The 54,942-nt window shown below is 71.8% G+C and carries 56 protein-coding genes, 1 pseudogene and 1 riboswitch (1 of these 58 only partly in view); of the genes and pseudogenes, 33 read left to right on the top strand and 24 right to left on the bottom strand.

Annotated features, from left to right (window positions below; translation table 11 throughout):
- From ACIBEA_RS08415 to ACIBEA_RS08375, 9 genes are all read left to right on the top strand, one after another.
- Positions 1-857, top strand: the final stretch of a protein-coding gene (locus tag ACIBEA_RS08415; RefSeq protein WP_354382040.1) for a mannose-1-phosphate guanyltransferase. It extends 1,639 nt beyond the left edge of the window; the window shows 857 of its 2,496 coding nt (coding positions 1,640-2,496); its start codon lies beyond the left edge, outside the window; its stop codon occupies positions 855-857.
- A gap of 86 nt (positions 858-943) precedes the next feature.
- Positions 944-1,855, top strand: coding sequence for a DUF881 domain-containing protein (locus ACIBEA_RS08410; protein WP_399259078.1), 912 nt, complete (start codon positions 944-946; stop codon positions 1,853-1,855).
- Positions 1,852-2,184, top strand: coding sequence for a small basic family protein (locus ACIBEA_RS08405; RefSeq protein WP_125651314.1), 333 nt, complete (start codon positions 1,852-1,854; stop codon positions 2,182-2,184). Before ACIBEA_RS08410 ends, ACIBEA_RS08405 begins: the two co-directional genes overlap by 4 nt.
- A gap of 4 nt (positions 2,185-2,188) precedes the next feature.
- Positions 2,189-3,004, top strand: a complete 816-nt coding sequence (locus ACIBEA_RS08400) for a DUF881 domain-containing protein (protein ID WP_399259025.1) — start codon at positions 2,189-2,191, stop codon at positions 3,002-3,004.
- 82 nt (positions 3,005-3,086) lie between these two features.
- Positions 3,087-4,028 (top strand): FHA domain-containing protein, encoded by a 942-nt coding sequence (locus ACIBEA_RS08395; RefSeq protein WP_399259076.1) that lies wholly within the window; start codon positions 3,087-3,089, stop codon positions 4,026-4,028.
- A gap of 43 nt (positions 4,029-4,071) precedes the next feature.
- Entirely contained in the window at positions 4,072-4,839 is a 768-nt protein-coding gene (locus tag ACIBEA_RS08390; RefSeq protein WP_399259024.1) for a MerR family transcriptional regulator, read from the top strand.
- Between the two features lie 52 nt (positions 4,840-4,891).
- Positions 4,892-5,365, top strand: coding sequence for a bifunctional nuclease family protein (locus tag ACIBEA_RS08385; protein WP_283461037.1), 474 nt, complete (start codon positions 4,892-4,894; stop codon positions 5,363-5,365).
- Between the two features lie 180 nt (positions 5,366-5,545).
- Positions 5,546-6,184 (top strand): MerR family transcriptional regulator, encoded by a 639-nt coding sequence (locus ACIBEA_RS08380; RefSeq protein WP_399259023.1) that lies wholly within the window; start codon positions 5,546-5,548, stop codon positions 6,182-6,184.
- Positions 6,185-6,324: 140 nt separating this feature from the next.
- Positions 6,325-7,854: a DNA polymerase IV gene (locus ACIBEA_RS08375; RefSeq protein ID WP_399259022.1), complete on the top strand. Its 1,530-nt coding sequence runs from the start codon at positions 6,325-6,327 to the stop codon at positions 7,852-7,854.
- A 26-nt stretch (positions 7,855-7,880) separates the two neighbouring features.
- Here ACIBEA_RS08375 and ACIBEA_RS08370 read toward each other — a convergent pair whose 3' ends face one another.
- A complete protein-coding gene (locus tag ACIBEA_RS08370; RefSeq protein WP_385778459.1) occupies positions 7,881-8,267 on the bottom strand; it encodes a PRC-barrel domain-containing protein in 387 nt (128 codons plus the stop codon).
- A 102-nt stretch (positions 8,268-8,369) separates the two neighbouring features.
- Positions 8,370-8,468: riboswitch (glycine riboswitch) on the top strand.
- Between the two features lie 196 nt (positions 8,469-8,664).
- On the opposite strand from ACIBEA_RS08370, the gene gcvP reads away from it, so the two are divergent.
- Complete coding sequence (gene gcvP / locus ACIBEA_RS08365; protein ID WP_399259021.1) at positions 8,665-11,550, top strand: aminomethyl-transferring glycine dehydrogenase; 2,886 nt, start codon at positions 8,665-8,667, stop codon at positions 11,548-11,550.
- Positions 11,551-11,707: 157 nt separating this feature from the next.
- On the opposite strand, the gene ACIBEA_RS08360 is transcribed toward gcvP, so the two are convergent.
- Both ACIBEA_RS08360 and ACIBEA_RS08355 read right to left on the bottom strand, forming a co-directional pair.
- Positions 11,708-11,914: a DUF5999 family protein gene (locus ACIBEA_RS08360; protein WP_385778455.1), complete on the bottom strand. Its 207-nt coding sequence runs from the start codon at positions 11,912-11,914 to the stop codon at positions 11,708-11,710.
- A 299-nt stretch (positions 11,915-12,213) separates the two neighbouring features.
- Entirely contained in the window at positions 12,214-12,849 is a 636-nt protein-coding gene (locus ACIBEA_RS08355) for a hypothetical protein (protein WP_399259020.1), read from the bottom strand.
- A 495-nt stretch (positions 12,850-13,344) separates the two neighbouring features.
- Between ACIBEA_RS08355 and ACIBEA_RS08350 the strand changes: the two genes are divergently transcribed.
- Both ACIBEA_RS08350 and ACIBEA_RS08345 read left to right on the top strand, forming a co-directional pair.
- Positions 13,345-14,880, top strand: a complete 1,536-nt coding sequence (locus ACIBEA_RS08350; RefSeq protein ID WP_399259019.1) for a glutamate-cysteine ligase family protein — start codon at positions 13,345-13,347, stop codon at positions 14,878-14,880.
- 183 nt (positions 14,881-15,063) lie between these two features.
- Positions 15,064-15,861: a CPBP family intramembrane glutamic endopeptidase gene (locus tag ACIBEA_RS08345; protein ID WP_399259018.1), complete on the top strand. Its 798-nt coding sequence runs from the start codon at positions 15,064-15,066 to the stop codon at positions 15,859-15,861.
- Positions 15,862-15,892: 31 nt separating this feature from the next.
- Here ACIBEA_RS08345 and ACIBEA_RS08340 read toward each other — a convergent pair whose 3' ends face one another.
- The 5 genes and pseudogenes from ACIBEA_RS08340 to ACIBEA_RS08320 all read right to left on the bottom strand — a co-directional run bounded on the left by ACIBEA_RS08340 (position 15,893) and on the right by ACIBEA_RS08320 (position 19,177).
- Positions 15,893-16,720, bottom strand: a complete 828-nt coding sequence (locus ACIBEA_RS08340; RefSeq protein ID WP_399259017.1) for a PhzF family phenazine biosynthesis protein — start codon at positions 16,718-16,720, stop codon at positions 15,893-15,895.
- 145 nt (positions 16,721-16,865) lie between these two features.
- A complete protein-coding gene (locus ACIBEA_RS08335) occupies positions 16,866-17,786 on the bottom strand; it encodes a hypothetical protein (protein ID WP_399259016.1) in 921 nt (306 codons plus the stop codon).
- Positions 17,787-17,857: 71 nt separating this feature from the next.
- Positions 17,858-18,220, bottom strand: a pseudogene (locus ACIBEA_RS08330) (GNAT family N-acetyltransferase); the annotation flags it as partial.
- Between the two features lie 16 nt (positions 18,221-18,236).
- Positions 18,237-18,665, bottom strand: a complete 429-nt coding sequence (locus tag ACIBEA_RS08325; protein ID WP_399259015.1) for a VOC family protein — start codon at positions 18,663-18,665, stop codon at positions 18,237-18,239.
- 221 nt (positions 18,666-18,886) lie between these two features.
- The gene (locus ACIBEA_RS08320) at positions 18,887-19,177 is read right to left on the bottom strand and encodes a barstar family protein (RefSeq protein WP_399259014.1); all 291 of its coding nucleotides are present in this window, start codon (positions 19,175-19,177) and stop codon (positions 18,887-18,889) included.
- A 279-nt stretch (positions 19,178-19,456) separates the two neighbouring features.
- Between ACIBEA_RS08320 and ACIBEA_RS08315 the strand changes: the two genes are divergently transcribed.
- Positions 19,457-20,065 carry a PadR family transcriptional regulator gene (locus ACIBEA_RS08315; protein ID WP_399259013.1) on the top strand — a complete coding sequence of 203 codons (609 nt, stop codon included), beginning with the start codon at positions 19,457-19,459 and terminating at the stop codon, positions 20,063-20,065.
- Positions 20,066-20,153: 88 nt separating this feature from the next.
- Here the strand turns inward: ACIBEA_RS08315 and ACIBEA_RS08310 are convergent, their stop codons facing one another.
- Positions 20,154-20,582, bottom strand: coding sequence for an SRPBCC family protein (locus tag ACIBEA_RS08310; RefSeq protein WP_399259012.1), 429 nt, complete (start codon positions 20,580-20,582; stop codon positions 20,154-20,156).
- A gap of 139 nt (positions 20,583-20,721) precedes the next feature.
- Between ACIBEA_RS08310 and ACIBEA_RS08305 the strand changes: the two genes are divergently transcribed.
- Positions 20,722-21,810 carry an EamA family transporter gene (locus tag ACIBEA_RS08305; RefSeq protein WP_399259011.1) on the top strand — a complete coding sequence of 363 codons (1,089 nt, stop codon included), beginning with the start codon at positions 20,722-20,724 and terminating at the stop codon, positions 21,808-21,810.
- A 160-nt stretch (positions 21,811-21,970) separates the two neighbouring features.
- Positions 21,971-22,957, top strand: coding sequence for a DMT family transporter (locus ACIBEA_RS08300; RefSeq protein ID WP_399259010.1), 987 nt, complete (start codon positions 21,971-21,973; stop codon positions 22,955-22,957).
- On the opposite strand, the gene ACIBEA_RS08295 is transcribed toward ACIBEA_RS08300, so the two are convergent.
- Positions 22,939-23,628 (bottom strand): pyridoxamine 5'-phosphate oxidase family protein, encoded by a 690-nt coding sequence (locus ACIBEA_RS08295; RefSeq protein ID WP_399259009.1) that lies wholly within the window; start codon positions 23,626-23,628, stop codon positions 22,939-22,941. The two genes, ACIBEA_RS08300 and ACIBEA_RS08295, sit on opposite strands and share 19 nt — an antisense overlap.
- Positions 23,629-23,665: 37 nt before the next feature.
- Between ACIBEA_RS08295 and ACIBEA_RS08290 the strand changes: the two genes are divergently transcribed.
- The gene (locus ACIBEA_RS08290) at positions 23,666-24,997 is read left to right on the top strand and encodes an aminotransferase class I/II-fold pyridoxal phosphate-dependent enzyme (protein WP_399259008.1); all 1,332 of its coding nucleotides are present in this window, start codon (positions 23,666-23,668) and stop codon (positions 24,995-24,997) included.
- Between the two features lie 136 nt (positions 24,998-25,133).
- Here the strand turns inward: ACIBEA_RS08290 and ACIBEA_RS08285 are convergent, their stop codons facing one another.
- Positions 25,134-26,150: a DMT family transporter gene (locus ACIBEA_RS08285; protein WP_399259007.1), complete on the bottom strand. Its 1,017-nt coding sequence runs from the start codon at positions 26,148-26,150 to the stop codon at positions 25,134-25,136.
- 74 nt (positions 26,151-26,224) lie between these two features.
- Between ACIBEA_RS08285 and ACIBEA_RS08280 the strand changes: the two genes are divergently transcribed.
- On the top strand, positions 26,225-27,124 hold the full coding sequence (locus ACIBEA_RS08280; protein ID WP_399259006.1) for a LysR family transcriptional regulator: 900 nt from the start codon (positions 26,225-26,227) through the stop codon (positions 27,122-27,124).
- 73 nt (positions 27,125-27,197) lie between these two features.
- Here the strand turns inward: ACIBEA_RS08280 and ACIBEA_RS08275 are convergent, their stop codons facing one another.
- Positions 27,198-27,656, bottom strand: a complete 459-nt coding sequence (locus tag ACIBEA_RS08275; RefSeq protein ID WP_399259005.1) for a pyridoxamine 5'-phosphate oxidase family protein — start codon at positions 27,654-27,656, stop codon at positions 27,198-27,200.
- Between the two features lie 76 nt (positions 27,657-27,732).
- Between ACIBEA_RS08275 and ACIBEA_RS08270 the strand changes: the two genes are divergently transcribed.
- The gene (locus ACIBEA_RS08270) at positions 27,733-28,377 is read left to right on the top strand and encodes a cysteine hydrolase (RefSeq protein ID WP_399259004.1); all 645 of its coding nucleotides are present in this window, start codon (positions 27,733-27,735) and stop codon (positions 28,375-28,377) included.
- A gap of 2 nt (positions 28,378-28,379) precedes the next feature.
- On the opposite strand, the gene ACIBEA_RS08265 is transcribed toward ACIBEA_RS08270, so the two are convergent.
- The 4 genes from ACIBEA_RS08265 to ACIBEA_RS08250 form a co-directional block, all read right to left on the bottom strand.
- Positions 28,380-28,763: a hypothetical protein gene (locus ACIBEA_RS08265; RefSeq protein ID WP_399259003.1), complete on the bottom strand. Its 384-nt coding sequence runs from the start codon at positions 28,761-28,763 to the stop codon at positions 28,380-28,382.
- 384 nt (positions 28,764-29,147) lie between these two features.
- Positions 29,148-30,065, bottom strand: coding sequence for a MurR/RpiR family transcriptional regulator (locus ACIBEA_RS08260; protein WP_399259002.1), 918 nt, complete (start codon positions 30,063-30,065; stop codon positions 29,148-29,150).
- Positions 30,066-30,134: 69 nt separating this feature from the next.
- A complete protein-coding gene (locus tag ACIBEA_RS08255; protein ID WP_399259001.1) occupies positions 30,135-30,587 on the bottom strand; it encodes a hypothetical protein in 453 nt (150 codons plus the stop codon).
- Complete coding sequence (locus tag ACIBEA_RS08250; RefSeq protein WP_399259000.1) at positions 30,584-30,763, bottom strand: hypothetical protein; 180 nt, start codon at positions 30,761-30,763, stop codon at positions 30,584-30,586. Before ACIBEA_RS08250 ends, ACIBEA_RS08255 begins: the two co-directional genes overlap by 4 nt.
- A 105-nt stretch (positions 30,764-30,868) precedes the next feature.
- Here ACIBEA_RS08250 and ACIBEA_RS08245 point away from each other — a divergent pair, with 105 nt between their 5' ends.
- From ACIBEA_RS08245 to ACIBEA_RS08220, 6 genes are all read left to right on the top strand, one after another.
- Positions 30,869-31,516, top strand: a complete 648-nt coding sequence (locus ACIBEA_RS08245) for a TetR family transcriptional regulator (RefSeq protein ID WP_399258999.1) — start codon at positions 30,869-30,871, stop codon at positions 31,514-31,516.
- 225 nt (positions 31,517-31,741) lie between these two features.
- Positions 31,742-34,198 (top strand): SpoIIE family protein phosphatase, encoded by a 2,457-nt coding sequence (locus ACIBEA_RS08240; RefSeq protein ID WP_399258998.1) that lies wholly within the window; start codon positions 31,742-31,744, stop codon positions 34,196-34,198.
- A 75-nt stretch (positions 34,199-34,273) separates the two neighbouring features.
- On the top strand, positions 34,274-34,753 hold the full coding sequence (locus tag ACIBEA_RS08235) for a DUF6328 family protein (protein WP_399258997.1): 480 nt from the start codon (positions 34,274-34,276) through the stop codon (positions 34,751-34,753).
- Positions 34,754-34,829: 76 nt separating this feature from the next.
- The gene (locus tag ACIBEA_RS08230; protein ID WP_399258996.1) at positions 34,830-35,159 is read left to right on the top strand and encodes a DUF6479 family protein; all 330 of its coding nucleotides are present in this window, start codon (positions 34,830-34,832) and stop codon (positions 35,157-35,159) included.
- Between the two features lie 158 nt (positions 35,160-35,317).
- Entirely contained in the window at positions 35,318-35,494 is a 177-nt protein-coding gene (locus tag ACIBEA_RS08225) for a CsbD family protein (RefSeq protein WP_385778393.1), read from the top strand.
- A gap of 182 nt (positions 35,495-35,676) precedes the next feature.
- Positions 35,677-37,773 carry a DUF6259 domain-containing protein gene (locus ACIBEA_RS08220; protein ID WP_399258995.1) on the top strand — a complete coding sequence of 699 codons (2,097 nt, stop codon included), beginning with the start codon at positions 35,677-35,679 and terminating at the stop codon, positions 37,771-37,773.
- A 7-nt stretch (positions 37,774-37,780) separates the two neighbouring features.
- Here the strand turns inward: ACIBEA_RS08220 and ACIBEA_RS08215 are convergent, their stop codons facing one another.
- The 3 genes from ACIBEA_RS08215 to ACIBEA_RS08205 form a co-directional block, all read right to left on the bottom strand.
- Positions 37,781-41,209, bottom strand: coding sequence for an NB-ARC domain-containing protein (locus ACIBEA_RS08215; RefSeq protein ID WP_399258994.1), 3,429 nt, complete (start codon positions 41,207-41,209; stop codon positions 37,781-37,783).
- Positions 41,210-41,298: 89 nt separating this feature from the next.
- Entirely contained in the window at positions 41,299-42,321 is a 1,023-nt protein-coding gene (locus ACIBEA_RS08210; RefSeq protein WP_399258993.1) for an NAD-dependent epimerase/dehydratase family protein, read from the bottom strand.
- Between the two features lie 57 nt (positions 42,322-42,378).
- Positions 42,379-43,527 (bottom strand): hypothetical protein, encoded by a 1,149-nt coding sequence (locus ACIBEA_RS08205; RefSeq protein WP_399258992.1) that lies wholly within the window; start codon positions 43,525-43,527, stop codon positions 42,379-42,381.
- 152 nt (positions 43,528-43,679) lie between these two features.
- On the opposite strand from ACIBEA_RS08205, the gene ACIBEA_RS08200 reads away from it, so the two are divergent.
- From ACIBEA_RS08200 to ACIBEA_RS08165, 8 genes are all read left to right on the top strand, one after another.
- Positions 43,680-44,141, top strand: coding sequence for a hypothetical protein (locus tag ACIBEA_RS08200; RefSeq protein ID WP_399258991.1), 462 nt, complete (start codon positions 43,680-43,682; stop codon positions 44,139-44,141).
- A 48-nt stretch (positions 44,142-44,189) separates the two neighbouring features.
- Positions 44,190-45,029, top strand: a complete 840-nt coding sequence (locus tag ACIBEA_RS08195; protein WP_399258990.1) for a HipA family kinase — start codon at positions 44,190-44,192, stop codon at positions 45,027-45,029.
- Complete coding sequence (locus ACIBEA_RS08190; protein ID WP_399258989.1) at positions 45,026-45,409, top strand: DUF3037 domain-containing protein; 384 nt, start codon at positions 45,026-45,028, stop codon at positions 45,407-45,409. The genes ACIBEA_RS08195 and ACIBEA_RS08190 overlap by 4 nt, the downstream gene beginning before the upstream one ends.
- A gap of 165 nt (positions 45,410-45,574) precedes the next feature.
- Positions 45,575-46,336 (top strand): 3-oxoacyl-ACP reductase FabG, encoded by a 762-nt coding sequence (gene fabG, locus ACIBEA_RS08185; protein WP_399258988.1) that lies wholly within the window; start codon positions 45,575-45,577, stop codon positions 46,334-46,336.
- A gap of 20 nt (positions 46,337-46,356) precedes the next feature.
- Positions 46,357-47,118, top strand: a complete 762-nt coding sequence (locus ACIBEA_RS08180) for an SDR family oxidoreductase (protein WP_354381997.1) — start codon at positions 46,357-46,359, stop codon at positions 47,116-47,118.
- A 152-nt stretch (positions 47,119-47,270) separates the two neighbouring features.
- Positions 47,271-48,854 (top strand): ABC transporter substrate-binding protein, encoded by a 1,584-nt coding sequence (locus ACIBEA_RS08175; RefSeq protein ID WP_399258987.1) that lies wholly within the window; start codon positions 47,271-47,273, stop codon positions 48,852-48,854.
- Positions 48,855-48,941: 87 nt separating this feature from the next.
- Positions 48,942-49,619 carry a uracil-DNA glycosylase gene (locus ACIBEA_RS08170; RefSeq protein WP_399258986.1) on the top strand — a complete coding sequence of 226 codons (678 nt, stop codon included), beginning with the start codon at positions 48,942-48,944 and terminating at the stop codon, positions 49,617-49,619.
- 133 nt (positions 49,620-49,752) lie between these two features.
- On the top strand, positions 49,753-50,238 hold the full coding sequence (locus ACIBEA_RS08165; RefSeq protein ID WP_399259075.1) for a hypothetical protein: 486 nt from the start codon (positions 49,753-49,755) through the stop codon (positions 50,236-50,238).
- A gap of 37 nt (positions 50,239-50,275) precedes the next feature.
- Here the strand turns inward: ACIBEA_RS08165 and ACIBEA_RS08160 are convergent, their stop codons facing one another.
- Positions 50,276-50,761, bottom strand: coding sequence for a hypothetical protein (locus ACIBEA_RS08160; RefSeq protein WP_399258985.1), 486 nt, complete (start codon positions 50,759-50,761; stop codon positions 50,276-50,278).
- 185 nt (positions 50,762-50,946) lie between these two features.
- The gene (locus tag ACIBEA_RS08155) at positions 50,947-51,468 is read right to left on the bottom strand and encodes a DinB family protein (protein WP_399258984.1); all 522 of its coding nucleotides are present in this window, start codon (positions 51,466-51,468) and stop codon (positions 50,947-50,949) included.
- Between the two features lie 84 nt (positions 51,469-51,552).
- On the opposite strand from ACIBEA_RS08155, the gene ACIBEA_RS08150 reads away from it, so the two are divergent.
- Positions 51,553-52,458 (top strand): Gfo/Idh/MocA family protein, encoded by a 906-nt coding sequence (locus tag ACIBEA_RS08150; protein WP_399258983.1) that lies wholly within the window; start codon positions 51,553-51,555, stop codon positions 52,456-52,458.
- Here ACIBEA_RS08150 and lnt read toward each other — a convergent pair.
- From lnt to ACIBEA_RS08135, 3 genes are all read right to left on the bottom strand, one after another.
- Complete coding sequence (lnt, locus tag ACIBEA_RS08145; protein WP_399258982.1) at positions 52,403-54,007, bottom strand: apolipoprotein N-acyltransferase; 1,605 nt, start codon at positions 54,005-54,007, stop codon at positions 52,403-52,405. The two genes, ACIBEA_RS08150 and lnt, sit on opposite strands and share 56 nt — an antisense overlap.
- Before the next feature lie 60 nt (positions 54,008-54,067).
- Positions 54,068-54,535 carry a nuclear transport factor 2 family protein gene (locus ACIBEA_RS08140; RefSeq protein ID WP_399258981.1) on the bottom strand — a complete coding sequence of 156 codons (468 nt, stop codon included), beginning with the start codon at positions 54,533-54,535 and terminating at the stop codon, positions 54,068-54,070.
- Between the two features lie 70 nt (positions 54,536-54,605).
- Entirely contained in the window at positions 54,606-54,782 is a 177-nt protein-coding gene (locus tag ACIBEA_RS08135) for a hypothetical protein (protein WP_399258980.1), read from the bottom strand.
- Between the last annotated feature and the right edge of the window lie 160 nt (positions 54,783-54,942).

The following is a 54,942-nucleotide window of genomic DNA, read 5'->3' as shown; positions in this document are numbered from 1 at the left end:
CGGACTCCGGGCTCAAGGTGGTCGTGGACGCGGCGAACGGCAGCGCCGGGCTCGTGCTGCCCAGCCTGCTGGGCCGGCTCGGGGTGGACGCCCTCACGGTCAACCCCGGGCTCGACGAGTCCAGGCCGACCGAGACCGCCGAGTCCCGGCGGGCCGCCCTGGTACGCCTCGGGGAGATCGTCGCCTCCTCGCGCGCGGCCTTCGGCGTGCGCTTCGACCCGGTCGGCGAGCGGATCTCGCTCGTGGACGAGCGGGGCCGGATCATCGAGGACGACCGGGCGCTGCTGGTGCTGCTGGACCTGGTCGCGGCGGAGCGTCGCAGCGGTCGGGTGGCGCTGCCGGTGACCACGACCCGGATCGCGGAGCAGGTGGCGGCGTACCACGGCACGCAGGTGGAGTGGACGACGACCTCGCCCGACGACCTGACCCGGGTGGGCCGGGCGGAGACCACGATCTTCGGCGGGGACGGCCGGGGCGGATACATCGTCCCGGAGTTCAGCAGCGTCTTCGACGGGTCGGCCGCCTTCGTCCAGCTGATCGGGCTGGTGGCGCGCACGCAGCTCACGCTGAGCCAGATCGACGCCCGGATCCCGCGGGCGCACGTCCTCAAGCGGGACGTGCCCACGCCGTGGGCGGTCAAGGGCCTGGTCATGCGGCGCGTGGTGGAGGCCGCGGGGGACCGGCAGGTGGACACGACCGACGGGGTGCGCGTGGTCGAGGCCGACGGGCGGTGGGCGCTCGTCCTGCCGGACCCGGCGGAGGCCGTGACGCACCTGTGGGCCGAAGGTCCCGATGACGCGTCCGCGCAGGCCCTACTGGAGGAGTGGGCGGGCGTCCTGGACGGTGCCGGGGACTGACCCGGGTCCGCGGGCCGGGGCCACGCAGCGTGGTTCCCGGCCCGGCGGACGGCAGCATTCGGTGTCGGCCGGTGCGACATGCGACGATGTGCGGCATGTCGCAGCCGCCCAACAACCGGAGTTCGGCGAAACCGCCGGTGCGCCCGGACGCATCCATGTCGCTGCTGACGCACGTGATGGACCACAGTCTCGACGAGGGCTATGCGGAAGCCGCGGCCCGGCGCGAGGCGGAGGGCACGTCGGGTCTGCCGCGCAACCTCAAGGCCAAACTGGCGCTGGCGGCCGGGCTCGTGCTCGCCGCCATGGTCGTGACGCTGGGTGCCGCGCAGGCACGGATAGCCGCTCCGGTGCTGGCCAAGGAGCGGGAGGAGCTGATCTCCCGCGTCGAGCGGGCCGACGACCACGCGGACGGCCTGGAGAAGGACATCGAGCGGCTGCGCGACGACGTCGCGGGCCGCCAGCGCGCGGCCCTCAAGCAGCACGGCGGTGACCAGGGCGAGCTGTTGGCGCTGCTCTCCGGAGCGACCGAGGTCCGCGGACCCGGCATCAAGCTGACGGTGGACGACGCGAAGGGTGCCTCCACGGGCAACGGCAACGGTCCGCGGGAGAGCGCGGGCTTCTCGGACACCGGCCGCTTGCGGGACCGGGACATGCAGCGGATCGTCAACGGCCTCTGGCAGGCCGGGGCGGAGGCCGTGGCGATCAACGGGCAGCGGCTGACGGCGCTGTCGGCGATCCGGGCCGCCGGTGACGCGATACTGGTCGACAACAAGCCGCTGGTGCCGCCGTACGAGATCCTCGCGGTCGGCGACAAGAAGCGGCTGAACACGGAGTTCCAGGACAGCGTGGACGGGCAGTACCTGCACGTGCTCCAGGAGAGCTACGGGATCCGGTACACCCTGTCCGCGGAGAACGAGGTACGGCTGCCGGCCGCGTCGAGCCTGACCGTACGCACAGCCACAGCCACAGCAGAAGATCCGAAGAAGGGTGCATCGTGATCGCGGTACTGGGCCTGGTGGCCGGGGTGGTGGCCGGACTTCTGGTCCGGCCCGAGGTGCCGGCCGTCGTCGAGCCATATCTGCCGATCGCCGTCGTGGCCGCGCTCGACGCGGTGTTCGGTGGGCTGCGCGCGATGTTGGACGGCATCTTCGTGGACAAGGTCTTCGTGGTGTCGTTCCTGTCCAACGTGGTGGTCGCGGCGCTCATCGTCTTCCTCGGCGACAAGCTCGGCGTCGGCGCGCAGCTGTCCACCGGCGTCGTCGTGGTCCTCGGCATCCGGATCTTCTCCAACGCCGCGGCCATCCGTCGGCACGTCTTCCGGGCGTGAGGCCATGAGTACGGACGAGAACACTCCGCCCGAGCCCACCCGGCCCGCAGCTCCCACGGGGCCCGTGGAACCGTCAGGGGCCCCTTCCGCGTCTACCGAACAGACGGGGCGCCAGCGGCTGGCCGCGGGGCTCTGGCCGCCGCGGGTGAGCCGGGCCCAACTGATCGTCGCCCTGTTGCTGTTCGTCCTCGGACTGGGGCTCGCCATCCAGGTGCGCCACAACAGCGACTCCAGTGCCCTGCGCGGGGCGCGCCAGGAGGACCTGGTGCGCATCCTCGACGAGCTGGACGGGCGCACCAAGCGGCTGGAAGACGAGAAGCAGAAGTTGGTGGACCAGCGCAAGGAGCTGGAGTCGAGCTCCAACCAGGCCGACGAGGCGCGCAAGCAGACGGTCGAGAAGGAACGCCAACTGGGGATCCTGGCGGGTACCGTGGCGGCGCAGGGGCCGGGCATCACGCTCAAGGTCACCGACACCAAGGGCCAGGTGCAGTCGGACAAGCTGCTGGACACCATCCAGGAGTTGCGGGCGGCGGGAGCAGAGGCCATCCAGATCAACGGCGTGCGCGTCGTCGCGAGCACGTACTTCTCGGACGAGGGCGGCGGGGTCGCGATCGACGGCAGGAAGATCACACAACCCTATGAATTCAGGGTGATCGGAAAGCCGCAGGACCTGGAGCCGGCCCTCAACATTCCCGGCGGCGTCATCCAGACGCTGGAGAAGGAACAGGCCAACGCCACCGTCGTACGATCGGCGAAGATCGTTGTGGACGCCTTGCGGGCTGCGAAGCAGCCTGACTACGCTCGGTCGTCATCGTCATGAGACCGGGCGGGATGTGGAGCGGCTCACGTGGGCGGATGCCTGCGGGGGGTCGACGCACCGAAGAAGCGGTGCGTGGTGGAAACTGTCTGGTGGTGACGGACGTTGTGAGAATGTCCGGGTCGGCAGGTGTGAGTATTCGGAGTTCGTCCTGCCCCACGGGCGGGTCTGTTTCGGTCAAGGGGAATCGCCCGTGAAGTTGTTTGAGAAGTTGTTCGGCAAGAAGAACCGCGAGGAGAGCGGTGCGCCCAAGCACCGTGCGGGACATGGTGACGTGGAGGCGCAGGGCGACCGGCCGCTCTTCCGCGACGAGGTCGCCGGGGCGGGTGACAATTCGGGCGCGTACGGCGCGTCGGCTGTTGACCCTGCCGGTTCCGGACGCATAGGTTTCGGTGAACCATCAACCTCAAGTACGGGTGGAGGGTTTGACCCCGACCCGTATGCCACCAATGCCTCCGCGGGGCACCCGCGGCGCGAGGAGCCGTCCATGTCGGCCGAGCAGGTTTGCAGCAGGTGTGGCCACCGCAGCGATGCGGCCAGCCGGTTCTGCTCCAACTGCGGGGCGCCGCTGCGGCCGGGCCTGACGCCGGAGCGTGCTTCGGAGACCACGTCCACCATCTCGATCTCGGGCCTGGAGGCCTACGAGGCCGAGGTGTCCGGACAGCACGTGTCGTCCTCGCTGTCCCCCGAGGCCCAGGCCGCGGTGGAAGCACTGCCTCCGGGCTCCGCGCTGCTCATCGTGCGGCGCGGCCCGAACTCCGGCAGCCGCTTCCTGCTGGACGGCGAACTGACCACGGCCGGGCGCCACCCGCAGAGCGACATCTTCCTGGACGACGTCACCGTCTCCCGGCGGCACGTCGACTTCCGCAGGGGCCAGGACGGTGGCTTCACCGTCTCCGACGTGGGCAGCCTCAACGGCACGTACGTGAACCGTGAGCCGATCGACTCGGTCGTCCTGCACAACGGCGACGAGGTCCAGATCGGCAAGTACCGGCTGGTCTTCTACGCGAGCCAGCGGGGCATCTGACCGTCTCCCCGGGCCCGCCCCGGGGAGACCACAGGGAAGGTCCATGCTGCGTACCTCGACGGGCGGTGCCGGACACGGCACCGCCGGCTCGGGCGGGCGGCTGGTGAGCATCGGCACGGTGCTCACCACGCTGCGCGACGAGTTTCCCGAAGTCACGATTTCCAAGATCCGGTTCCTCGAAGCGGAGGGGCTGGTCGAGCCCCGGCGCACACCTTCCGGATATCGCAAGTTCAGTCCCGACGACGTCGAGCGGCTGGCCAGGATCCTGCGGTTGCAGCGCGACCACTACCTGCCGCTGAAGGTCATCAAGGACCAGCTCGACGCGCTCGAACGGGGCGAGCAGATTCGTATCCCCGCCCCCGCCGCACCCGCTGACGGCGACGCCGCCGGGGCGGCGGTGGTGGCCGCGGTGCTGGGCGAGATCAGCCGGAGCCGGCCCACCGTGGCCCGCGTCGGCCGGGCCGAGCTGCTGGCCGCCGCCGAGGTGGACGAGGTACAGCTGGTCGAGTGGGAGTCCTACGGGCTCCTGGCGGAGGCACCGGAGGGCGGATTCGACGCCGGGGCCGTCACCGTGGCCCGGCTGGTGGCGGAACTGGGTCGCTTCGGCCTGGAGCCGCGCCATCTGCGCGCGATGAAGGCCGCGGCGGACCGGGAGGCCGGGCTGGTGGAACAGGTGGTCGCACCGCTGCGGCGGCACCGCAATCCCCAGACCAGGGCCCATGCCGAGGCCACCCTGAAAGAGCTCGCGGGCATCTCCGTACGGCTCCACGAGGCGCTCGTACAGACCGCTCTCGGGGTCCGACTGCACTGACTCGCGGGGCCCCGACTACCCAAACCGGCCGGGCAGGTCCTAGGGTTGCTGTGTGAACGAGCTCGACGTTGTGGGTGTCCGGGTTGAAATGCCCTCCAACCAACCGATCGTGCTCCTGCGTGAAGTGGGAGGCGATCGGTACCTCCCCATCTGGATCGGTCCTGGGGAGGCTACTGCCATTGCCTTCGCCCAGCAGGGGATGGCCCCTGCCCGGCCGCTGACGCACGACCTGTTCAAGGACGTGCTGGAGGCGATCGGCGAGGAACTCACCGAGGTCCGGATCACGGATCTGCGGGAGGGCGTCTTCTACGCGGAGCTCGTCTTCGCCAGCGGGGTCGAGGTGAGCGCGAGGCCGTCCGACGCCATAGCGCTGGCCCTGCGCACCGGGACGCCGATCTACGGGAGCGACGGGGTGCTGGACGATGCCGGAATTGCGATTCCGGACGAGCAGGAGGACGAGGTGGAGAAGTTCCGCGAGTTCCTCGACCAGATCTCGCCGGAGGACTTCGGCAGCAGCAATCAGTGAGGTGTCGGCCGAGTCGTCCTCAAGGGAAAGTCAGCCCATTCGAGTAGCCTTTCCCCGCTAAGGGATACGGGAAACCACTCTCAGGGTGATTATCACTCGGCGTGCCGAGTGTGGCGATCGTTGACGCACCCCGGGTGACTGCCTACCTTCAAGGTGGCAGGTCAAGGACGGAGGGTCGGCGTGAGGATCACGGGCGACGGTACGACCGGGGGCATCCCCGCACGGAGTGAGGGCGGACCGTACGCGCTGCACGGCGGGGCGGTGGGTGCCGCGCGCCGTCAGCCGGAATCCGTGCCGCCCGGCCCGGAGGACGGCGAGCAGGCCGCCGGGGAGATCGGCTACCGCGGGCCCACGGCCTGCGCCGCCGCGGGCATCACCTACCGGCAGCTCGACTACTGGGCGCGGACCGGGCTCGTCGAGCCCAGCGTGCGCGCGGCCGGCGGATCCGGTACCCAGCGGCTCTACAGCTTCCGGGACGTGGTCGTCCTCAAGATCGTCAAACGCTTCCTGGACACCGGGGTGGCGCTGCAGAACATCCGCACCACCGTCCAGCACCTGCGCGACCGGGGCTTTCGCGACCTGGAGCGGATGACGCTCATGAGCGACGGCGCGACCGTCTACGAGTGCACCTCACCGGACGAGGTCGTGGGCCTGCTCCAGGGCGGGCAGGGGATCTTCGGGATCGCCGTCGGAGTGGTGTGGCGGGACGTCGAGAAGGCGCTGTCGCAGCTGCACGGGGAACGCGTGGAGACGGGCGAGACGCTGGTCGGGCACAACCCGGCCGACGAGCTGGCCGCGCGCCGCAACCGGGCGGGCTGAGGCCCTCGGGTCGGCGGGGCCGCGGTCGGCCCCGTCCGGACCCCTTTCGGACCGCCCCCGGGGCGCGCCGGACGCTCCTCGCGGGGCGCGCCGGACGTGCGTCGGGGGCGTTGTCAGTGGCGTAGGGCAGCATCGGTGGCGTGAGAGCCGCGCCGACCATCCTGCATCTGGACATGGACGCCTTCTACGCCTCCGTGGAGCAGGCGGCGAAGCCGAGCCTGCGCGGGAAGGCCGTGATCGTCGGTGGGCTCGGCCCGCGCGGGGTGGTCGCGACGGCCTCGTACGAGGCGCGGCGCTTCGGGGTGCATTCGGCGATGCCCACCGCCCAGGCCCGGCGGCTCTGCCCGAACGGGGCCTATCTGATCCCGCGCTTCACCCTGTACCGGGCGGTCAGCGACCTCGTGATGGCGCGGCTGCGCGAGCTGTCGCCGCTGGTGGAGCCGCTCAGCCTGGACGAGGCCTTCGTGGACCTGGAGGCGGGCGGCGCGGCCTTCGACTCGGCCGGGGCCCGGGTCACGGCCGAGCGGCTGCGGGCGGACATCCGGGCGGCGACGGGGCTCAGCGCCTCGGTGGGGCTGGCCGGGTCCAAGATGCTGGCCAAGGTGGCCTCGGAGGGCGCCAAGCCGGACGGGCTGTTGCTGATCGAGCCGGGGACCGAGCGGGAACTGCTGGCGCCCATGTCGGTGCGGACCCTGCCCGGGGTGGGGCCGGCCACCGGGGAGCACCTGCGGCGGGCCGGGATCACCACGGTGGGAGAGCTGGCCGACGCCGGCGAGGACGAACTGGTCCGGATGACCGGGCGGGCGCACGGGGTGGCGCTGTACCGGATGGCGCTGGGGTTGGACGACCGGCCCGTGGTCGCGGAACGGGACGCGAAGTCCGTCTCGGTCGAGGACACCTTCGACGTGGACCTGCACGACCGGGTCCGGATCCGCGGCGAGGTGCAGCGGCTCGCGGAGCGGTGCGTGGGGCGGCTGCGCGCGTCGGGGCACTCGGGGCGGACGATCGTGCTCAAGGTGCGCCGCTACGACTTCTCCACGCTGACCCGGTCGGAGACCCTGCGGGGGCCGACGGACGATCCGGCGGTGGTCCGGGAGGCGGCGGCGCGGTTGCTGGAGGGGATCGACACGACGGGCGGGGTGCGGCTGCTGGGCGTGGGGGTGTCGGGATTGGCCGACTACACGCAGGAGGACCTGTTCGCCCAGGCGGAGGCCGAGGCGGAGGCCCGGGCAGCGGCCCGGGCGGAGGCGGAGGCGGTGGCCGGGGAGCGGGATTCCGGTGGGCCGGATTCCGCCGCGGGGGCGCGGGTGCAGGGAGCGGACAAGGGCGACGGAGCCGACGGGGGCGCGGGGGCGCCCGTACGCGCGCAGGCGGCGGCCGGGACCGGGGCCGCGGACGCGCCCGTGGGGGAGCCCCCGCAGGAACGGAGGTGGCCGGCGGGGACCGATGTGCGCCACGGGGAGTACGGGCCCGGCTGGGTGCAGGGCAGCGGGGTGGGGAGGGTGACTGTCCGTTTCGAGCGGCCGGGATCGCCGCCGGGCCGGGTGCGCACCTTCCGGGTGGACGACCCCGACCTGGAACCGTCCGATCCGCTGCCCCTGGTCGGGGAGCCGGACGGCGAACATGCCGAACCTGACGGGGGACATGCCAAAGAAGGAACCGCCGGATGACGGACCTGCGGGCGGGTGACCCCGGCCTAGGCCTCGCCGCCGGCGAGGCGGCCGAAGTCGCGGTCGCCGTGGTGGAAGTCACTCGGCAGGGTCACGTCCAGGCCGTAGTGGTGGTAGAGCTGGAGCTCCTGTTCGGGGGAGAGGTGGCGGCCCACCCCGAAATCGGGGGCGTCCTTGATCAGGGCGCGTTCGAAGGGAACCCGCAGGGTGTCGCCCACCACCTCGCTCGGTTCCAGCGGGACGAAGGCGTCCCGGCTGAAGAGTCCGGTCCGTACGGCGGCCCATTCCGGGACGCCCGTGGCATCGTCGAGGTAGACCTCGTCGACGGTGCCGATCTTGGTTCCATTGCGGTCGAACGCCTTGCGGCCGATCAGGCTGCGCGGATCGATGTCGGTCTGCACGGTCGCCTCCATTTGGTCGCAACTCCTCCGTAATGACTACAAAAGTGCATTTCCGGGGAGGGGGCCACTCGAGGGAGTGCCCAGATCCTCGCTGGTAGGCTGGGGAACGGCTGCTGACCCTGTGCGGGAGAGTCCTCCGATCGAGTTCGTCGGAGGCGCCGAAGGAGCAACTCCTCCCCGGAATCTCTCAGGCAGACGTACCGCACGGACGAGGCCACTCTGGAAAGCAGGACGGGCGACGGATCGCAGTTCCGGTGCCCTTCCTCACCGACGGTGAAAGCCGGACCTCCACGGGCGATCCCCAGGAGGCCCGGTGAAGCTCTCAGGTTGAGATGACAGAGGGGGAGGCCGTCCGGGTGCCCGCGCCGTGGTACCCCTCGCAGGTCGTACGACCAGGAGGCCTCCGTACATGACCGCCAACCGCATTCCGCTCTCCCAGCTGGAGCGAGGCATCCCCTTCGAGCAGCGCCACATCGGCCCGGATGCCGAGGCGCAGGCGAAGATGCTGGCCCAGGTGGGCTACGGCTCCCTGGACGATCTGACCGCCGCCGCGGTGCCGGACGTCATCAAGAGCGCCGAGGCGCTGAACCTGCCGGGTGCCCGCACCGAGGCCGAGGTGCTCGCCGAGCTGCGTTCGCTGGCCGACCGCAACCAGGTCCTGACCCCGATGATCGGCCTCGGTTACTACGGCACCTTCACGCCGCCGGTGATCCTGCGCAACGTCATGGAGAACCCGGCCTGGTACACGGCGTACACGCCGTACCAGCCCGAGATCTCGCAGGGGCGCCTCGAAGCGCTGCTGAACTTCCAGACGGTCGTCGCCGACCTGACCGGGCTGCCGACCTCCGGCGCCTCCCTGCTCGACGAGGGCACCGCCGCCGCCGAGGCCATGCAGCTCGCCCGCCGCGTGGGCAAGGTCAAGGGCGGGGTCTTCCTCATCGACGCGGACACGCTGCCGCAGACCATCGCGGTCATCGAGACGCGCGCCGAGCCCACCGGGGTCGAGGTCGTGGTCGCGGACCTGTCCGAGGGCATCCCGGCCGAGATCGCCGAGCGCGGCGTCTTCGGCGTGCTCCTCCAGTACCCGGGCGCCTCCGGTGCGGTCCGCGAGATCAAGCCGGTCATCGACCAGGCGCACGACCTCGGCGCGATCGTCGCCGTCGCCGCCGACCTGCTCGCCCTGACCCTGCTCACCTCCCCGGGTGCGCTCGGCGCGGACATCGCCATCGGCACCACCCAGCGCTTCGGCGTCCCGATGGGCTTCGGCGGTCCGCACGCCGGTTACATGGCCGTCCAGGAGAAGCACGCCCGCTCGCTGCCCGGCCGCCTGGTGGGCGTCTCCGTCGACGCCGACGGCAACAAGGCCTACCGCCTGGCCCTGCAGACCCGCGAGCAGCACATCCGCCGCGAGAAGGCCACCAGCAACATCTGTACCGCGCAGGTGCTGCTCGCCGTCATGGCCGCCATGTACGCCGTCTACCACGGCCCCGACGGCCTGCGGACGATCGCCCGCCGCACCCACCGCTACGCCACCCTGCTCGCCGCGGGCCTGACCGCCGGCGGCGTGGAGCTGGTGCACGGCTCGTACTTCGACACGGTCACCGCGCGGGTGCCCGGCAAGGCCGACGGGGTCGTGGCCGCCGCCCGCGAGGCCGGGGTCAACCTCTACCGGGTCGACGCCGACCACGTCTCCGTCTCCTGTGACGAGACCACCCTGCGCGCCGACATCGACGCCGTGTGGGCCGCCTTCGGCGTCACCGCGGACATCGAGGCGCTGGACGAGGTCACCGCCGACACGCTGCCCGAGGGGCTGCTGCGCTCGGACGCCTATCTGAGCCACCCGGTCTTCCACCAGCACCGCTCCGAGACCGCGATGCTGCGCTACCTGCGCAAGCTGTCGGACAAGGACTACGCGCTGGACCGCGGCATGATCCCGCTGGGCTCCTGCACGATGAAGCTCAACGCGACCACCGAGATGGAGTCGGTGACCTGGCCCGAATTCGGCCAGCTGCACCCCTTCGCCCCGGTCGAGCAGGCCGCGGGTTACCTCACGCTCATCACCGAGCTGGAGGAACGTCTCTGCGAGGTCACCGGTTACGACAAGGTGTCCATCCAGCCCAACGCCGGATCGCAGGGCGAGCTGGCCGGTCTGCTCGCGGTACGGGCGTACCACCGGGCGAACGGCAACGAGCAGCGCACCATCTGCCTGATCCCGTCCTCCGCGCACGGCACCAACGCCGCCAGCGCCGTGATGGCCGGCATGAAGGTCGTCGTCGTCAAGACGGCGGACGACGGCGAGGTCGACGCCGCCGACCTGCGCGCCAAGATCGAGCAGTACCGCGACGAGCTCGCCGTGCTGATGATCACCTACCCGTCCACGCACGGCGTGTTCGAGGAGCACGTCGCCGACATCTGCGCGCAGGTGCACGACGCGGGCGGCCAGGTCTACGTGGACGGCGCCAACCTCAACGCCCTGGTGGGCCTCGCCAAGCCGGGTCACTTCGGCGGCGACGTCTCGCACCTGAACCTGCACAAGACCTTCTGCATCCCGCACGGCGGCGGCGGCCCGGGCGTCGGCCCGGTCGGTGTCCGGGCGCACCTGGCCCCGTACCTGCCCAACCACCCGCTGCAGCCGACCGCCGGTCCCGCGACGGGCGTCGGTCCGATCTCGGCCGCGCCGTGGGGTTCGGCGGGCATCCTGCCGATCTCGTGGTCGTACGTGCGCCTGATGGGCGGCGAGGGCCTCAAGCGCGCCACCCAGGTGGCGGTGCTCGGCGCCAACTACATCGCCAAGCGCCTGGAGCCGCACTTCCCGGTGCTCTACACCGGTCCGGGCAACCTCGTCGCGCACGAGTGCATCATCGACCTGCGCCCGCTGTCGAAGGCGACGGGCGTCAGCGTGGACGACATCGCCAAGCGACTGATCGACTACGGCTTCCACGCGCCGACGATGTCCTTCCCGGTGGCCGGCACCCTGATGATCGAGCCGACGGAGTCCGAGGACCTCGCCGAGATCGACCGCTTCTGCGACGCGATGATCGCCATTCGCGCGGAGATCGAGAAGGTCGCGGCGGGCGAGTGGCCGCTGGAGGACAACCCGCTGGCCAACGCCCCGCACACGGCCGCGGCGCTGGGCGGCGAGTGGAACCACCCGTACACCCGTGACGAGGCCGTCTTCCCGGGCGGGCTGATCGCCGCCGAGAAGTACTGGCCGCCGGTCCGCCGGATCGACGGCGCGTTCGGCGACCGGAACCTGGTCTGTTCCTGCCCGCCGCTGGACGAGTACGACAACTGATGGTCGCGCTTGCCCATCGTTGAGAAGTGAAAGGGGCCGGTCCGGGAGTATGCCTCCCGGGCCGGCCCCTTTCGCGTGCCTCGTGCGCGTTTCTTCGTAAGGGTGCTGCGTACGCGTGCCTGGTGCGCGTGCTTCGTGCGCGTTCCTCGGGCGGTCGCTACGCCGCCTTCATCACCTGCGCCGCCGCGAGCGGGCGGTGCGGAGCGATGATCCGGCCGTCCGGCAGCAGCTCACCGGTGTCCTCGAAGAGCAGGACGCCGTTGCACAGCAGGCTCCAGCCCTGTTCCGGGTGGTTGGCCACGGGATGCGCGGCCTCCCGGTCGGCGGAGTCGGCGCTAGGGCAGGCAGGCTGGTGCTGGCACATGGATACGTTCTTTCGCTGCGGTGTGGTCTGTGTGCTGCGGCTCGATGCGTCGTTCATGGCCGCCCCCCGTATCAATCTCGGTGTGGTCAGGGTCCAGTGTTGCCCTACGGACTGGCGTCCGCAGGGATTTCCGGTAGCTGTCCTCATAGATTGATGACGCATCACCCGTGCGGGCGGTTCAGCTCAACTCCCCTGTCATTTCGGATGGTTCGGCACTGGCCCGAGCGGGCTAGGCCGAATGGGCACAGTGGGCCACGCGGCCGCCGGAGTCGGGTCGGATCAGGCCGCGGCGGCCCGGATCAGGCGGCCGGAGCCGCCAGCGAGGGCGGCACCGGCGGGCCCTGCGGGCTCGGCGGGCTCTGCGGGGTGAGGCGGTGGGTCAGCACCGGCAGCAACTCCGACACGGGGTGCGGGCGGTAGGCGGCGATGCCCGGCGGGGCGGGCGCCAACGGCACCAGCAGGTCGGCGGCGGCGGGCAGGCCGGCCGAAGCGGCGGCGCCGACCCCCTCGTGCAGCCACAGGGTGAGCATGTACAGCTCCGGTACGGACAGCAGCCGGGGCTGGTAGTTCTTGCCGAGGGACTCCGCCTGGCGCAGGGCGCGTTCGGTGGCGGCGACGTAGGGCCCCTCGAAGAAGTGGGAGAAGGCCCAGCCGTCCGCCGTCAGCCGGGTGTCCGCCGCGGCCACGAAGCGGTCGCCGCTGCGGATCAGGAACCTCCAACCCGTGAGCCGGGTGCGGGGCGGCCGGCCCGCCGTCGAGGGCAGGAACTGGAGCCGGTCCAGTACGTGCACGGGCAGGGGGAGTTCGGCGGTCAGCGGTCCTTGGAGGGAGCGCAGCGCCGGCGTGAGCGCCTCGTGGACCGCGGTGGGGGAACCGAGTGCCGCGAGGACGCTGCGCAGGGCGGGCGCGGGGGCCGGAGGGACATGCAGCGGCATGGTGGGTCGCCTCTCACTTGGGAGACCTGGGAGAACGGGGGCAGGTGCGGACGGCGCTGTCGCATTCTGGGGCCAGAGGGGGGCCGAGGGGCAATGGCCGCGCGCCAACTCTCTGCCTCGTTTGCGGAGTTTATACGACATGTGTTCACGCAGTGTTTCGGCTAGCTGTCCCGCCCATTGCCGACAAGGCGCATACCGGTCCTGCTGCGGAGGATTCGTAGCTGCACGAGCGCGGACATCTCACGCTGACCTCGGAGGTTACCCGAAGGGTGCTCGGCTGGAAAGCGCCGGTATTGCGTACACGGAAAAGTCGACGGGGGCATTGCAGGATGCCCCTTGCCAGATGAATGTGCCGTAGCGCCTGTCGGCCAAACCGGCGCGCGCTGTCCGCCAGTCGTGCCCCCGCCGCGTTATCGATCACTCGGCCGGGGCATCATCGACCGTAACGTGCGCCCGGACGGACCGGGCCGGGCCCACTCGTGGAGGGACGCTTCGATGGGGGAGAAGGTCGTGGCAGGCGGATTCGACCTGTCCGATCGGCAACGGTATCGGAGGAAGCTTCACGAGTGCCTGGAGGGACTGGAGCGGCTTCTGGCGGAGAAGAGGTTCGATCGCCCCAAGAACATGATGGGGCTGGAGATCGAGTTGAATCTCGCGGGTTCCGACGGATTGCCGAGAATGGTGAATGCCCAGGTACTGGAGCGCATTGCGAGCCCCGATTTCCAGACCGAACTCGGAATGTTCAACCTGGAGGTCAACATACTTCCGCACCGGCTCGACGGCCGGGTATTCGACCAGCTCGCGGAAGAGCTCAGCGCGAGTCTCGCATATGCCAATCGGCAGGCCGCGGAGATAGACGCCGGGGTGGTGATGATCGGCATCCTGCCGACGATCTCCCGCGGCGACCTCGTCTCCGCGAACCTCTCGGCGGTGGACCGCTACTCGCTGCTGAACGAGCAGATCCTGCTGATGCGGGGGGAGGACTTCGTCCTGGACATCGACGGGGTGGAGCGGCTGACCTGGACCTCGGGGTCGATCGTCCCGGAGGCGGCCTGTACCTCGGTCCAGTTGCACCTCCAGGTCACCCCCGCCCGGTTCGCGGACGTGTGGAACGCGGCGCAGGCGGTGGCGGCGGTACAGATAGCCGTGGGCGCCAACTCCCCCTTCCTCTTCGGGCGCGAGCTGTGGCGGGAGTCGCGGCCCCCGCTCTTCCAGCAGGCCACCGACACCCGGCCGCCCGAGCTCCAGGCCCAGGGAGTGCGGCCGCGGACCTGGTTCGGCGAGCGCTGGGTGGACTCGGCGTACGAACTCTTCGCGGAGAACGTCCGCTACTTCCCGGCGCTGCTGCCGATCTGCGACGAGGAGGAGCCGCTGCGGGTGCTCGGCGAGGGCGGGGTGCCCAGCCTCCAGGAACTCGTCCTGCACAACGGCACCGTCTACCGCTGGAACCGGCCCGTGTACGGGGTCGCCGACGGGGTGCCGCACCTGCGGGTGGAGAACCGGGTGCTGCCGGCCGGGCCCACCGTCACCGACGTGGTCGCCAACGCCGCCTTCTACTACGGGCTCGTGCGCACCCTCGCCGACGAGCAGCGCCCGGTGTGGAACCGGCTGCCCTTCGCGGAGGCGGAGGCCAACTTCGACGCGGCCTGCCGGTACGGGATCGACGCGCGGCTGCGCTGGCCGCGCCGGGGCCGGGGCGGGGGACTGGCGAGCGTGCCCGCGGTCCGGCTCGTGCTCGACGAGCTGCTGCCGATGGCGGCGGCCGGGCTCGACGCCTGGGGCATCGAGCCCGCGGACCGGGACCACTACCTCGGGATCATCGAGGAGCGCTGTCGCAGGCGCGCCAACGGTGCGACCTGGCAGGTCGAGACCTACCACCGGGCGCTGGCCGCCGGGCTGGAGCGGGACGCGGCGCTCGCGGCGACCACCCGCCGCTACACCGAGCTCATGTACAAGGGGGACCCCGTGCACACCTGGCCCGCCGGGCTGCCGGAGGAGGAGGTGAGCGCGGCCCTGACCGCGGGGCGGTAGGGCGGCGGGGGCGGTTGGACGGCCGGGGCGGTTGGACGGCCGGGGCCGTCGGGCGGACCCGTTCCGTCCGGCGCCGCGCCCCGTCCGGCTCCGTGTCCTGCCCGGTGATCCCGTTCCGCCGTCGAGCGGGCAGTATGGGGTGGTCGGAGCGGGACGGTGGGTCGGAGCGGGACGGAGTCAGGCGTGCGGGCGGATCCGGAGCCGGTGGTCGGGACCTTGCGCGAGGACGGGCGGCGGGTCCTGCGGACCGAGACGCTGCTGGTGCTCGCCCTGTCGCTGGGGGCGAGCGCGGTCTCGGCGCTCATCAGCTTCATCGGCTCGCTCACCAAACCGGGCGGGCTGAAGGACCAGGCCGCCACGCTCAACGGCTCCTACGCGCCGGGCCGCCCCTGGCTCGACCTGTCCTGGCAGCTCTTCGGGATCGCGACCGCCCTGGTCCCCGTACTCCTCGTGGCCCACCTGCTCACCCGCGAGGGCGCGCCCGGTCTGCGGGTGCTGGGTTTCGACCGCACCCGGCCCCGCGCGGACCTGGGGCGCGGGGCGCTCGTCGCGGCCGGGATCGGCAGCGCCGGGCTGGCCTTCTACCTGGCGGCGCGCGCCTCGGGCTTCAACCTGACGGTGGTGCCGGAAGCGCTGCCCGACGTGTGGTGGAAGTTCCCCGTACTGATCCTCTCCGCGGTGCAGAACTCCGTGGTGGAGGAGGTCATCGTGCTGGCCTACCTGCTGCGCAGGCTGGACGGGCTGGGCTGGTCGTCGACGGCCGCGTTGCTGGCCAGTTCGGTCCTGCGCGGCTCGTACCACCTCTACCAGGGCATCGGCGGGTTCCTGGGCAACGTCGTCATGGGCGTCGTCTTCGTCCTGCTCTACCGGCGCTGGGGCCGGGTCGGGCCGCTGGTGGTCGCGCACGCACTGCTCGACATCGTCGCCTTCGGCGGGTACGCGCTGCTCGCCGGCAAGGTCGGCTGGCTGCCCACGCCCTGAGGGACCGGTACGAGGGCAGCGGCGGCCCGGTTCAGGGGGCGGTCAGCAGCTCTCCGTCGAGGACCGTGACGGCGTGCCCGGTCAGGAACGTACGGTCCCCCGCGAGCCGGACCCGGACCAGGCCGGTGCGCGCCGAACCCTGGAAGCCGGTCAGCTCGGTGCGGCCCAGGCGCGCGGCCCAGAAGGGCGCGAGCGCGGTGTGCGCGCTGCCGGTGACCGGGTCCTCGTCGACGCCGACGGCGGGGAAGAAGCCACGGGAGACGAAGTCGTACCCCCGGGCGGGGTCCTCGGCCGCAGCGGTGACGATCAGCCCGCGCTTGGCGTAGGCGGCGACCACCGCGAGGTCGGGGCGCAGCTCGCGCACGGTGCGCTCGTCCGCCAGCTCGACCAACAGGTCGCCGATGTGGGCGGCGGTGTCGTGGACGGAGCGCACCTCCACCCCGCCCAGCGCCAGGGCGAGGGCCTCCGGGAGCTCGTACGGGCTGAGCGTGGAGGTCGGGAAGTCCATGGTCACCGTGGAGTCGGCGGCGGCCTCGGTGGTGAGGACACCGCAGCGCGCGGCGAACCGGACCGGTCCGTCCGCCAGGCCGGTGCTCGCCAGGACGTGCGCGGTGGCGAGGGTGGCGTGGCCGCACATGTCGACCTCGGCGGTCGGGGTGAACCAGCGCAGCGCCCAGTCGGCCTCCCCACCGGGCGGCAGCGGGTGCGCGAAGGCGGTCTCGGAGAGGTTGACCTCGGCGGCGACCTGCTGGAGCCACGTGTCGGGCGGGAAGCCCGCGGCGCCGTCCAGGAGCAGGACTCCGGCGGGGTTGCCCTGGAAGGGCCGGTCGGTGAAGGCGTCGACGATTCGGATGCGCATGCCTTCGACCGTAGGACGGGCCGTGACCGGCGGACAAAGGCCAATTCCGGGTGGGTGGCCTTGCGGGTGGCGGTGCGGGTGGCCTGGTGGTCGGCCTGGTGCCGCGGCGTTCGTGGTCCGGTGCCGCGCCGTTCGTGGACCGGTGTCAGGTGGCCCGGTGGTGCAGGACCACCACCTCGCCCGCGTCCGGATCACCCATCAGCACGAACAACTCGGGCCGCTCCCGGGTCCCCGCCACGCTCCACCGCAGCTCCGCGCCCTTGCAGTCGGGGAGCGCGAGGACCACGCCCGCCCGGTCCTCGCTCGCCGAATCCCCCGCGGCCGTGGAGCGCCAGGTGCCGTGTCCGGTGCAGTGGCCCACGACGTCGAAGCCGTTGTGCACGGGTAGCTGCTCGGCCACCACCTCGCCCCGGTCCCCGAGCGTCAGGCTGACTCCGTCGCCCGTCCACCGGCCCACGAAGTCGGCGTGCCCGAGGGCGGGTGCCTCGTACCCGGGGGCGCCGGCTCCGAGGACGAGGGTGACGAGCACCGCCACCGCGATCGGCCCGATCGCCCAGAGCCGGATCCTGCCCCTGCGCATCCGCCGCATCCGCGCGAGCACCGCGACCGCCACGGGTGGGAACCCGACGGCGGCCGTCCAGCCGAGCGTGGTGGCGTACGCGGCGCCGGTGAGCACCGAGAGCGGTACGGCGTACCCGGCCGCGAACACGACCGCCGTGGGCAGGGCCCATCGCGGTGCTGCGGTCCGGGTGCGCACGCCCAGGGCGTTCGAGGCCAGCATCACCGGGGTGGTGAAGAGGAGGCTGTGCAGCCATCCCGCCGCGTAGGCGAGGAGGGGGCCGAAGACGGCCATCACGAACAGCCCGAAGAGCAGGGCGATGGCGCCGCCGTAGCCGCGGCCGTAGGGATCGGCCCCGAGCGAGGAGAGTTGGGCGTACAGTGCCGCGCAGAGGAGCGCGCCGCCTCCCACGACCTCGGCGCCCGGTGCGATGCCGCTCAAGGCGTCGGAGTGCCGCGGCTGCGCGGCGGCGACATGCTGGTACACGGCGAGGCCCCCCTCGGGCATGAATTGAACGTGTTCAATCGATGCGGACACTACACCCTCGGCGCGCTCGTGTCGTCGGGCGCCGTCCACCGTCAGCCGGCCGCGTGGTCTTCCCTGGTCAGGGCGTGGACGGTGCAGGGGCGGCCGAGGACCGTGTCCTCGCGCAGCGGGGTGAATCCGAGGCGCCGGGCGACGGCGGTGGAGGCCGTGTTGCCGTGGTGGATCATGGCGGTGATCTGCTGGAGGCCCAGTGGTCCGAAGCCCCACGCGAGCACGGCGCGGGCGGCCTCGGTGGCGTAGCCGTGGCCCCAGTGGGCGCGGGCGAAGGTCCAGCCGATCTCGGTCTCGTCGAACTCTTCCCACCAGTTCAGGCCGGAGCGTCCGATTGCTTCGCCGGTGCTGCGCAGTTCGACGGCGCCCAGGCCGTGGCCGCGCCGGGTCCACTGGTCCTTTGGGGAAGGGGCGCGATCCTCAGTCGATGCAGAACTCGTTGCCCTCGATGTCCAGCATGGGTATGCACGCGTCGTTGCCGTCGTACAACGTCCGCACGTGCACCGCGCCGAGGGGGACCAGGCGTGCGCACTCGGCTTCCAGCGCGGCGAGGCGCTCCTCGCCCACGAGTCCGGTGCCGACCCGGATGTCGAGGTGCAGCCGGTTCTTGGCGGCCTTCCCCTCGGGGACGCGCTGGAAGTACAGCCGCGGGCCGACGCCCGAGGGGTCGCTACAGGCGAACCAGGCGTCCCGCTCCTCGGCCGGCTGCGAACGCCTGAAGTCGTCCCAGGTGGCGAACTCCGCGGGCGGAGGCACCGCGACGTAGCCCAACACCTCGCACCAGAAGAGGGCGAGGCGCTCCGGTTCCGCGCAGTCGAAGGTGACTTGGAACCTCTTGATCGATGACATCGGCCCACCGTAACGGCGCGTCCCGGCGCCACGGCTCCCCGGGGCGGCACGGCCCGCGCGGAAGCCGCCGCGACCGGAGTCGACTTGCGCGTACCGGTGCACCGACCATCCCAGCGCCAAGTGGAGCAAGGGGTAGTTCCAGGACCGCCGCACGCCCCGGCCGCATCGGAGCGGGCTTCCTCCTCCGGTCGGTGCGGGGTGCGGCGGGTCCTCACCGCCGGTCAGGCGAAACGCACGGTCAGCCTCTTGCCCACCCTGTTCGACTCATCCGCTTTCGCTGCTCTGAGCAGTACGGATGCGATCTCCTCGAATGCTTCGTCGCCCATGGATTCGCGGCTGCTGGTGACGTTCTCCCAGACGATCTCGACCGGGCGCTCGACATCTGTGCTCAGACGGTCCCACAGCGCGCTCAGGTTGTGTCCGTAGAACGGGCCGAAGTCCAGGGGGCCGGCCAGAACGCGGTGCAGGTCCGCGTGGCTTCGAATGTGGGTCCCGTCGATGGTGACGCGCATGGTGCTACTTCCCGTTCGGTACTTGGCAGAGGGATTCGCAGTGGTCGCCGGTGACGTATGCCCGGCGCCCCACCATTTTGGCCGGCTCGGACTTTGGCCACGTACTCGGGCGGGAGCTTGCGGCCGCGCTGAGACGGGGCGGTGGGCGGGTGGGTCGGGGTCGCTCGTTAAGAGCACTCCCGATATATCGTTGACACATCGCGAGCGGTCAGCGATGGTTGTGATGTCGGACAACGACACGAACGAATCAGCAGGAACAATGACGAAAGGAGCGCAGTCATGCGTTCACACGGACATGAGCACGGACACGAGCACGGTCGTGGGCACGGGCACTGCGGGCCGGACCGTCAGGGTGACTTCGAAGGTCGGCGCGCCGCCTTCGGCCCGTTCGGGCCGCCTTTCGGTGGACCCTTCGGCGGGCGTGGTGGGCGCGGCGGACCGCACCGGCGGGCCCGGCGGGGTGACGTCAGGGCCTCGATCCTGGCGCTGCTCGCGGACCGGCCGATGCACGGCTACGAGATGATCCAGGAGATCGGCGAGCGCAGCGGCGGGGCCTGGAAGCCCAGCCCGGGGTCGGTCTACCCGACCCTGCAGATGCTGGAGGACGAGGGGCTCATCAGCAGCGCGAGCGAGGGCGGCAAGAAGCTGTTCACGCTGACCGACGCCGGCCGCACCGAGGCCGAGGCGGGCTCCGCGGCTCCCTGGGAAGAGGCCGGGCGCGGCTTCGACCGCGAGGCGATGAACGAGATCCGTACGGCCGGCTTCGGCCTGATGGAGGCCTTCGGGCAGGTCTGGAAGACCGGCTCGTCCGAGCAGCGGGAGAAGGCCGTCGCGGTCATCAACGAGGCCCGTAAGAAGCTCTACCTGATCCTCGCCGACGAGCACTGACCGTCCGGCGAGAGGTGCGGCCGAGTGCCCCGCGCGTCATGACGCGCGGGGCACTCCGGCGTGGGCGGGTGGTGGGGCGGGCGACCGGTCAGGCGACCAGGCCGGCCAGCTTGCGCAGGGACTCGTTCAGCGCGGCGCCGGCCGAGTCCTTCAGCTTGCCCGCCATGAGGGAGACGGCCGCGCCCTGGAAGTCCCCGTCGATGCGCACGGTCGTCGCCTCCCCGTCCGGGATCAGGGTGTAGCGGGTGCCCACGACGACGCCCATCGGGCCCTTGCCTCGGATGGCGAAGACGCGCTCGGTCTCCAGCTCCTCGATGGTCCACACGACCTCGGCCGGGAAGCCCATCATCTTCATGTTCTCGGCGAAGGTGGAGCCGACGGCCAGGGTCTCCGGGCCGCCCTTGGGGAAGCCGGTGTGGGTCATGCTCCACTGGCCGTACGCGTCCCAGTCCGTGAGCTGCGACCAGAGCGCGGAGGCGGAGGCCTCGATGCGTGATTCCGCGGTGACTTCGGCCATGGGACCGCCCCTTCTCGTCGGCTGTGTCCGGCGGAACGTAGTCCCGGTCGGCGGAACATTCAAGACTGACGACCTGTCAGGAAATCTCAACAGGCGTCACCCCGGTGACGCTCCTGACGAGGGCTGTCATGATGTGCCGATGCAAGCGTCAGGGAGAAATGCCGGACTGGGCCTCGCCCTCGTTTCGGCGTGTGCGTTCGGTGGTTCCGGGGTGGCGGCGAAGCCGCTGATCGAGGCGGGTCTGGACCCGTTGCACGTGGTCTGGCTGCGGGTGGCCGGGGCGGCGCTGGTGATGTCCCCGTTGGCCTGGCGCCACCGTGGACTGTTGTTCCGCAAACCCGCGCTGCTCGCCGGCTTCGGTCTGGTCGCCGTGGCCGGGGTGCAGGCCTTCTACTTCGCCTCCCTGTCCCGGATCCCGGTCGGCGTGGCCCTGCTGCTGGAGTACCTCGGCCCCGCGCTGCTGCTCGGCTACATCCGCTTCGTCCAGCGCAAGCCGGTGACCCGGTCCGCCGCCGCCGGGGCCGCGGTGGCCGTCGTCGGCCTGGCCTGCGTCGTCGAGATCTGGGCCGGGCTGCGGCTGGACCCGCTCGGGGTGCTGCTCGGCGTGGCCGCCGCCTGCTGCCAAGCCTTCTACTTCGTCCTGGCCGACCAGGGTGCGGACGGGGAGGACGTGCCCGACCCGTTCGGGGTGATCGCGTACGGCATGGTCATCGGTGCGCTGGTGATGACCGTGATCGCGCGGCCCTGGGAGACGCGGTGGGCGGTCCTGGGGCGGGACGCGGACGTCGGCGGGATGGCCGTGCCCGCGCTGGTGCTCGTCGGTTGGGTGGTGCTGATCGCGACGGTCGCGGCCTACCTGACCGGTGTCGTGTCGGTGCGCATGCTCTCGCCGCAGGTGGCGGGTGTGGTCGCCTGCCTGGAAGCGGTCGTCGCCACCGTGCTGGCCTGGGTGCTCCTCAAGGAACACCTCTCGACCCCGCAGATCATCGGCGGTGCGTTGGTGCTGGGAGGGGCCTTCATCGCGCAGACCTCGCGGCCCGCGGCGCCGAAGCCGGGCCCGGGGTCGGGTGCGGGGGACGGGCAGAGCGTCCCGGACCCGGCCGCCCTGGGGCCGGGAGCCATGGACCAGGCGGTCTTGGGAACCGACAGCGCAACCGTCGGCCGCGCGACCGCCGACCGGGGAGCCGTCGAACCCGGGGCGCTGGACCGGACGGCCGCGACGGCCTAGGGTCACGACCATGCTGATGAACGTGCTTCCGCCTCCCGCCGCCTGACGCGGGCGGCCTCGCCACTGCGCCGACGAACCCCGCCCGGAGTCACCGGGCCGGTCCGTGCTGCCCGCGAAGAGATGACCTTTCCCCTCATCCTTCACGTCACGCGGAGCACACGTGTCGAAGCATCTGTACCTCGTCGTCGCCGGAGCCGCCTGGGGCACCGCCGGGGCGGCCGCCTCACTCCTCTTCCTGGCGAGCGACCTCGGTCCGCTGGCCCTGTCCTTCTGGCGCTGCGCGGGCGCCCTGCTCCTCCTCCTCGGGGCGCTGGCCCTGCGTCGTCCGTGGGGCGGCCGGCGACGGTCGGCGCCGCGGCCGTCGGTGGCCTCGTTGGTCGTCACCGGGCTGCTCTTCACCCTGTTCCAGGCCGCCTACTTCGGGGCCGTGCGCGAGACCGGGCTCGCGGTCGGGACGGTGGTCACCCTGGGCGCCGGGCCGGTGATGATCGCGCTCGGGGCGCGGTACTGGATGGGCGAGCGGCTCGGCCGGGGCGGGGCGGCCGCCGTCTGCGGCGCGCTGGCCGGGCTGGTGGCGCTGACGCTGGGCGGCGGGGGTGCCGAGGTGCGGCCCGCCGGGGTCGGCTGGGCGCTGCTGTCGGCCTCCGGCTACGCGGCGATGACCCTGCGCACGCGCGCCCTCGGGCGGCGCGGGGCGGGCGGGGACCCCTTGGTCACGACCGCGTGGTCACTGGCGGTCGGTACCGTGTGCCTGCTGCCGCTGGCCGTGCTGGAGGGGCTGGTTCCGCACACCGCGCAGCCGGGTCGGGTGCTGTGGCTGCTGGTGTACGTGGCGACGGTGCCCACCGCGCTCGCGTACGTCCTCTACTTCACCGGTGCGGCCGCGGTGCGGGCCGCCACGGTGTCCGTGATCATGCTGATCGAGCCGGTGAGCGCGGCGCTGATCGCCGTACTGGTCCTGGGGGAGCGGCTGACCGGGTCGGTGGTGCTCGGCATCCTGCTCCTGCTGGCGGCGGTCCTCGCGCTGATCGTCGCGGAGGGCCGCCGTCCGGCGCAGGAGGCCGTCGCCGGGGCGGACGAAGCCCCGGGAGGCGCGGTGGACGGGCCCGAAGTGGGGCCCGTACCGGCTCAGAGCGCGGCGATGTAGTCCGGTACCTCGATCCCGGGGGCCAGGTCGGCCGCCGGGACCGGGGCGCCGTAGGTCCGCGCGACGGGGACCACGCCCGACCAGAACGGCAGGTCCAGGTCCCGGGCCTCGTCGTTGGGGCCGCCGGTGCGCAGCTTCGCCGAGACCTGTTCGAGGTCGAGCCGGATGACGGCGGTGGCGGCCAGTTCCTTGGCGTCGGCCGGGCGGGAGTCCGCCGAGCGGCCCGCCACGACCTGGTCGACGAGGGCGTCGAGGGCCGTCCGGCGCTCGGCCTCGTCCGTGACCTCGTACGCCGTGCCGTGCACCACGACCGAGCGGTAGTTCATCGAGTGGTGGAAGGCCGACTTGGCCAGCACGAGCCCGTCGAGGTGCGTGACCGTGACGCACACGGGGAGGCCGGGGTCGGCCTTGCCCGCGGCGAGCAGCGGGCGCGAACCGGTGGAGCCGTGGATGTACAGCGCTTCGCCGACCCGACCGTAGAGGGTCGGCAGGACCACCGGAGCGCCGTCGCGGACGAAGCCGAGGTGGCAGAGGTAACCCTCGTCGAGTATCGCGTGCACCGTCTCGCGGTCGTAGCGCGCGCGGTCGCGGGAGCGGGAGGGGATGGTGAGGTCCGTCGGCTCGTAGGCGTCGGTCGCGGGGTCGTGGGCGGCGGCGGGCGCGACGGTCATGATGCGAACTCCATTGCACTAGTGCATACTGTTGTTTGTGCTAGGAGAATACACAATCGTCGGAAGCCGCGCATCCGAGATCGCGGCCAGTGTCGAAGCGGGCGTGGGCTCCGGGGAGCTGCCCCCCGGAGCCCTGCTGCCACCGATGCGCGAGCTGGCGGGGGCGCTCGGGGTCAACCCGAACACCGTCGCCGCCGCCTACCGCACGCTGCGCGAACGCGGGGTCATCGAAACCGACGGGCGGCGCGGCAGCCGGGTGCGCGCCCGACCCGCCAGCACCCCGCGGGACGGTCTGCGGGTGGCGGTGCCGCCGGGCGGCCGGGACGTGGCCAGCGGCAACCCCGATCCGGGCGTACTGCCCGAGCTGTCCGGCGCGCTGGCGGCCGCGGCCCGGCGCTACGCGCAGGCGCCCACCCGGTACGGGGACGAGCCCGTCGTCCCCGAACTGGCCCGGCTCGCCCGGGCCGGGCTCGACGCCGACGGGGTGCCCGCCGGGCCCGTCGGGCTGACCTCGGGCGCGCTCGACGCGATCGAGCGGGTGCTGTCGGCGCACCTGCGCCCGGGGGACGTCGTGGCGGTCGAGGACCCGGGGTGGGGCAGCGTGCTGGACCTCGTGCCCGCGCTCGGCCTGCGGATCGCGCCCGTCGCCGTCGACGACGAGGGGCCGGTGCCGGAGGCCGTCGAGCGGGCCCTGGCGGAGGGTGCGCGGGCGCTGGTGGTCACCGCGCGGGCGCAGAACCCCACCGGCGCGGTGGTGAGCGCGGCGCGGGCGGCCGCGCTGCGGGAGCTGCTGGCCCGCCACCCGCACGTGCTCGTCGTCGACGACGACCACGGGCACGGCATCGTCGACCTGCCGCTGGAACCCCTGGGCGGGGTCACCCGGCACTGGGCGCTGGTGCGGTCCACCGCCAAGGCGTACGGGCCGGACCTGAGGCTCGCGGTGCTGACGGGGGACGCGGTCACGGTGGACCGGGTGCTGGGCCGCCAGCGGCTGGGCCCGGGCTGGGTGAGCCGGCTGCTCCAGTACGCCGTCATCGAGCTGTGGACCTCGGGGGCCGTGGACGGGGCCGCGGTGGCGCGGGCGTACGGGGAGCGGCGGGACGCGCTGGTGACGGCGCTGCGCGAGCGGGGCGTGGCCGCGCACGGGCGCAGCGGGATGAACGTGTGGGTGCCCGTGCCGGACGAGACGGGGGCGGTGACCCGGCTCCTCGCGGCCGGCTGGGCGGTGGCGCCGGGCGCGCGCTTCCGGGTGGACAGCGGTCCGGGCGTACGGATCACCGTGTCGCCGGTGGCCCCGGCCGAGATCCCGTCGCTGGCGGACGCGGTGGCGCAGGCGGTCCGCCCGGCGCGGGGGGTCCGGTACGACTAGGAGAGCGGCTCGGGGAACGGCTCGGGGAACGAGCAGGTCAGGTCCCGTGATCAAGCGTTCGGAAGCCGCTCCGCCGCGCCCGGGTGCCGTGACCTCTTCCGGTCACGGCAGTGCGGCGCGCGGTGTCGCGGCGGGGTCAGCCCTTCTTGCGCGGGCCGGACCGGGTCTGGGTCAGGGCGGCGCCGGCGAGGACGATCGCGGCGCCCACCGGGGTGTTCCAGTGCAACTGCTCGCCCAGGACCAGGACGCCCGCCGCGGTCGCGATCACCGGGATGAAGTAGGTGACCATCTGGGCCGTGGTCGGGCCGATCTCGCTCACCAGGCCGTACTGCATCTGCAGGGCCATGCCCGTCCCCAGCGCGCCCAGCGCGACCACCGACAGCGTGGGCCACAGCGGGAAGGAGGTCGGCGCGCTGGTGAACGCGGCGCTCACCACCGCCAGCTGGAGGGTGGAGACGATCAGCTGGGCTCCGGTCAGCGCCACCGGCGAGCCGGGGGTGCCGGCCAGGGTGCGGCGGACGTAGATCCAGCCGATCGGGTAGCAGAAGGACGCGAGCAGGGCGAAGGCCGTGCCCTTCGCGTCGACTCCCGCGAAGCCCTGCCAGGCGCCGAGGACCGTCAGCACCCCGAGGAAGCCGAGGCCGAGGCCCGCGAAGCGGCGCCGGGTCGGCCGGTCCTCGGAGAGGGCGACCAGGGACAGGGCCATGCCCCACAGCGGGGAGGTGGCGTTGCAGATGCCCGCGAGGCTGGAGGGGATGCTCAGCTCGGCGTAGGCGAAGAGGGAGAAGGGGGCGCTGTTGAGCAGCAGCGCCGCCACCGACAGGTGGCCCCAGGTCCGCAGCCCCCGGGGGAGCGGCTCGCGCCGGACGAGCAGGACGGTGACGAGGGCGAGCGCGCCGAAGAAGACCCGACCCATGGAGACGTGGAAGGGGGCGTACGCCTCGGTGCCCACCTTGATGAACAGGAAGCTGAACCCCCAGACCACCGAAAGGATCGCGAAGCGGATCCGCCAGTCGAGGCCCGGGCGGGCGCCGGCCGGGGCGGTGACCGCGGTGGTGGCCGCGGTGGTGGTCGGCGTGGTGGCTGCGGGGCTGGGGGTGGGGGCGGCGGCGGAGGTGGGGAGGGTCGGCCGGGCGGGTGCGGATGCGCTCATGGAGATCACTCTGCTCCGTACGACCTCGTAGGACAAGCGAGAGTTCTTTCGGTTCACGCCGTAGCATTGCTTACATGTTGAACCTGGAGCGCCTGCGCACGCTCGACGCCCTCGCCCGGCACGGCTCGGTCAGCGGGGCCGCCGACGGTCTGCACGTCACGACCTCGGCCGTCTCCCAGCAGATGGCCAAACTGGAGCGTGAGGTCGGCCAGCCCCTGCTCTCCAAGTACGGCCGCGGGGTCCGGCTCACCGACGCGGGGCGACTGCTCGCCGACCACGCCGCACGGATCATCTCCCAGGTGGAGCTGGCCCAGTCCGACGTGGAGGCCCAGCGCGGCTGCGTCGTCGGCGAGCTGCGGATCGGCGCCTTCCCCACCGCGATGCGCGGGCTGCTGCCGCGCACCCTCACCGCGCTGCGCGCCGCACACCCCGAGCTGCGGGCCCGGGTGACCGAGCAGGAGCCGGAGCAGAGCATGCGCGCCGTGGTGCGCGGGGACCTCGACCTCGCGGTGGCCATCGACTGGCACAACCGGCGGATGCCGGTGCCCGCCGAACTCTCCCGCGCCCACCTGCTCGACGACTCCGTCGACATCGCGATGCCCGCGGGGCACCCGATGGCCGAGCGGAGCCGGATCTCCCTGGCCGACTTCGCCGACGACGACTGGATCTCCTGGAACGAGGGCCAGTTCTGCCACGAGTGGCTGGTCTTCACGCTGCGCGGCCTGGGCGTGGAACCGCGCATCGCGCACATCGCCGAGGAGCACCACACCCAGCTGGCGTTCGTCGAGGCCGGGCTCGGGGTGTGCGTGGCGCCGCGGCTCGGGCGCGGGCCGGTGCCGGCCGCGGTGCGGCTGCTCCCGGTGTGCGACACCCTGCGCCGCCACGTGTACGTCGTCTGGCGCGCCGATGCCGACCGGCGGCCTTCGATCCGGGCGGCGGTGGCGGCGCTGCGGGACGCCGCGGCCCTGCTCTGAGACGGTCGGCTGCCGGCTGCCGGCTGCCGGCTGCCGGCTGCGGACGCCCGGCTTCCGGCGCCCGGTCCGCCGCCTATCGCTTGCGGAAGTCCCAGGACACCACCGAGTCCGGGGTGAGGCGGATCCACGCGTGCCGCCCGTCGTGCGGCATCTCGGTGATGCCGAAGTTCTTCACCGGGAAGAGCCGCTCGACCTCCTCCAACTCCGGGCAGGGTTCGCCGGTCCGGGGCGCCTCGCCGACGAAGACCGCGCTGCCGGAGAGCTCGACGCCGCGCAGCTCGTCGTACTCCTCGCCCGCGTCCACGACCACCGAGATCCGCGGGTCCTTCCGCAGGTCCGCCCAGCGGCGGCTGCGGGTGATCGAGTACAACCACAGCGAGGTGCCGTCCCAGGTGAACCAGAGGGCGCCGACGTGCGGGCGACCGTCGCCGGAGACGGTGGCGACCCGGCAGGTGCGCTCGGCGCGCAGGAACGCGTCCACCTCCGCGCCGGTCATCATGATCCGCCGGCCGCGCCGCTGTGCGTCGTCCATCCGCCCCACACCCCTTCACATCTGACTATGTGTCAGGAATCATGAGGGCTCTTCCGTCATCACGCCAGGGGGATGCATGTCCCAGGACGCCGCCCGCCGCGACCGGCTCAGGGCGCAACTCGACCCCGCCACCACCGCGCTGCTGACCGTCGAGTGCCAGAACGGGGTCGTCGGCGCGGACAGCGCGCTGCCCGAGCTGGCCAAGGAGGCCCAGGCGTCCGGCATGTTGGGGCGGGTGGCCGCACTGGTCGACGCCGCGCACCTGGCGGGCGTACAGGTCCTGCACGCGGTGGCCGAGCGGCGGCCGGACGGGCGGGCGGCCAACTCCAACGCGCGGCTCTTCCGGGCGGCCGGGAAGCTCCCGGTGCGGCAACTGTCGGGCACGCGCGCGGTCGAGGTCGCCGAGCCGATCGCGGTCGCCGAGGAGGACATCGTCGTACGCCGCCTGCACGGGCTGTCCCCGATGGCCGGGACCGACCTGGACGCCCTGCTGCGCAACCTCGGCTGCCGCACCCTCGTCGTCACCGGGGTCTCCGCCAACGTCGCGATCCCGAACACGGTCTTCGACGCGGTCAACTTCGGCTACACCGTCGTGGTCCCGGCCGATGCGATCGCCGGGGTGCCGGCCGACTACACCCCGCAGCTGATCCGCAATTCCCTGGCCCTGGTCGCCACCGTCACCACGGCCGAGGACGTCATCGACACCTGGGCACGCGACTGACGTCAGCCGCGGCGGCCGGCGCCCTGGGCGAGGAGGGCGTCGCCGACGAGGCGGACCCCGCGGGACAGTCGGCCCAGCTGCTGGAGCTCGACGGCGTACATCCTGATGGAGTTCTCGATCACGGAGGCGGCCACGCCCATCGAGGGGAGTTCCGCCCGGCTGGTCTCCAGGGCGATCCGCATCGTCCGTACCTCGTGCCGCAGTTGGAGCTGGGCGTGCCGGGCGAGCAGTGCGGGATGGCGGGTCAGCGTCGGGTAGCTGCCGTAGCGGGCCGGGAGCAGGTCCCGTAGCCAGTGCACGGCGGTGCGTTCCCAGTCCTGGGTGCCGGGCGCCTTGACCTGGCAGGGCCAGTCGGGGCTGAGCGTGATGGAGGCAGTCTGGCGCATGCTCGTCGCTTCCGAGTGGTGTCGAACTGATCGAGACGTTGCTGCGGCGGCCCCGGCCCAGGGGTTGGCCGGGACCGCCGTGCGCGCTCCGGTGGATCCGAATGCCGGGATCGGGCACGGGTGGGACGTGAGGAGGAGTGGCGTCGCACCGCGTGCCCGTCTCCGGGAGGGCTTGGGGTGAGCTCTCCGTGGCGTCTGGTGGATCCGGGGCGCTCGGCAAGTAAACATATATACCGTCGGGTAAGCAAGGGAATGAAAAATTACATACGACGGCGAGATGGAACCCGGCCCCGGAAATCGGTCGTGGAGCCGGGTGTGGAGCCGGGTGCGGGGTGCGGGGTGCGGGTCCGGCTGTGGGGGTGCGGGTCCGGGTGTGGGTTCGGCCTAGAGGAAGAAGCCGTGCTGGTCGGCGACCTGCTCGTAGCTTTCGAGGCGCGCCTGGGTCCGCTCGGGGTCCGCGTCGGCCATCGCCTGGAGCAGGGCCGCGGACAGCATGCCGGGTGCCGCGTAGGAGTCGAAGACGAGCCTGGCCCCGGTGCCCGCGGTCAGCGTCACGTCCGCGGCGTCCGTCAGGGGGCCCAGGGTCGGATCGGTGATCAGCGCGGTGCGCAGCCCCACGCTCCGCGCGGCCCGCAGCGCGCCCAGCGTCTCCTTGGCGTGCCGGGGCATGGCGTAGGCCAGCACCCAGGTCCCGCCCGCCGCCCGCGATTGGAGCAGGGCGTCGTAGGCCACGCTGCCGCCGCGGGTCACCAGGCGGACGTCGGGGTGGATGCGCCGGGCGGCGTAGGCGAAGTACTCCGCCAGCGACACCGAGATCCGCAGGCCGAGCACCGTCAGCGGCACGGAACCGGCGAGCTCGCGCCCGATGTTCAGCACCTGTTCGGTGTCGGCGAGCAGGTGGCGCAGGTTCTGCAGGTTCTCGATCTCGGCGTCCACGGCCGCCTGCAACTCGTTGCGGCGGAACTGCCCGCCGGCCCCGGGGGCGCCCGCGACCGCGCTCAGGGCGATCGGTTGGAGCGCGTCCCGCAGGGCGGGGTAGCCGCTGAATCCGAGGGACACGGCGAAGCGGGTCACGGACGGCTGACTGACCCCGACCCGGTCCGCCAACTCGGTGATCGAGAGGAAGGCGGCCTCGGTGAGGTGGTCGATCAGGTACTGGGCGATCCGCCGCTGTCCCGGGGAGAGCCGGTGGCCGTCGAACAGCGCGCGGACCCGCTCGCCGGGGGCGCGTTCGGGTTCAGGCGAGCGACCGCCCGGCGTGATGGCGGCTGCTTGGGCGCGTGCCTGCTGCCCGGATGACACCGACGGGCCTCCCTCTCATGTCACTCGTCACCCAACATAGCTCACACCCTGTGTCCGGTCCTTCGAGCGTCAGCCGAGGCTCCAGGACCAGGTGTGGTCCGCGCTGATGAGGCAGGCCAGGACGACGAGGTCCGCGACCCCGAGGGCCAGCCCGAGGCGGGCACGGGCGGGGCGGGTCGTTCCGCGGAACAGGGCGAGGGTGGCGAGTGCGATCGCGACGGGTCCGAGGACGAGGTTCATGGCCAGGAGCCCGACCAGGCCGGACACGAAGGAGAGGACGGCCATGGTGTCGGCATCGCCGGCCGCACGCGCGTCGCCGGCGGAACGGGTCGTGTCGGTCGTGGTGGTCGTACTGGCCGCGCCGGTCGCGCCGGTCGCACCGGCTGTGTCCGTCGTGCCGGCCGAACGGGCCCCGGGAGTCGGGTCGTCGGGGCCGGTGCGGGTCGTCGGGGCCCCGGCGCGGAGCTCCGGGGCGGGGGTGGTGGAGCGGCGCTCCCGGACGGCGGGTCGGTGCGTGGTCATGAGGAACTCCCCTGACGGTCGACGCGGTGGTGGCGCCCGGTCCGCTCCCGTACGGCGAAGACCGTGAGCCAAACGGCGATCACGGCCGTCGCGACGAGCGAGACCGCCACCGGGACGTGGGCCACGGTTCCCAGCAGGATGCCCAAGAGCAAGAGGGCCGCTACAAGGAAGAGCATCGTGCTTCCTCCTTCGGATTCCTAGAATCGGTAACAGTTGTTCACTGACTGGTCAGTCTAAATGATGGCATGCGGTCGCCGCAGGATGGGGGTTTACTTTCCGTCATGAACCAGACCGTCGGGGCCCGTCAGGCCCAACGCCTCCGTACGCGCCGGGCCTTGCTGGACGCCGCGCTCTCGCTCCTGGAGGAGCAGAGCCTGGGCAGCCTCGGTCTGCGCGAGGTGACCCGCGCGGCGGGAGTGGCGCCGACGGCCTTCTACCGGCACTTCACCGGCATCGAGGAACTGGGGGTCGCCCTGGTGGACGAGGCGCTGGAGAACCTGGAGGAGGGGATCGCCGCGATCTTCTTCGACGGCGCCGGGATCGCGGCCCGACGCATCGACCAGGCAGTGGATTTGATGGCCGGACTCGTCCGCGCGTACCCGGCACACCTCCGTTTCATCGTCCGGGAACGCCACGGAGGGGTGCGCAGGGTGCGCGAGGCGGTCGCCGGACGGCTGGACGGCTTCGCCCGGGACATGGCCGAAAATCTCGCCGCCGACCCGCTCGGCGCCGGGTGGAGCCCCGAGGACCTGCTGATGCTCGCCCGCCTCTACGTCGACCACATGGTGATGACGGCGTCCGCCTACCTGGCGGCGTCCCTGGAGGGCAACGCCTGGGCCGACGTCACCGACACGGCACGGCGCCAGCTCCGACTGATCCACGCGGGGCGGCTCCACTGGACGGAGGCCGGGCGGGCCGACGGCCCCTGAGCTTCGCCTGATCCCGGATCCCGGATCCCGGATCCCGGATCAATCGCGGCGCAGCAGGCTCATACCCGGGCACCCTCGCGGGAGTGCTGGGCGTCATCGCGGGGGCGGCGGCCACGGCGCGGGCCGCTCGTAACCCCTTTTGAAGGTGGCCGCCGCCGGTCCGGTCATGGGGGTTGACCGGCGAGAACGGCTTCCACCGGCCCCGTGGCGTGCCATGCTCGACATATGGCGGGTGAATCCGGGGTTCCCGACGGCGGCGCGAGCGCGACACCAGAGGTGTTGGCGCTGGCCAAGGTCGTCTCCAGGCTGCGCGCCGAGGTGGTGGACCTGGAGGGACTGGCCTCCATGACGGCCGTCGTGGAGCGGACCAAGGGCGTGCTCATGGCCCGGGAAGGCGTCACGGCCGACACCGCGAACCGGCTGCTGCTGGAGCGCGCCGCGGAGCACCGCCGCACCCTCCTGGAGGAGTGCTGGCTCACCCTGGGCCGCGTGACCGGCGCGGGCCCGGCGGCGACGCCGGCGCAGGCGGTCCCGGCCGCCGGGGCCGTGCCCACCCTCCCGCGGGAGCCGGGCCCCTCACCCTTCGACACCGGCCGCTACGTCGTCGCCGACGGCGGCCGTCCGACCGGGCACCGCACGGCCCTCGCGGCCCTGGCCCGGTCCCTGGCCGGCGCCCGCACCCCGATCGAGACCGCCCGGCGGCTGTACGAGGCACTGGCGGACGCCGAGGACCTCGGCGCGGTGATGATCTACACCCTGACCACCGCCGGCAGCCTGAAGCTGATCGGGCACGCGGGGATCGACGACGCGCTGGCCGAGCAGTGGAGCCACGTCCCGCCGCTCAGCGGCATCGCCGCGATGGAGGCCATCGAGGCACGGGAAGCGGTGTGGCTCGAAGATCCGGATCTGGACGCGGCCCGGTACCTGCTGATCGGGGAGCCGCCCGAGCGGTGGCCCTCGCGCGCCTGGCTGCCCGTACCCGGGTACGGAGCGGGGGCGGCGGTCGTCGGCTTCCTCCGCACCCGGCGGGGCCCCTTCACCGCCGGCACCCGGACCCTGCTCAGGCGGGCCGTCCGACTGTGCGGCGGACTCCTGCACGAGGGCGGGGCGGTCCGGGGGAGCCTGCCGCTCCAGGCGGACGTCGAAGCGATCCAGACGATCTTCGATGCCATGTCCGGACCGGTCGTCCTGCTCAGCCCGCTGCGCGGGCGGACGGGGGAGGTGGAGGACTACCGGATCGACGCCGCCTCGCCGCAGTCGGTGGACGTCGCGGGGCGCCACGGCAAGGAGTTGGTCGGCCGGCGGGTGCTGGAGACCTACCCGACCGTCGCGGGCACCGCGCTGTGGGAGGGGTACCTGGACGCGCTGACCCTGGGCGCGGTCTACGAGGGCGAGCCCTTCCTGTACGAGGACGTGAGCGCCGGAGTCCCCGAGCGGTCCACCTACTCGGTGCGCGCCACCAGACTGGGCGAGCGCCTGGTGGTGACCTGGATCCGGCACGACACCACCGACCGGGAGACGCGCCGGCTCGACGACCTCCAGCGACTGGGCAACCTCGGCTGGGCGAGCTGGAACCTGCTGACCGACACCGTCACCTGGTCCGACCAGGTCTACGCCGTCTTCGGCCGTGATCCCGCCCTGGGACCCATGCGGTTGGAGGAGCTGCCCGAGCACCTGCTCCCGGAGGACCTGCCCGCACTGGGCGCGGCCGTGCAGCGGCTGTTGGGCGACGGCACGGCCATCGACCAGTACTTCCGGATCGCCGCGCCGGACGGCCTGCGGCACCTGCGGATCGTCGCCGAGGCCCAACGGGATGCGGACGGAAGCCCGTTGGAGGTGCACGGCTTCTTCCAGGACCTGACCGCGCTACGGGCCGCCGAAATGGCCCTGCGCGAGAGCGAACGCGCCAACCTCGTCCAGCGCGGCACCCTCAAGGCCGAACGGGCGCTGGGGGCCCGGCTCCAGGACACCCTGCTGCCGATCCCCGAGCAGTCGCTGGAACTGGCCGGTCTGCGCGTCGACGTGGCCTACCTGCCCGCCGACAGCGGTCTGAACGTCGGTGGCGACTGGTACTCCGCGATCGAACTCCCCGACAAGAGCGCGCTGTTCGTCGTCGGAGACGTCGCGGGCCACGGTCTGGCGGCCGTCGGCACGATGGCCCAACTGCGCTTCACCGCCAAGGGCATGACCATCACCGGATCGCCCCTGCCCGACGCGCTCGCCCGACTCAACGCCCTGCTGCTCCACACCGCTACGGACGCCCACAGCGCCACCGCCACCATGGTCATGGGGCGCTACCAGCCCTGGGACCACCGGTTGACCTGGGTACGGGCGGGCCACCTCCCGCCGCTGCTGATCCGCGACGGCGCGGCCACCTACCTGCCGCAGCCGCAGGGCACCCTCCTCGGCGCCGCGTTCGGCTCCTCGTACGGGCAGGAGGTGACGGACCTGCTGCCCGGCGACCACCTGCTCTTCTACACGGACGGCCTGGTGGAGGAGCCGGGCGAGGACATCGGGCTGGGCCTCGCCCAGCTCGCCGAGACGGCCCTGCGGCTCGTGCGGGAAGGCCGTAGCGGCGCCCTGGCCACCGCCCTCGCGGGCCTGCGCGACGGGCACCGCGACGACATCTGCGTCCTGGAGATCTACGTTCCCCCGCGTCCCGATCCGACCGGGCCGGTGTAGCGGGAGCCGGAGCGGGCAGACGCGCACGGGGACCGCCGGCGGGCCGCGGTCCCGGGCGCGAAGGAGGACGCCGTCATGGCGGCCGATCGTACGGAGACGGAGGCGGAGCGGGCCGACCGCCGCTGGAACGAGACGCTCCAAGAGGTACGGGTCGCGCAGACCGGGGCGCAGATCCTCTTCGGCTTCCTGCTGAGCGTCGCCTTCATGCCCGCTTTCCACGGGCTGGCAGCCTTCGACCGGACGCTGTACGTCGTCACCGTCACGCTGGGCGCCCTGGCGACCGGAACCCTGATCGCGCCCGTCGCCTACCACCGGATGCTGGCCGGCCAGCACCTCAAGCCACAACTCGTCGACGCGGCCGGCCATTTGGTCTCGGTGGGCATCGTGCTGCTCGCACTGACCGTCACCTCGGCCGTGCTCCTGCTGCTCCGCGTCGCCACCGCGCACTGGATCGCCTGGCCGCTGACGGGCTTCGTCACGGGCTGGTTCGTCATCTGCTGGCTACTGCTGCCGTTCCTGCTCCTGCGCAGGAGGGGCAAGAACCCGCCGCGTTAGCGGTCCGGCCGGGCGGGTAGCCGCGGGGTGCGGTCCCCGGTTCGGGGCCGCCCCGCCGCAACAGGAAGGATCCGACATGTCGAACCCGTCCCTCGCACCCTTCGCATCCGTCGAGCTCGCCGTGGGTGCCTCGTCCGCTGTCGTGCTCGTCATCGGCGTGGTCGTCGCGGCGCTGCTCGTCGGCGCCGTGTGGCTGGGCATCCGACGCCGTAGGCGCGAGCCGGCGCCGCCCCGCGCCGAGGATCAGCCGCGCCGGCCCGGGCGCGGCCGGCACACCGAGGGGGCGCGCGAGCCCGACGGCGCCGGTTTCCCGGCCGACGGCAGCCGTCGTACCGCGCACGAGATGAAGGGGTACGGGAACCTCGGCTCGAAGCCGGAGGGCGGGAACGCCTCCGACGAACCGTGACGGACGGCCGAACCGTGACGGACGGCCGAACCGTGACGGATGGCCGCCCGGACGAATGGGACGGGAAGCACGGGGCAGGGGCGCAGTGAGAGGTACGGATGCGGCGGCCCGGAGGTCCGGGCGCCGCACGATCCACACCAACCGTGAAGGAGGCCACCATGGCCGACAAGGGAACTGCGGACAAGGCGAAGGGCAAGGCCAAGGAGGCCGCCGGCAAGGTCACCGGCAATGAGCGGCTGACCGCCGAAGGCAAGATCGACCAGGCCGTGGGCGAGACGAAGAAGACCATGTCCGATGCCAAGGACGCCCTGCAGGGCAAGCACCGCAAGGGCTGATCCGACCCCGGACCACGCCCCGGGCTCCCCGCCGGTCGGCGGGGAGCCCGGGGCGCGCCTGGGTCCGTTGGCAGGCCGGTTGACCGCGGCATCGCTTCTGTGGTCGTCTCGTGCGGGTGGCCGCGGGGCGGTGCGGGCGTCGATGGACGCCAGCGCCTTCTGCTCGGAGGTGGGTGCGTTCGATGACGGCGACCGATCTGGTCCAGCTGTCCAGCAACGGAATCGAGCTGTTGATCGATCGGCGCACCGGTGCCTTGGCACGGGTGGAGTCGACCGAGACCGGCTGGCGCGTCACCGATCGGCTCGACCTGGCAGCCGGGTTCCGGCTGCTCGTCCCGCTTCCCGGGCGGCGCAACAACCTCGCCTACGGCGAACGGCAAGATCCCCCCGAGGTTCTGTCCGGTGCCTCCGCCGGCGAGATCACGCTTCGCTGGCGCAGGGTGCGCTCCGAGCACGGCGGCGAACACCCGATCGGTGTCACGCAACGGATCAGCGTCGCCGGACGGCGGGCTCTCTTCGAGACGACGGTGGACAACGAGTCCGAGTACACCGTCGAGAACGTCTGGACGCCCTGCCTCGGCGACCTTCGCCCGCCGTCTCCGGACGAGGAGCTGCACAGCTTCTGCCAGTCCCAGACGACCGCGGTGCAGCTACGGCTGTGGCCGCGCTTCCAGAGCAACTGCGGTCCTCACGGCGTCGACCACCCGACACAGATGGCCAGCTTCGACGATCCGAACGCCGGTGTGACGCCCGGCTCCCCTTTCATGCTGGTCCTGGCGCGCGACCAGGGCCTGTACGTCGGCGTCGCGGAGCGCGGTGACGATCTGGTGAGCTGGCATTCGGAGCTCGTTCCCGGGTTCGCGGACACCGTCACCGGGCTGCCGGACCCGGATGCGACGATCCGGTTCTCCACCGTCCATCTGCCCTACGTTCCGCCCGGTGCGACGAGGCGACTCACCCCGATCGCGGTCGAGTGGTTCCGGGGCGACTGGCACGCCGGGGCGGACATCTACCGGCGGTGGCGGGATCAGTGGATGACCGGCCCGACCGCGCCCGCCTGGGCGGACGAGCCGCATTCCTGGCTCCAGCTGCACCTCAACTCCCCCGAGGACGAGCTGCGCATCCCCTTCCGGGAACTGCCCGAGGTGGGACGGGAATGTGTCGACGCGGGAATCCGGGCGATCCAGCTCGTCGGCTGGAACGAGGGTGGTCAGGATCGCGGCTACCCCTTCCACCAGCCCGATCCCAGGCTCGGCACCTTCGAGGAACTGCGGGACGCGATCGCTCGGATCCACGCTCTCGGTGTCAGGGTGGTGCTCTTCTGCAAGTTCACCTGGGGCGACCGGACGGCCCCCCGGTACCCGGAGATCGCCGCGGACACGGTCAAGGACCCGTTCGGGGACCCGTACAACGGCGTCTACTACCGCTACCAGACTCCGACCCAGTTGCTCGGCATAAACGTCCGCCACCTCGTCCCGATGTGCTTCGGCAGTGAGCGCTACCTGGCCACCTGCGAGAAGGAGTTCGCCACCGTCGTCGCACTGGGCGCGGCCGGCATGCTGTTCGACCAGTGCCAGCACCACGCCGATGCCCGGCTGTGCTTCGACGCCGGCCACGGCCATCCGCTCCCCTGGCCCGTCCACGCGAACGACAACGAACTCGTCCGCCGGCTCTCCAGGCAGACGCTGCAGAGCCCCGACTTCCTCTATGCCGGGGAACGGCTGTACGACTGGGAGTTCGAGCGGTATCACCTGTCGTACCTTCAGAGTGCGAAGCCCGATCACCTCCCGCTCCACCGGTACCTGCTTCCGCAGGCGCAGATGATGACCGCGGTCACCGGGTTCGACGACCGCAACATCATCAACCAGAGTCTGCTGTACCGGTATCTCATCAGCTACGAGCCGTTCAACTTCAAGGGGCGGCCGTCCGACTTCCCGCGGACCATCGCCTACGGTCGGCGGATGGACGCACTGCGCACCGAGCTCCGGGACTGGTTCTGGGACGGGACGTTCCGCGACACCGTCGGCGCCGACGTGCGGTCCGCCGACGGACGGTCACACCATCCTTATGCCGTCTACCTGCACCGCCACACGCGTGAGCCCGCCCTCGCCGTCGCCAACTACGGCGCCGGGGCCACCTCGGTCCGGATCGACGGGATCGGCCCGCGGCTGGCCTGCCGACTCGTCGGCGAGGACTCGTGGACCGGAGTCGGCGACGGGTGCGTCGACCTGCCGCCGCGATCCGCGGCCGTCGTCCTCCCGGCGAAGGGCATCCTGTGAGGGTGGATCAGCCTCCGGCGGTGTAGTCGAGCACGTAGACACCCGCATACCCCGACGCACACAGGCGGGTGTCGGAGATCCAGGCACATGAGCGCATCTCCTGCTCCACGCGCAGCGCGTTCCGGCAGCGGCCGGTGACCGCGTCCCAGATCCGGATGACGCCGTCCGTGCTGGTGCTCGCGATCAAGGCGTCGTCCGGGGAGACGGCACAGTCCCAAGTGGCGCCGTCGCCGCTCGCCAGGGTGAGCAACGGGGCCCCTGTAGCGGTGTCCCAGGTACGGACGGTCCCGTCGTAGGCGGCGGAGGCCAGCCACGAGCCGTCGGCCGAGAACGTGCAATTGGTGACCCGGTTCGTGTGGCCGGGCAGGACGGCGACGAGGGCACGGGACGCGATGTCCCACAGGCGCACGAGCCTGTCCGTTCCGCACGAGGCGAGTTTGGCCCCGTCGGGGGAGATCGCGCAGCCGAAGAGCTGACCGAGGTTCGTGCCGAGCACCGCGAGAGGCCTGCCGTCGGTGGTGTCCCACAGGCGGAGCGTCCCGTCGCTGCTCACGGTCGCCACCTGTGTGCCGTCGGGAGTGAACGCGCAGCGCTCGACCCAGGCCGTGTGGCCCGTCAGCGTGATGTGCGGTGCGTGACCGTCGGGCCTCCACAGGTGAAGGGTGCTGTCGTAGCCGCTCGCGGCGCCGCTGGAGGCGAACCACGAGCCGTCCGGTGAGACGGCGCAGCAGGCCACCCCTCCGGTGCGCGCGTTCCGGGCGGCCAGTTCGGTTCCCGTGGCGACGTCCCAGAGGCGCACGACCCCGTCGTCACCCGAGGACACGATCCGGCCGCCGCCCGGAAACACGGCGCATTGGCGGACCGGTTCGACGGGGGCGCGGACCTGTGTGCGTACGGCCGCCGCTCCGGAGATCCCGCCGCGGTCGGGTTCGCCCCACCGCGGGCGCCAGACATGGACCGTGCCGTCCGAACCGCCCGCGGCGATCCAGCTCGCGTCGTGGGCCATGGCGCAGGCGTTGGCGCCTCCGGTGTCCCCGTACAGGGTCAGACCCAGCTGCCCGGTCGCCACGTCCCAGACGCGGACGGTGCGATCCGTACCCGCGGAGACCAGCATGGTGCCGTCGGCCGCCACGGCACACGCGTTGACCCAGCCCTCGTGGCCCGCGAGCGACACCCGTTCCGTGCCCGAGCGCACGTCCCACACCCGGATGGTGCCGTCGACGCCGGTGGATGCCAGCCAGGTGCCGTCCGGTGCGACGGCGCAGCTCATCACCGCGCCTTCGTGGCCCGTCAACACGGTCCGGCAGATCCCGGAGCGCATGTCCCATACCCGGATGGTGCCGTCGACGCCGGTGGATGCCAGCCAGGTGCCGTCCGGTGCGACGGCGCAGCTCATCACCGCGCCCTCGTGGCCCGTCAACACGGTCCGGCAGATCCCGGAGCGCACGTCCCATACCCGGATGGTGCCGTCGACGCCGGTGGATGCCAGCCAGGTGCCGTCCGGTGCGACGGCGCAGCTCATCACCGCGCCCTCGTGCCCCGTCGACACGGTCCGGCAGATCCCCGACCGCACGTCCCACACCCGAACCGAGCCGTCGTCACCGGCGGACGCGATCGACGCGCCGTCCGGTGTCCATGCGCACCCCCAGATCCAGCCGGTGTGACCGTCGAGCACCTGGCGCGTCGCACCCGTCGCGACGTTCCAGATCCGGAGGGAGCGGTCGAATCCCGCGGAAGCCAGCCAGCGGCCGTCGGGCGAGGCGGCGCAGGCACGGACCGCGCTGGTGTGCCCCTCCAGCGTCCGGTCCAGATCAGGGTCGGGTAGGTCGGGGAGCGGCCAGAAGGGAGTCAGCCGCGGCCCTGTCAGCACGCGGGCCGCTCGGCTGTGGAACCGTTCCGTCCGATCGGTCACGGGGATACGCGACAGGAGGGTGTCCGCCAGCCCCGGCCGGAGCCGGCCCAGCAGATGTGCCTGCTGTCCGACGACACGGTGCAGTTCCTCTGCCGTCGGCGCATCGGACAGTGCCAGATCGCCGCCGACCGCGACCGGCCCGTGGCGTTCGATCCGGGCCAGTAGCCATCGCGGATCGCAGACCAGGTCGGTCAGTTCCGTCCCGGCGTCCGCCTCCGCCAGGTGGTAGGTGACGTTCCGCCACAGGTAGCCCGCGTCATCAGGCAACCGCCACCAGGCGGTTCCACCGTCCTCCGGCGTGCCGGAAGACGGCACGATGGTCGATCTGACGGCATCGATCAACGTCCGGTTCCGCTCAGCCAGCCAGGCGGCCCCCTGACGGTGCCGGAGATAGCTGCGCAGCACGTCGTGCAGCCGCAGGGCCGGGCCGTCCTCCCAGGCGCCCGACGCCAGACACAGCGAGCTCAGTCTCGACCTGAGCCGATCGGCCGCTGCCGGGCTCAGCCGGCCACCGGTCCCGGACCACAACAAGGCGAGCACGGAGCCGGGAACGGCGATGTCCTCGGGAAAGATCGCCAGATCGAAGTAACGTGCCTGGTCCTCAGGGGCCATGAGATCCAGACTGGCCTGAAGGGTCGCTTCCACCGCCTGGTCCCGACTCGACGCATCGGACACGTCGAGAGCTGCCGGGCCACCGGCGAGCAACCGGTCCAGCACCCATGTCCCTGCCTGCGCGACAGTGGCTCCCTGCCGCACGGACTCCGCCATGGCGGCGTTCACCAGCGAGAGCAGTACGGGCCATCGTCCCGTCAGCTCCACCAGCTGGTCGATCGTCGGCCGCGGCAGGCCGGGCAGCCCCTGGGTCAGCGCCTGAACGGCCTCGTCGATCTCCATGGCATCCACTCGTATCGACGAGACGTAGCGCGGCAGTACCGTCGCATTGCGTGTGGTGATGATCCGTCGGCAGCGCGGCGCACCGATGAGGAAGGGTGCGAGTTGCGCGGCGTGCCACACGTCATCGATCACCAGAAGGGTGTCGGGCCGCCGGCTGAGCAGAGCGCCGAGCCGGAATCCCGCCTGTTGCGGGTCAGGGCTGGTGAACTCCTGGCCGGACAGCAGCCCGCAGACACCGTTCACCTTGGCCGCCAGGTCGGCGCCGGCTGCGTTCTGGCCGAGTGTCACCCACAGCAGGCCACCGGTGAATCGCGCGCGAACACTGGGGTCGGTGAGGCAGAGGTCGGCGACGAGCGTGGTCTTGCCGAAGCCGCCGGCGCCTTCCAGAGCCGTGGTGACGGCGACAGGACCGTCGACGTCCGACAGCAGCGCGCCTCGTAGCGCTGCCACGAGTCCGGGCCTCGGGACGACGGGCCCTGGCGGCGGTGGTGCCATCCACAGCGGCGTGCCGGACGGCTGGATGCCTGCGTGGACGACCACCGTGTGGATGATTCCGGTGTTGGCGACGTTGATCCCGCCCGTGTTGTGCTGGCTGACCTCGCCGGTGGAAGCGGATGCCTCGCCACTCATTCAGCGAGCCCGCACGCTCGACGGAAGCCGGCGGCTGTTGCCGCCGAACCCGTGCTCATGGCCGGAACCTTCATGTTCACTCCGTCTTCCTACAGTCGGCCGGCTTCGACCGCGCCGACCACCCATGGGACGACCTCGTCGAGCATCTCGTCGAGGCTCACCCCGGCCGTGAAGCCGAGCAGATCGCGCGCCTTCGACACGTCGGGTATCCGCTTCTGGACGTCGTGCTCGAAGGCGGGGTCGTTCACGACCTCGAACGGCACGCCGGGCCTCAGTCTCGACCAGATGCGTTCGGCGAGGTCGAGTACCGTCGTCGACTCGGCGGTCGAGAGGTTGAAGTCCTCGTTCGTCGCCGACTCGTGCTCCATCGCCAGGACGATTCCGCGGGCCAGGTCGCCGCCGTAGGTGTAGTGCCGGACCTGTCGGCCGTCGCCCAGGATGCGCAGCGGGTGCTGCCCCTTGACGATCTTCTGTACGAGATCCGACACCACGTGGGACATGGCGAGCTTGATGGTGCCGGACGAGCAGGTGGCCTGGGCGAGTGCGCGGATCTCGCCCACCCCGACGCAGTTGAACGGTCGGACGATGGTGTAGGGCAGGCCGTACTGGTCCCAGGCGGCCCGCGCGAAGTACTCGGTGGCCAGTTTCTGGAACCCGTAGGAGGAGCGCGGCGGGGGGACCGCCAGTTGGTCCCCCTCGCGCGATGGCCAGTGGTCCGTGGACTCGAAGACCATCGACGACGAGATGTAGGTGACCTTGCGCAGCCGGCCGGACCGGTGGGCGCGGATCGCCGCGTCGCAAGTGCTCGCGATGATCCGTTCGTTGGCGGCGAGCAGGTCATAGGGATAGGTGTGGAAGTAGGAGATGCCACCGATCAGGGCCGCACCGGCGATCAGGTGGTCGCGGTCCCTCAGTAGCTCCTCGACGACGGTGACGTCGGATGCGTCTCCCTCGACCAGCCGGTACCGGGGGTGGCGGTCGTAAGAGCGGGTGACCGGGCCGTACTTGGAGTAGTCGTCCAGCCCGACCACATCGTGACCGTCGGCGAGGAGCTGTTGCACGAGATACCCGCCGATGAAGCCGGCGGAGCCGGTGACGAGGACATGTGCCATTCTCGGCTGCATCCTTCCGGTGAGGACATCGAGGGTGCTGGCGTGGCGATGACGCGTTCATCGAAAGGTGTCCGACAGCTTGCTCCACCGCGTCGCCGACCCTCCCGTCGCCGTCAGCATCGTATTCTCCGACACGCGCAAGGTGATGCGAGAGGAATCCTGGCGCTCGCCCAGTGGTAGGTCGACCAGATCCCCGATCACTTCGGTCCCGCCGCCATTTCGAAGGATGGCGCCGCAGAACATGTTGCTGAACGATCGGCCCTGATCATGGCTCAGTCCCATCCACCACAGTGTGCTGCCGACTTGGCGGAGATAGTAGGTGCCATGGTCGTCCCCCGCCCACGTACCGGTGAGGGTTCCGCGAGCAATCGGTTCGACGATGTCGAGCGAGTACACAGGGCCGAGGAGCAGGGCCTCGTCATCGAACGGAGCATCAGCTCGGCGCTCGGGTTCCTCTTGCTGAGCCGAGAGGAAACCGGAGACTCGGATTTCTGTGCCCGGCGTGATCCTCCGGTCAAGAATCCGGACGGAACCATCGGATGCCACGCTGACACCACCGTTCACAGGCTGCCCATTACTGAACAGCACGCTGTTTCCGTCACGTTGTTTCCAGCCCGGAAGGAAGGATGAACCGGTGACATCCGGAATCCGGCACTGCAACGGCTGATCAGCCAGCCGGGCCGACGGCGCCCCCGGCAAACGCGACAGCGCTTGGTCCGGCCTTACGGACAGAACGATGTCACCGTCGAGCATGAACGGTTCCGTCACCACCGTGCCCTGAACAACCGCGGTCTCGGCGTAGACCCTGCCGCGCTTCGAACCGATGCGATCGAAATCGGCGATCCGCTCCGTCACACTGATCTGGTGCGGCTTTTCGACTCGGCGCCACAGCCGCCCGCCGAACCCTCCGACCTCATGCACGGCTCGCATCTGCGAGTCCGAGTCGACCACCAGATCGATGATGCCGTTCTGTGGCATGCCACCACGCGGAGTATCGGCCCATTCGCCGAGAACGATGTCGCCCGCCATGCGGCCGCAGAACACATTGGCGAATCTGACGCCGGGATGAAACTCGTCGGCGCCGAGCGGCGAGTCCGCGCTCAGGCCGATCCACCAGATCCTCCCGAGATGATGGCGCACGTAGTAAATGGCCTTGTCATCGCCCAGCCAGAGACCGGTCAGGCTTCCGTTCGCCGATTCCCCCACGTGCGCCCGATACCCCTGCCGGCTCTCAGGGAAACGCCTCGGCTTCGGGCGGCTGTTGCCGTGCCGAACTCGATCATGCGTCCGGTCGATGCAATTCCTTGTCGCGATACGGCAGTTGTGTGATAGTCGACTCCGTCGAGTGAGGGGACACCATGTCCGGCGAGCTGATCACCGAACTGGCATCGGCCGGAGCGCTGGCGCTGCTCAACGCCGTTGCGACCGATGCCTGGCAGGGAGCCCGGGCCGGATTCACGCGACTGTTCGGACGTGGTGAGGCCGAGCGGGAACGCATCGTGGCCACCCGGATCGACGAGGTCGCGGCACAGTTGGAAGGCGCCGGGGAGCAGCGCCGGGATCAGGTGCGGGAGGCGTTGCTGCTCGTCTGGCGAACCCGGCTCACCGACCTGCTGGAAGAGCGGCCGGACGCGATCCGAGAGATGCGGGCCCTCGTCGCGCACCTCCAGGCCATGTCACCGGACGCACCGTCACAGGGCACAGCGGCGGTCGGAACCGGATCGGCCTTCTCCGCCAACTCCGGAGGCTTGAACATCACGAACACCGGCACGGTCGGGGACATCACCGTGCACGGCGACCCGAGTCGTCACGGGGCCTGAGCGCATACGCCTCGGATGTGAATCCCGGTCGCCGGATAGCCTGGGAAAATGCTCACAGAAGTGATCGCGACCCGCTACGTCACGCCCTTGCGTGAGGGCGGCTCGCTGCCGGGGATCGTCGAGGCCGACGATCTCGGCACATACGTCATGAAGTTCACCGGAGCCGGCCAGGGCCGCAAGACCCTGGTCGCCGAAGTCGTCTGCGGGCGCCTGGCCCAGCGGCTGGGGCTGCGCGTCCCACCGCTGGTGCAGATGCAGCTCGACCCCGTCATCGGGCTCGGCGAGCCCGACCAGGAGGTCCAGGAGCTGCTCAAGGCCAGCGGCGGACTCAACCTCGGGATGGACTACCTGCCCGGGTCGATCGGCTTCGACCCGCTGGCCTACCAGGTGGATCCGGCCGAGGCGGGCCGCGTCGTCTGGTTCGACGCCCTGATCAACAACGTCGACCGGTCCTGGCGCAACCCGAACATGTTGGTCTGGCACGGTGACCTGTGGCTCATCGACCACGGCGCCACGATGATCTGGCACCACAACTGGCCGACCGCGGCCGCCGCGGCGGCCAAGCCGTACAACGCCTCCGACCACGTCCTGGCCCCGGTCGGCCCGGACATCGCGGCTGCCGCCGCCGAGCTGGCCCCCCTCGTCACGCGGGAGCTGCTCACCGAGGTCGCGGCCGACGTCCCGGACGAGTGGCTGGTCGACGAGCCGGGCTTCGAGTCCACCGACGCCGTGCGCCGCGCCTACGTGGACGCCCTGCTGCCGCGCGCCGCGACGATCCACGAGCGGATCACCATGGAGGCCGAGGTGAAGGCTCGCAGCGGCCCTCCCGGCTGGCTCGCCGAACGCCTTGCCCCCCTGCCCCACGACAAGAAGAGCGACAGCCGGTGACCGAGCGGTACGTGTTCGAATACGCGCTGGTGCGCGTGGTGCCCCGGATGGAGCGCGGGGAGTGCTTCAACGCCGGGGTCATCCTCTACTGCCGGGCGCACTCGTACGTCGCCGCGCGCGTCCACCTGGACGAGGCGAAGCTCCTCGCCCTGGACCCGAAGGCCGATGTGGCCGGTGTGCGGGCCGCCCTGCGCGGGGTCGCGGGCGTGTGCGCGGGCGGCGACGCCGCCGGGCAGGCCGCGGGCGATGACGCCGGGCGGCGCTTCCGCTGGCTGATCGCCCCGCGCAGCACCGTCGTGCAGCCCGGTCCGGTGCACACCGGGCTGACGGCCGACCCGGAGGCGGAGCTGGCCCGGCTGTTGGAGCTGCTGGTGTACTGACCGCGCCCGGTGGGTTCCGGTCACGGCACCAGGAGCCCCGGCGCCCGGTGGCGTTGACACCGGGTGCCGGGGCTCCTAGCGTCTCTTCAGCCGAAGCTACTAAGCGGTTGCTCACCCAGGGGGGGGCGCCGCCGACAGGGCATCCCCAGCGCGAGGAGAACCAGCATGTCCACCACCGAGCAGCGCGTCGCCATCGTCACCGGGGCGGCCCGGGGCATCGGCGCGGCCACCGCCGTGCGCCTGGCCGCGGAGGGCCGGGCCGTCGCCGTCCTCGACCTCGACGAGGACTCCTGCAAGGACACCGTGGAGGCGATCACGGCCGCGGGCGGCAAGGCCGTCGCGATCGGCTGCGACGTGTCGGACAGTGCCCAGGTGGAGGCGGCGGTGGAGCGGGTCGCGAGCACGCTCGGCGCGCCGACCGTCCTGGTCAACAACGCGGGCGTGCTCCGCGACAACCTGCTCTTCAAGATGAGCGACACCGACTGGGACACCGTCATGAACGTGCACCTGCGCGGTGCGTTCCTGATGGCCCGCGCCTGTCAGAAGTACATGGTGGAGGCCAAGTTCGGCCGCATCGTCAACCTCTCCAGCAGCTCGGCCCTGGGCAACCGCGGCCAGGCCAACTACGCGGCTGCCAAGGCGGGACTCCAGGGCTTCACCAAGACGCTGGCCTTCGAGCTCGGCAAGTTCGGCGTCACGGCCAACGCCGTGGCCCCCGGGTTCATCGTCACCGAGATGACCGCGCAGACGGCCGCCCGCATCGGCATGGGCTTCGAGGAGTTCCAGGCCGCCGCCGCCACCCAGATCCCCGTGCAGCGCGTCGGCCGTCCGGAGGACATCGCCAACGCCATCGCCTTCTTCACCGGCGAGGCCGCGGGCTTCGTCTCGGGCCAGGTCATGTACGTGGCCGGCGGCCCCCTCAACTGACGAGAGGCAGGGCGTACGTCATGACGTACAACGGCATCGACAGCGGCAAGGTCGCGCTGATCACCGGAGCCAGCCGGGGCATCGGCTACGGCGTCGCGGAGGCCCTGGTCGCCCGCGGCGACCGGGTCTGCATCACCGGCCGCAACGAGGACACCCTCAAGGAGGCCGTCGAGCGGCTCGGCGCGGACCGGGTGATCGGGGTCGCGGGCAAGGCGCACGACGAGGAGCACCAGGCGGTCGCCGTCGAGCGCACGATGGAGGCCTTCGGCCGGGTCGACTTCCTCGTGAACAACGCGGGCACCAATCCGGTCTTCGGGCCGATCGCGGACCTGGACCTCGGGGTCGCCCGCAAGGTCTTCGAGACGAACGTGATCTCGGCGCTCGGCTTCGCCCAGCGGACCTGGCACGCCTGGCAGAAGGACCACGGCGGCGCGATCGTGAACATCGCATCCATCGCCGGCGTCTCCGCCTCGCCCTTCATCGGGGCGTACGGGATGAGCAAGGCCGCGATGATCAACCTGACCCTCCAGCTCGCCCACGAGATGGCCCCCGGGGTCCGGGTGAACGCCATCGCGCCGGCGGTGGTCAAGACGAAGTTCGCGCAGGCCCTCTACGAGGGGCGCGAGCAGGAGGCGGCGGCGGCCTATCCGCTCGGTCGGCTCGGCGTGCCCTCGGACATCGGCGGCGCCGCCGCATTCCTCACCTCGGCGCAAGCGGAATGGATTACCGGGCAGACTCTGGTCGTCGACGGAGGAATTTTTCTGAATGCCGGAGTCGGCTGACCGATAACCGGACGGATGCGCTCCCGACCGGGTGGTAAATGCGTATCGAATATGCACGGAACCGGTCAAGTGCCCCACGGAACCTCCTTATTGGATCCGTGGGGCACTGCGGTAGGGTCTGCCGCACCCCTGGCCGATCGAGGAGCGTGCACGTGTTCAACCGGACCAGATGCCTGCAGATCACTGCGGCCCTTGCGTCCATATCCCTGCTCGCCGGCTGCGGGCTGATTTCGGATTCGAGCGCAGATCAGACAAAAAGAATCGTCGTGGGTACGACGAGCGCGCCGAGCACCCTCGATCCCGCGGCGGCCTGGGACGGCTCGTGGGAGCTTTACCGGAACGTTTATCAGACACTCCTGGCATTTCCCACGGGAAGTACCAAACCGCAGCCCGACGCCGCGCAGAGCTGCGAGTTCACCGACTCCGCCAACGAGGCCTACCGCTGCACCCTGCGCAAGGGCCTGAAGTTCTCCGACGGCGAGGCGCTCGACGCCAAGGCCGTCAAGCACTCCCTCGACCGGATCCGCAAGATCGGCTCCAAGGTCGGCCCCAAGGACCTCTTCGGCAGCCTCGACCGCATCGAGACCCCGGACCCGCTGACGGTCGTCTTCCAGCTGAAGACCCCCGACGCGACCTTCCCCTTCGTGCTCGGCTCGCCCGCCGCCTCGCTCGTGGCCCCCAACGAGTACCCGGCCGACAAGGTCCGCAAGGACGGCAAGGTCACCGGCTCCGGGCCCTACGTCCTCGACTCCTACAAGGAGAACTCCGAGGCGGTCCTGAGCAACTACGGCAACTACCAGGGCTTCGCGCAGAACAAGAACAACGGCGTGACCATCCGCTACTTCCCGGACTCCAAGAAGATGGTCGCGGCGCTCAAGGACAAGGAGATCGACGCGACCTACCGCGGCCTCTCCGCGGACGAGATCAAGGACCTGCAGAGCCCCGCCTCGCACGCCGCGGGCATCCAGGTCGTCGACAACGTCGGCGCCGAGATCCGCTACCTGGTCTTCAACCCGAAGGACCCGGCGGTCGCCAAGCTCCCCGTCCGCGAGGCCATCGCCCAGGTCGTCGACCGCGGAGCGCTCGTCGCCAAGGTCTACCAGGGCACCGCGGAACCGCTGTACTCGATGGTCCCCAAGGGCGTCGTGGGCCACAAGACGCCCTTCTACGACCGCTTCGGCCAGCCGGACGTCGACAAGGCCAAGAAGCTCCTCCAGAAGGCGGACATCGCGACCCCGGTGCCGCTCACCTTCTGGTACACCACCGACCGCTACGGCTCCTCCACCGCGCCGGAGTTCGCCGAGCTCAAGCGCCAGCTGGACGCGAGCGGCCTCTTCAACATCACCCTGCGCGGCAAGCCCTGGAAGGAATTCCAGGAGGGCTACAAGGGCGGCGAGTACCCGGTCTTCGGCCGCGGCTGGTTCCCCGACTTCCCGGACCCCGACAACTTCATCGCGCCGTTCGTCGGCAAGGAGAACGCGGTCGGCACCCCCTACGAGAACCCCGAGATCCTCACCGACCTGCTCCCCAAGTCCCGGCGCGAGAGCGACCGCTCGGCGGTCACGCGCGAGTTCGAGCGGGCGCAGCAGATCTTCTCCGAGGACGTCCGGTTGCTGCCCCTGTGGCAGGGCAAGCTGTACGTCGCCGCGCGCGACGACATCGCCGGCGGGGAGCGGGCGCTGGACCCGCAGACCGCCATGCAGATGTGGGAGCTGTCCCGCAAGACCAGCTGGTAGCGCGGGAACGGGGCGGCCGGGTCCGTTGTCAGTGGGTGCCGGTAGGTTCTGGAGCAGTTGCACGAACGCGTACCGGAGGTTGTCGACGTGACCCAGCTGCTGCCCGAGTCCTGGCTGCCCGTCCTCGGTGAGGAACTGGACAAGCCCTACTTCAGCGAACTCCTGGAGTTCGTGGAGAAGGAGCGGGCCGAAGGACCGGTCTACCCGCCGCGCGAGCAGGTCTTCGCGGCGCTGGAGGCCACGCCCTTCGACCAGGTGAAGGTGCTGGTGCTCGGCCAGGACCCCTACCACGGCGCCGGCCAGGGCCACGGGCTGTGCTTCTCGGTACAGCCCGGCGTGCGGACCCCGCCCTCCCTGCGCAACATCTACAAGGAGATGAAGGAGGAGCTGGACCTGCCCGTCCCGGACAACGGCTACCTGATGCCGTGGGCCGAGCAGGGCGTCCTGCTGCTCAATGCGGTGCTGACCGTCCGCGAGGCCGAGCCCAACTCGCACAAGGGCAAGGGCTGGGAGAAGTTCACCGACGCGGTGATCCGCGCGGTCGCCGCCCGGCCCGACCCGGCCGTCTTCGTCCTGTGGGGGGCCTACGCGCAGAAGAAGCTCCCGCTGATCGACGAGGAGCGCCACGTGGTCGTCAAGGGCGCCCACCCCTCGCCGCTGTCGGCGAAGAAGTTCTTCGGCTCCCGCCCCTTCACGCAGATCGACGAGGCCGTCGCCGCCCAGGGCCATGAGCCGATCGACTGGCGGATCCCGAACCTGGGCTGACGCCCGACCGCGCCTCGGCGCCATTGAGGCCCGCTCCGGCTAGCTTCTGGATGATCGGACCGCAGCGGGTCCGACCAGGAAGCCGGAGGCCGCATTGACCGAGCAGCAGCAGGAGGCGTCGGAGGACGCCGTCATGACCAGGATCGGCCAGGCGATCATCCTGCTGCACGCCGGAGACCGGGAAGAGGCGCGCAACCGTCTCGGTGACATCTGGAACGAGATCGGCGAGGAGGGCCCCGCCCTCCACCGCTGCACCCTCGCGCACTACATGGCCGACGCCCAGGACGACCCGGCCGACGAACTCGCCTGGGACCTGCGGGCGCTGAACGCCGCCGACGGGCTGCGGCAGGAGCCCATCACCCTGCCCCTGCCGCAGCCGCACTCCGCCGTGCGGGTCTTCTACCCGTCCCTGCACCTGAACCTGGCGGCCGACTACGTCAAGCTGAGCCGCCCCGAGGCGGCCCGGATCCACCTGGCCCGGGCCAGGGCGGCCACCGGCGCGCTCGCCGACGACGGATACGGGGACGGCGTACGGGCGGCCATCTCGCGGCTCGAACTGCGCCTCGGGACGGGACCGGACGCGGGTCCCCGCGCCACCCCCTTCCCCGGCCAGCAGTAGCTCCCGCGGCGCCCGCACGGGTCGCTCCCGCAGCGGATCAACCGCCGTGGACGCCCCCGCAGATCCTGGCCTCCGGACTGTCCGGCTGCCAGCCGCCGTGCCTGCGGCCCAGCGCGCACACGTCGGCGGGCCGCACCGGAAGGGCGGGCATCAGCTGCCGCTCCAACTCCGCCTGCGGCCCCTGCTCCGCGCCGCCGTGCCCGTGCCCGCGCCCGTGGTGGCGCACGGCGGGCCCGGACGGCGGGCGGGCGGGCTCCGGAATGTCCGGCACCGGGGGCGCCGCGTCCGCGGGCCCCCGCTCCGGCCGGGCCGCACCGCCCGGCGTGCTCCGCTGCGCCGCGCCGCCGCCCGCCGCGGCCTGCGGCTGCCCGCGCCCGGCCGGGACGGTCTTCAGCGCCTCCAGGGCGGGGGCCATGACGACCACCGGCGCGGCCCCCGGGCCGCCGTGCGGATCGTGCTGCTGGTGCGGGGGCGGCGGCTCGGCGGAAGCGGCCCCGGCGGGCTGCGGCGCGTGGGGACTCACGCTCACGCAGCCGGAAACGGCCGAGACCGCACAGGCGACTCCGAGGAGCAGTTTTGTCGTGGTTCGGGTTGGATGCACCCGCGCAACTCTGCTGTGTGAACACCCGGTTGCGAAAACCCGCGGGCGATATTCACCCCGCACGGGTGACAGCTACTGGCCGGTTGCCACTCGGCCGCGCGGCCGCGTCACTCGCCCGTCGCCCCGTCGATGTGCTCCCGCAGCAGGTCCGCGTGCCCGTTGTGGCGCGCGTACTCCTCGATCATGTGGGTGTAGACCCAGCGCAGGTTGAACTGCTCACCGCTGCGGCTGCTGCGCCCGATCGACACCGCGTCGAGCGAACGGCCCGCCGCCGCCTGCCGCGCGCGCTCGATCTCCTCGCGCCAGATCTGCTCGGCCTCGTCCCAGGTGTCCTCCTCGGTGAGGTGGAACTCGGCGTCCGGGTCCTCCTCCGTGCAGTAGAGGTCCTCCAGGTCCTCGCCCAGGGTGATCTCCCGGAACCAGTACCGCTCCACCTCCGACATGTGCCGTACGAGCCCCAGCAGGCTCAGTCCGGACGGCTCCAGCGAGGTCCGCCGCAACTGCTCGTCGGTCAGGCCCGCGCACTTCCAGGCCAGGGTGGCCCGGTGGAAGTCGAGCCACCCGTCCAGCATGTCCCGCTCGTTGGCGGTGGTGGACGGTTCGGTGCGGTCGGTCGTAGGAGTGCTCATGATCCGATACTGGCCGACGGGGGCCCCTCCCACCAGGTATTAAGCTGCGGGCGGTACTGGACGGAACGAACGAGGAGGAACCCCGTGAAGGTCGCATGCATCGGACTCGGTGACATCGCCCGGAAGGCGTACCTGCCCGTCCTCACCGCACGCCCGGAGGTCGAACTCCATCTGCAGACCCGCACGCCGGCCACCTTGGACCGGATCGGGGCCCTGCACCACGTCCCGGCGGAGCGCCGCCACACCGACCTCGACGACCTGCTCGCGCAGGGCCTCGACGCCGCCTTCGTGCACGCCCCGACCGCGGTCCACCCCGAGATCGTCGCGCGGCTCCTGGAGGCCGGGGTCGCGACGTACGTGGACAAGCCGCTCGCCTACGAGTTGGCCGCCTCGCGGCACCTGGTCGAGCTCGCCGAGGAACGCGGCGTCTCGCTGGCCGTCGGCTTCAACCGCCGGCACGCGCCCGGCTACGTCCAGTGCGCCGACCACCCGCGCGAGCTGATCCTGATGCAGAAGAACCGGGTCGGCCTGCCCGAGGACCCCCGCACCCTGGTCCTCGACGACTTCATCCACGTCGTGGACACCCTGCGCTTCCTGCTGCCGGGCGAGGCCGACCACGTCGACGTACGGGCCGTGGTCCGCGAGGGCCTGATGCACCAGGTGGTGCTCCAGCTCTCCGGCGCCGGCTTCACCGCGCTCGGCATCATGAACCGGCTCTCCGGCTCCACCGAGGAGGTCCTGGAGGTCTCCGGGCAGGACACCAAGCGGCAGGTGGTCAATCTGGCCGAGATCATCGACCACAAGGGCCAGCCCACCACGCGGCGGCGCGGGGACTGGGTGCCGGTCGCCCGCCAGCGCGGCATCGAACAGGTCGTGGACGCCTTCCTGGAAGCCGTCGCGGCGGGCCGCACGCTCAGTGCCCGGGACGCCCTGCTCACCCACGAGCTGTGCGAGCGCGTGGTGCGCTCGGCTCTGGAACAGGCCTCCTGAGCGAGCCGCCGCGCAGCGCGCGCACGCCCTCGCCCGCGCAGTACACCGCCAGCGCGCCGAGGGCCGCGGCCACCGGCCAGTCGCCGAAGCGCACGTAGAGGGTGGTGCCCCGGGCCAGCGGCACCTCGTACACCTGCGCCGCGGAGGCGGAGCCCGGCAGCGGCGGGCCGACGAGCTCGCCCGACGGGCCGTGCACCTCGCTGATGCCGGTGAGGGTGGCGTGCACCGTCGGCCTGCCGTTCTCGGCGGCGCGCAGCGCCCCCAGCGACGCGTGCTGCGCCGGGGCCCAGCTGCCCTGGAAGGTGGCGGTCGAGGACTGGTCGACCAGCAGGGCCGCGCCCTCGCGGGTGAGGTGGCGGCTCATGTCGGGGAACGCCGACTCGAAGCAGACCAGCGGCCCGATCCGGACCTCCGTCGCCGGCCCCGCGCCCGCCCCCGTCCCCGCGGCCGCGCCGGGCAGCTCCATCACCACCGGGGCGCTGCCCGGACGCCGGTCCTCCGCGGCCGCCTTGCCCGCCGAGGTCACCCAGCCGAGCACCGCCCGCGCCGGTATGTACTCACCGAAGGGGACCAGCCGCATCTTGTCGTAGCGCTCACCCGTCGGCCCCCGCGGACCCACCAGCACCGCGCTCTTGTAGATGCCGGGCGCGCCGCCGCTGCCGTCGGCGGTGCGCCGCGCGTCCACATTGACCAGCAGGGGCGCCCCGACCCGCGCCGACAGGTCCGCGAGCCGCCGGGCCAGGTCGGGCCGCGCGGCCAGGTCGGCGCCGACGCTGCTCTCGCCCCACACCACCAGATCGAGGCGCCGCCCGACCAGTTGCCGGGTCAGCCGCTCGCCGGTGGCGAACCGCTGCTCGATGCCCGCGGCGGCCCCCTGCGGGCCGATCTGTACGACCGCCACCCGCAGCTGACCGGCGGGGGTCGGCCCGGGCAGCCACAGCCACACCGCGCCGGTGAGCAGCGCGCATCCGCTCACCCCGGCCGCCGCCGGGATCCGCGCGGCGGGCGCCGCGACCAGCAGCACCAGCGCGCAGTTCACCGCGACGATCAGCAGGCTGAGCAGCCACACCCCGCCCACGGAGGCCAGCCGCAGCGCCGGCGCCACCTGCCACTGGCTCGCCCCGAGCAGCCCCCACGGCCCGCCGAGCCCCTGCCACGACCGCAGCTGCTCCGACAGCAACCAGCCCGCCGGTACGAGGACCAGCGCGGCGCTCGCCCGCCCCGCGGCCACGGCTCCGCCGAGCAACCGCCGTACCAGCAGCCCCCAGGGGATCCACAGCACGCCGAGCAGCGCGGCCAGCGGGAAGAGGAACACGTGCAGGCTGGGCAGCAGCCAGTGGTGGACCGCCAGGATGAAGCCGGCGCCCCCGAGCCACCCCATCAGGGCGGCCCGCCGGCCCGTCGGCGCCGCGCGCAGCAACAGCATCCAGGGCACCAGGGCCACGTACGCGAACCACCAGAGCGCGGGCGCGGGGAAGGACAGGGCGGGCAGTGCCCCGGCCGGTACGGCGGCCACCGCGTGCCACCACCGGGGCCGGTCGGTCAGCATGGCGCGCCTCCGCTTCCAGTGTGCGGCCGCCGGTCCCGGGCGGACAGGCGGGCAGCCGTATCAGGCGGACAGGTGGCGCCACTTCTCGTGGACCGTGACGCCGGTCAGGCGCCACCCGTCGCGGGTGCGGGCGAGCACGAAGGTGTAGCGCCCGGCGGCCACGAAGTTCGGCGCCGTGATGCCGGCATCGGAGTCTTCCCCGGCCAGCCGCATCGGATTCAGGAAGTCCGCCTTCACTTCGGCGCGGTCACCGGCCGAGCCGTCCAGGGTCTCCAGGTCGATCCGCCGGTTGACGATCAGGTGCTGGCGCACGGGGAAGAGCCGCATCGTCTCCTCCAGCCACGCCGCGACCTCGTGGACCGGACCCTCGATCCCGCCCGCCGAGCTGTAGTCCGCCCGCCCCGCCGCGGTGAACAGGGCCCGGTACGCCGCCCAGTCGCCGTCGTCCACCGCCACCGCGTACCCGGTCACCACGGCATCGATCGCCAGCCGGTCCATCACCGTCGCGAGTTCCACACGCTGCGTCATCGGGTCAGTGTGGGACAGCGGGCCCGCGAGTCCAAGGGGCGCGGCGCCTCCGGATCCGCAGGCGGGCCGCTCAGTGACCGGAACGCGCCTCCCGTTGCCCGACCACGACGAGGAACGCGTCGCTGGCGAGATCCATGACGACCTCGGCCGCGATCCCCTCGTGCTTGCGCTGGGCGGCGTACTCCTCGGCCGGCCAGCTTCCCCACGGACTTCCGGCCGGAAAACGCTCCAGCACCACTCGCTTCATGGCTGTGCACCCCCTGCTGCGTCACCGTTCTCCCAGGCACAACGACGCGGGGGGGGGGGGCGGCGGGGCGCGGCCCGGGCCCCCCCCCGGGGGGGGGGGGGGGGGGCCCGGCCGCCCCCCCCCCCGGGGGGGCCGCGCCCCCCCCCCCCCCCCCCGGGGG

This window comes from Streptomyces sp. NPDC051555 (assembly GCF_044454405.1).
GTDB lineage: Bacteria > Actinomycetota > Actinomycetes > Streptomycetales > Streptomycetaceae > Streptomyces.
Note: the sequence above shows the minus strand (reverse complement) of the source record. Positions and strands in the feature narration are given on the sequence as shown.

Excerpts from the sequence above, each read along its gene's own strand:
- ACIBEA_RS08410 (WP_399259078.1), top strand. The coding sequence starts at position 944 with ATGTGCGGCATGTCGCAGCCGCCCAACAACCGGAGTTCGGCGAAACCG.
- ACIBEA_RS08400 (WP_399259025.1), top strand. The coding sequence starts at position 2,189 with ATGAGTACGGACGAGAACACTCCGCCCGAGCCCACCCGGCCCGCAGCT.
- ACIBEA_RS08390 (WP_399259024.1), top strand. The coding sequence starts at position 4,072 with ATGCTGCGTACCTCGACGGGCGGTGCCGGACACGGCACCGCCGGCTCG.
- ACIBEA_RS08370 (WP_385778459.1), bottom strand. The coding sequence starts at position 8,267 with ATGGAGGCGACCGTGCAGACCGACATCGATCCGCGCAGCCTGATCGGC.
- gcvP (WP_399259021.1), top strand. The coding sequence starts at position 8,665 with ATGACCGCCAACCGCATTCCGCTCTCCCAGCTGGAGCGAGGCATCCCC.
- ACIBEA_RS08360 (WP_385778455.1), bottom strand. The coding sequence starts at position 11,914 with ATGTGCCAGCACCAGCCTGCCTGCCCTAGCGCCGACTCCGCCGACCGG.
- ACIBEA_RS08355 (WP_399259020.1), bottom strand. The coding sequence starts at position 12,849 with ATGCCGCTGCATGTCCCTCCGGCCCCCGCGCCCGCCCTGCGCAGCGTC.
- ACIBEA_RS08350 (WP_399259019.1), top strand. The coding sequence starts at position 13,345 with ATGGGGGAGAAGGTCGTGGCAGGCGGATTCGACCTGTCCGATCGGCAA.
- ACIBEA_RS08340 (WP_399259017.1), bottom strand. The coding sequence starts at position 16,720 with ATGCGCATCCGAATCGTCGACGCCTTCACCGACCGGCCCTTCCAGGGC.
- ACIBEA_RS08335 (WP_399259016.1), bottom strand. The coding sequence starts at position 17,786 with ATGCCCGAGGGGGGCCTCGCCGTGTACCAGCATGTCGCCGCCGCGCAG.
- ACIBEA_RS08325 (WP_399259015.1), bottom strand. The coding sequence starts at position 18,665 with ATGTCATCGATCAAGAGGTTCCAAGTCACCTTCGACTGCGCGGAACCG.
- ACIBEA_RS08320 (WP_399259014.1), bottom strand. The coding sequence starts at position 19,177 with ATGCGCGTCACCATCGACGGGACCCACATTCGAAGCCACGCGGACCTG.
- ACIBEA_RS08315 (WP_399259013.1), top strand. The coding sequence starts at position 19,457 with ATGCGTTCACACGGACATGAGCACGGACACGAGCACGGTCGTGGGCAC.
- ACIBEA_RS08310 (WP_399259012.1), bottom strand. The coding sequence starts at position 20,582 with ATGGCCGAAGTCACCGCGGAATCACGCATCGAGGCCTCCGCCTCCGCG.
- ACIBEA_RS08305 (WP_399259011.1), top strand. The coding sequence starts at position 20,722 with ATGCAAGCGTCAGGGAGAAATGCCGGACTGGGCCTCGCCCTCGTTTCG.
- ACIBEA_RS08295 (WP_399259009.1), bottom strand. The coding sequence starts at position 23,628 with ATGACCGTCGCGCCCGCCGCCGCCCACGACCCCGCGACCGACGCCTAC.
- ACIBEA_RS08285 (WP_399259007.1), bottom strand. The coding sequence starts at position 26,150 with ATGAGCGCATCCGCACCCGCCCGGCCGACCCTCCCCACCTCCGCCGCC.
- ACIBEA_RS08280 (WP_399259006.1), top strand. The coding sequence starts at position 26,225 with ATGTTGAACCTGGAGCGCCTGCGCACGCTCGACGCCCTCGCCCGGCAC.
- ACIBEA_RS08275 (WP_399259005.1), bottom strand. The coding sequence starts at position 27,656 with ATGGACGACGCACAGCGGCGCGGCCGGCGGATCATGATGACCGGCGCG.
- ACIBEA_RS08270 (WP_399259004.1), top strand. The coding sequence starts at position 27,733 with ATGTCCCAGGACGCCGCCCGCCGCGACCGGCTCAGGGCGCAACTCGAC.
- ACIBEA_RS08265 (WP_399259003.1), bottom strand. The coding sequence starts at position 28,763 with ATGCGCCAGACTGCCTCCATCACGCTCAGCCCCGACTGGCCCTGCCAG.
- ACIBEA_RS08255 (WP_399259001.1), bottom strand. The coding sequence starts at position 30,587 with ATGACCACGCACCGACCCGCCGTCCGGGAGCGCCGCTCCACCACCCCC.
- ACIBEA_RS08250 (WP_399259000.1), bottom strand. The coding sequence starts at position 30,763 with ATGCTCTTCCTTGTAGCGGCCCTCTTGCTCTTGGGCATCCTGCTGGGA.
- ACIBEA_RS08245 (WP_399258999.1), top strand. The coding sequence starts at position 30,869 with ATGAACCAGACCGTCGGGGCCCGTCAGGCCCAACGCCTCCGTACGCGC.
- ACIBEA_RS08240 (WP_399258998.1), top strand. The coding sequence starts at position 31,742 with ATGGCGGGTGAATCCGGGGTTCCCGACGGCGGCGCGAGCGCGACACCA.
- ACIBEA_RS08235 (WP_399258997.1), top strand. The coding sequence starts at position 34,274 with ATGGCGGCCGATCGTACGGAGACGGAGGCGGAGCGGGCCGACCGCCGC.
- ACIBEA_RS08230 (WP_399258996.1), top strand. The coding sequence starts at position 34,830 with ATGTCGAACCCGTCCCTCGCACCCTTCGCATCCGTCGAGCTCGCCGTG.
- ACIBEA_RS08225 (WP_385778393.1), top strand. The coding sequence starts at position 35,318 with ATGGCCGACAAGGGAACTGCGGACAAGGCGAAGGGCAAGGCCAAGGAG.
- ACIBEA_RS08220 (WP_399258995.1), top strand. The coding sequence starts at position 35,677 with ATGACGGCGACCGATCTGGTCCAGCTGTCCAGCAACGGAATCGAGCTG.
- ACIBEA_RS08215 (WP_399258994.1), bottom strand. The coding sequence starts at position 41,209 with ATGAGTGGCGAGGCATCCGCTTCCACCGGCGAGGTCAGCCAGCACAAC.
- ACIBEA_RS08210 (WP_399258993.1), bottom strand. The coding sequence starts at position 42,321 with ATGGCACATGTCCTCGTCACCGGCTCCGCCGGCTTCATCGGCGGGTAT.
- ACIBEA_RS08200 (WP_399258991.1), top strand. The coding sequence starts at position 43,680 with ATGTCCGGCGAGCTGATCACCGAACTGGCATCGGCCGGAGCGCTGGCG.
- ACIBEA_RS08195 (WP_399258990.1), top strand. The coding sequence starts at position 44,190 with ATGCTCACAGAAGTGATCGCGACCCGCTACGTCACGCCCTTGCGTGAG.
- fabG (WP_399258988.1), top strand. The coding sequence starts at position 45,575 with ATGTCCACCACCGAGCAGCGCGTCGCCATCGTCACCGGGGCGGCCCGG.
- ACIBEA_RS08180 (WP_354381997.1), top strand. The coding sequence starts at position 46,357 with ATGACGTACAACGGCATCGACAGCGGCAAGGTCGCGCTGATCACCGGA.
- ACIBEA_RS08165 (WP_399259075.1), top strand. The coding sequence starts at position 49,753 with ATGACCAGGATCGGCCAGGCGATCATCCTGCTGCACGCCGGAGACCGG.
- ACIBEA_RS08155 (WP_399258984.1), bottom strand. The coding sequence starts at position 51,468 with ATGAGCACTCCTACGACCGACCGCACCGAACCGTCCACCACCGCCAAC.
- lnt (WP_399258982.1), bottom strand. The coding sequence starts at position 54,007 with ATGCTGACCGACCGGCCCCGGTGGTGGCACGCGGTGGCCGCCGTACCG.
- ACIBEA_RS08140 (WP_399258981.1), bottom strand. The coding sequence starts at position 54,535 with ATGACGCAGCGTGTGGAACTCGCGACGGTGATGGACCGGCTGGCGATC.
- ACIBEA_RS08135 (WP_399258980.1), bottom strand. The coding sequence starts at position 54,782 with ATGAAGCGAGTGGTGCTGGAGCGTTTTCCGGCCGGAAGTCCGTGGGGA.